Here is a 55,747-nt window from a genome sequence, read left to right as displayed (position 1 = left end):
GGGCGAGCGTTGCGCCTCCACCAGCAACCGCAATTTCGTCGGGCGGCAGGGGCCGGGTGCGCGCACCCATCTCGTCTCGCCCGCGATGGCGGCGGCGGCGGCGGTCAAGGGCCGGCTCACCGACGTGCGCGAACTGATGCGATAATCGGAAGGGAGGGGAGAGGCGATGAAGAAGGTGCTGCTGCTGCTGATCGCCGGATCGTTGTTTGCCGGGGTCGCGGCCTATGCCGCGATCGGAAAGCCCCCGGTTGTGGCGAAGAATAAGATGGCGCGCTGATCCGCGCGTGCGAGGAGTGACAAGATGGAAGCCGTGACGAGCGTTTCCGGCCGCGCCTATCCATGGGGCCAGAAGAACGTCGATACCGATGTGATTATTCCGGCGCACTGGCTGAAGACGATCACCCGCGCCGGGCTTGGCCGTGGCGCGTTTGAAACGGTGCGCGCGGTGCCGGGCAATGTGTTCGACGATCCGGCCTATACTGGCGCCCCGATCCTGATCGCGGGCGACAATTTCGGCTGCGGCTCCAGCCGCGAACATGCCGCCTGGGCGCTCAATGATTTGGGCATCAAGGCGGTGATCGCGCCGAGCTTTTCCGACATCTTCTCCGGCAATGCGTTCAAGAACGGCATCGTCACGGTGGTGTTGCCGCAGGAAGCGATCGACCGGCTGTTGGAGGCGGCGAAGACCGATCCGATCACGGTTGACCTCGAAAGCATGACGGTGACGACGCCTTATCAGGATCGGTTCGCATTCTCGCTCGATCCGTTTCGTCGCGAATGCCTGATGCACGGGCTGGACGAGATCGGCCTGACGATGGAGCGCGATGCCGCGATCTCCCGCTATGAAACGGAAATCGACGCGGCGCGTGGCTGGGTGAGCCGCCGCGCGGCATAGCGCGCAAACCCTCTGGACGCGCCGCGCCGTACGCTCCAAGACGATACCGTCAATTCGAAAACGTCCGCGTGACCTCGTGAGGGGGCGCGTTCGTGCGGAGAGAAGGAGCGGAAATGCGCGCATTATTGTCGACCGCGATCGGCGGACCGGAAACTCTGACGATCGGCGAACTGCCCGATCCCATGCCTGGGCCGGGCGAAGTGCTGGTCGCGGTGAAGGCGTGCGCGATCAACTTCCCCGATGTGCTCGTGATCGAGGACAAATATCAGTTCAAGCCGCCGCGCCCGTTCGCGCCGGGTGGCGAGATTTCGGGCGTGGTCGAAGCGGTTGGCGAGGGCGTGACCACGTTCAGGCCCGGCGATCGCGTGATGGGCAATACCGGCATGGGCGGCCTGAGCGAGAAGGTCGTGATCCGCGAAGCGGGGCTCTATGCGCTGCCGGCGGCGCGCAGCTTCGAGGAGGGCGCCTCGATGCTGCTCACTTATGGCACGACGATCCACGCGCTGATTGATCGCGGGCATATCAAGCCGGGCGAGACCTTGCTCGTGCTCGGTGCCGCCGGGGGCGTCGGGCTGGCTGCGGTGGAACTGGGCAAGGCGTTCGGCGCGCGCGTCGTCGGCGCGGTTTCGTCGGAGGAAAAGGCGCAGGCGGTGCGCGCGGCGGGGGCGGACGACGTGATCGTCTATGGCCGCGCGCCATTCTCCAAGGACGAATCCAAGGCGCTTGCCGATGCGTTCAAGGCGAAGGCGGGGCCGAACGGCTTTGATCTCGTCTATGATGCGGTCGGCGGCGATTATGCCGAGCCGGCGGTGCGCGCGATGGCATGGGAGGGGCGCTATCTGGTGATCGGCTTCCCCGCCGGTATCCCCAAGCTGCCGCTCAACCTGACCCTGCTCAAGAGCTGCGACATCTGCGGCGTGTTCTGGGGCGCGTTCGCGGCGCGCGAGCCGGCGCGCAACCGCGCCAATATCGGGCAGTTGTTCGATCTGTGGGCGGCGGGCAAGATCGCGCCGAAGATCACCGAGGTCTTTCCGCTGGAAAAGGGCGGCGAGGCGATCGCGCGGCTTGGCGGGCGGCAGGCGATCGGCAAGCTGGTGGTGCGCGTCGCCGATTGAGCCTTCGACCGGGGGGCTGATGTCGTGAAATGCGCTTGCCGGCGCATTTCCGGCGCGGCTTTCCCCCGGCGTTGCTTATGGGCTGCTCCCTCTCTATCTCGATGGCTCGGAATTATTGGGAGCAGACATGACCACCTTCAACGATCGCGAGCGCGCTTTCGAGTCCAAGTTCGCGCGCGACGAGGAAATGGCCTTTCGTGTTGTCGCGCGGCGCAATCGCCTTGTCGGCCAGTGGGCGGCGAATTTGATGAAACTGACGCCGGCGGAAGCGGATTCCTATGGCAAGACGGTTATCCACGCCGATCTGGAAGAAGCGGGCGACGATGATGTGGTGCGCAAGCTGCTCGGCGATCTCACCGCCGCGGGGGTCGATATCGACGAAGCCGCCGTGCGCCGCGCGCTTGAGGAGCAATCGGTCGAGGCGCGCCGCCAGTTGATGGAAGCGCAATAACATGCCGATGGCGGCTGACGACATCGCCCAACTGATCCGGGCGGGGATTCCCGATGCGGAGGTGGAGATCACCGATCTCGCCGGCGATGGCGATCATTATGCGGCGCGCGTCGTCAGCGCGTCGTTCACGGGGCTGTCGCGCGTGAAGCAGCATCAGGCGGTCTATACGGCTCTCGGCGACCGCATGGGCGGCGTCCTCCACGCCTTGCAGCTTACCACCGCCGTTCCGAAATAACGGCGAGCGATTTATTGAGGAACCGGCGATGAGCGAAGACGTGCAGGCCCGCATCGATGCGGTGGTGAAGAACAATCCCGTGGTGCTGTTCATGAAGGGCAGCCCGCTTTTCCCGCAATGCGGCTTTTCCAGCCGCGCGGTGGCGATCCTCCAGCATCTCAATGTCGAATTCGAAAGCGTCGACGTGTTGCAGGATCAGGGCATCCGCCAGGGGATCAAGGCCTATTCGGACTGGCCGACCATCCCGCAGCTCTATGTCGGCGGCGAATTCGTCGGCGGCTCGGACATCATGATGGAAATGTACGAGTCGGGCGAACTGGCTGAATTGTTCGAAGGCTCGGCCAAGGCTGAATGACCGGGTGAGGGCGGGGCGTCGCGAGATCGAAAGAAGCGACGCACCCACCCTGCTGAAGCGTTTTGGACTTTAACGCTCGGTGCCCCAATCACGATGCAGCGCGCGTGCCAGCCGCAATGAATCGTAGCAAAATCGGGCTGCGCAATGGTTAACGCGATTTCGCATTGATTGCCGGCTGTAAATTTCCCCGACACTTTTCGCTTCATTTGACCGCGCTATTGACCACAAGTGTAATCGGTGCAATCACATGCGTAGTCAGTGAGAGGATGCCGAATCGTGGCCGAGCGGATCAGCGATGCCGAACATGCCGTGATGGAGGTGCTGTGGGATGAATCCCCGCTCACCGCGCAGGAGGTGGCCGAGCGCGTCGGCCCCGATCGCGGCTGGAGCGTCAACACCGTCAAGACCCTGCTTGGCCGGCTGCTCGCCAAGAGCGCGGTCTCGCATGAGGAGGATGGCCGGCGTTATCTTTATCGCCCCGCCGTCCAGCGCGGCGATTATGTTTCCGGTGAATCGCGCCGGCTGATCGACCGGCTGTTCGGTGGCAAGCTCACCCCGCTGGTCGCGCATCTCGCCGAGCGTGATGAACTTTCCGCACAGGACATCGCCGAGATCGAGGCGCTGCTGAAGGCGCTGAAGCAATGATCGGCTGGGCGGTGGAAGCGTTGATCGCTTCGGCCGTGCTGATCGCGCTGGTGCTGGCGATCCGCATTCCCGTGCGCCGCGCGTTCGGCGCGCCGGTGGCTTATGCGCTGTGGCTGCTGCCGGTGCTGCGGCTGGTGTTGCCGCCGCTCCCCGCGACGTTGCGGGACGGGATGGTGCCGCCGATCGCCGCGCCGCTTGGCGATATGGGGCGGCAGGTGTCGTGGATGATCCTGCCCGCCGCTGGCGTCGATCTGCCCGCCGGGCGCGATTTCGCCGCGCTGATCGGCGGCGCGGCGGTGATCGCCTGGGGGGTGGGGGCGTTTGGCTTCATCGCCTGGCAATGCGCCGCTTATGTCCGTTTCCGCCGCCGGCTGCTGGCCGCCGCGACCCCGCTCGATACGCTCGGCGGCGTCACGATCGTCTCCAGCCCGGCGGCGGCTGGTCCGCTTGCCTTCGGGATCGTGCGGCGTTTCGTCGCCTTCCCGCGCGATTTCGCTGGCCGCTATGACGAAAGCGAGCGCGAACTGGCGCTGGCGCATGAACTCGGCCACCATGCGCGCGGCGATCTGATCGCCAATTGGATCGCGCTGGCGGTGCTCGCGCTGCATTGGTTCAACCCGCTCGCCTGGTTCGCCTTCCGCGCCTATCGCGCCGATCAGGAGATGGCGAACGACGCGCGCGTGCTCGCCGGGCGCAGCGCCGCCGAGCGGCACGCTTACGCTTGCGCCATCGTCAAGGCGGCGCATGGCGGGGCGATTGCCGCCGCCTGCCATCTGCACAATGTCGATGATTTGAAGGGGAGGTTGCGGATGCTTTCGACACCCGCCACCCGCGCCCGCATCCTTGCCGGCACGGTGAGCATCGCCGCGCTGGGCGCCGCCGCGCTCGGCATCACCGCCACGGGCACCGCCACCGCCGCGAAGATGCGCGCTGGCGTGGTGCGCGCCACCGGGGTGGATATCGACGCGATCCGGCCGGCCGACCTGCTGCGTCCCCCGCCGCCATTGCCGGTGCCCGTGCCTGCCGCGCCGGGCGAGCGCGCGCACCGCGTGGTGATCCATCGCGATGGCGAAACGCAGGTTTATGAAGGCGCGGACGCAGACGCCTATATCGCGGACCATCCCGCCCCGATCCCGCCGCAGCCCCCGATCCCGCCGACACCTGACATGATGCGGGCGCCACCCGCACCACCCGCGCCGCCGTCACGCGCGGAGATTGATCGCCGCGTCTCGCGCGCCCTGGCCGCCGCGCCGTCGGTGGTGTCACGTGATTGCGGAGACGGTGGCGGCGATGCGCGGATGACGATGCGCGGCAGCGAGAACGGCCATCCCACCGTGGTGATCTGCACGGACCGTATTCCCCGCGCGGACGCGGAGGGGGAGCGGCGCGCGAGGATCGACGCGCGGATGGCGGCGGTCGATACGGTGGCGATCAGGCATCAGGCGATGGCCGGCGCGATCGCCGGGTTGCGCGCCGCCCGCGCCTCGATCGCGGCGAACCGCAACATGCCCGAAGACGCGCGCCGCGAAACGCTTGCCGAGTTCGATCGGCACATCGCCGAAATGGCGCGGGACGAGCCGGGCAAGGATTGATCGCACCGGGGGAGGAGCCGGTCGGCCGGTCATCACCGCATAAGGTGGGGCCGGCCGTTTTGTGCCGCTTTCCCTTGCCATGCGGGCGTTCAGCCGCCATCTCGCGCGGATGGACGAGCCACCGACCGGCATCGCGATCGCGCTCGAACCGCTCGTTACGCGGGTTCTTGCGCCCAATCCGTCGCCCTATACCTTCACCGGCACGCAGACGCATATCGTCGGCGCCCGCGATCTCGCGGTGATAGACCCCGGCCCGGCGGACGCGGCGCATCACGCGGCGTTGCTTGCGGCGATCGCGGGGCGTCCGGTCTGCGCGATCGTCATCACCCACCATCACCGCGATCATTCGCCCGCGGCGATCCGGCTGAAGGCGGAAACGGGCGCGCCGATCGTCGGGGCGGCGCCCTTCCATGTGTCGAGCGACGTTCCCCGCGCCGATGCGGCGTTCGACGCGGATTACGCCCCCGATCGCGTGCTGGCGGAGGGCGATCGCGTCACGGGTGAAGGCTGGACGCTGGAGACGATCGCGACGCCGGGCCACACATCCAACCATCTCGCCTTCGCGCTGCTGGAAACCAGGGCGTTGTTTTCCGGCGATCATGTGATGGGCTGGTCGACCAGCGTTGTCTCGCCCCCGGATGGGGACATGAGCGCCTATATGGCGAGCCTCGAAAAGCTGATGAAGCGGGACGATCGGGTCTATTATCCCGGCCATGGCGAGGCGGTGGAAAAGCCGCAGCGGCTGGTGCGCGGGCTGCTCGGCCATCGCAAGCAGCGCGAGGGGCAGATCCTGCGGCTGATCGGCGAGGGTACGGGCGCGGTGCCGGCGATGGTCGAGAAAATGTATGTCGGGATCGACCGGCGCCTGGTTGGCGCGGCGGAGCAATCGGTGCTGGCGCATCTCGTCGATCTTGAGCGGCGCGGCGTCATCGCGTCGGAAGCAGGGATATGGCGGAACGTCGCGTAAGGCCGTTCGCGGTCGATTTTCTCGCGGCGCTGGCGATCCTGCTGCTGCTCGCGGGCGGCGGCTGGTGGCTCGCGCAACGCTATGTCGCCGCGCGCCTCACGCCCGATCCGACGACAATCGCCAGCGGGAGTTTGGCGGGGTTGCGCGAGCAGAACAGGCTTTCGGCTTTCGCGGCGCGGTTCGTCGCGGTCGTCACCTCGAAGCAATCGCAATTCGGGTTGAGCGCGGAACGCACGACGATCATGCCCGGCATGGTGCGCTACGAGGTCGATCTCGGTCGCCTCTCGCAGCGCGACGTGGCGTGGGACGCGGCCACGAAGACGCTGTCGGTGCGCCTGCCCGCCGTGGAGGTGACCGCGCCGGCGATCGACCTCGATGCGATCCGCAGTTATGGCTCGGGCGGCGTGCTGATGGCGCTCACTCCGGCGCGCGAGACGCTGGATGCGGCGAACCGGAACGCGGGGCAGGCCGAATTGCTGCGCCAGGCGCGCGCCGCCCCGATGATGAACATGGCGAAGGACGCCACCCGTCGCGCGGTGGAGCGCAGCTTCGCCATGCCGCTCAGGGCCGCCGGGATCGACGCTACCGTGAACGTGCGCTTCGCGGACGATCCGATCCGCAGCGACGAACATTGGGATGTCAGCCGCAGCCTGGAGGAGGTGCTCAGCAACAGGCGTTGAGCGCGCTGCGCGACTGAGATATAAGCCCACGTACAAGATAAAAAAAACGGTCGCGCAGTCTATCGGCTTCTTGGGGGAGGCAAGCGGTGGCGACGAGCGCTTCGGTCCGTTTCGATATCGCCGGGGATCGGCGGTTCTTCTTCTTTCTTGCGGTGGCGATGACGGTGACGCTCATCGCGGGATTCGTGATGCAGTTCGCGATGGTGCGATCGACCTTTGCCGCGCCGCTCATCATCCATGCCCATGCCTTCGTCTTCTTCGGCTGGACGTTCTTCTATCTGCTGCAAAACACGCTGGTGTTCACCGGCAATGTCGCGCTGCATCGCCGGATCGGCTGGATCGGGGTCGGCTGGGCATCGGTGATGGTGGTGCTGGGCATCACCGTCACGCTGCGGCTGGTGCGCGAGGGGCGCGTGCCGCCGTTCTTCCGCCCGCTCTATTTCGTGGTGATGGATTCGCTCACCGTCCTCTGCTTCGCGGGGCTGTTCGCCGCGGGGTTGGCGATGCGCCGCCAGAGTGACTGGCATCGCCGGCTGATGGCGTGCGCGATGGCGGGGCTGACCGCGCCGGCGTTCGGGCGGCTGCTGCCCGGTCCGCTGCTGATCCCATGGGCGGCATGGGCGGTTTTCGCGGGGGTGATGCTGTTCCCGCTCGCCGGGGCGATCCACGATCAGCGCAGCGCCGGGCGCGTTCATCCGGCGTGGTGGTGGGGGATGGGCGTGCTTCTCGCCAACCAGTTGCTGATGGAGGTCGCTGCCACCTCGGCGATGGCGCTGTCGCTCTATGGCGCGCTGGTCGAGGGCACGGTCGGGGCGCAAATTCCGCCGCTGGCATATCCGCCATTCCCTTGATTGCGAGGGCCGGGCGGTCCATCTGACAGGGCATGGAACAGCCCACCAATTTGCGCGGCCTGGATTTGCGCGCCGAGATCGAACGCCTCCGCAAGGAGCGCAACGCCGTCATCCTCGCGCATTATTATCAGAAGCCGGAGATTCAGGATCTCGCCGATTTTGTCGGCGACAGCCTTGATTTGAGCCGCAAGGCGCAGGCGACGGACGCCGATGTCATCGCCTTTTGCGGGGTGCGCTTCATGGCGGAAACGGCGAAGATCCTGTCGCCGGACAAGATCGTCGTGCTGCCCGATATGGATGCCGGGTGCAGCCTTGAGGATAGCTGCCCGCCCGATCAGTTCGCCGCGTTCCGCGCGCAGCACCCGGATGCGATCGCACTGACCTATATCAACTGCTCGGCGGCGGTGAAGGCGCTGTCCGACGTGATCGTCACCTCGTCTTCGGCGGAAAAGATTCTGGCGCAGATCCCCAAGGATCAGAAGGTGATCTTCGGCCCCGATCGCAACCTTGGCGGCTATCTCGCGCGCAAGACGGGGCGCGATCTGATCCTGTGGCCGGGCGTGTGCATCGTCCATGAGGCGTTCAGCGAAACCGAGTTGCTCAAGCTGCGCGCCGAGCATCCCGCCGCGCCGATCGCCGCGCATCCCGAATGCCCGGCGGTGATCCTCGATCATGCCGATTATGTCGGCTCGACCAGCGGCATCCTCGAATATGCCCGGTCGTTCGCGGGCGACACGCTGATCGTCGCGACCGAGCCGCATATCATCCACCAGATGGAAAAGGCGCTGCCGGGCAAGAAGTTCATCGGCGCGCCCGGCGCGGACGGCAACTGCAATTGCAATATCTGCCCGTATATGGCGCTCAACACGATGGAGAAGCTCTACGTCGCGCTGCGCGATCTGGCGCCGCGCATCGAGATGGACGAGGAATTACGGCTCGGCGCGAAAAAGAGCCTCGATGCGATGCTGGCGATGGCGAGCGGCACGGTGGGGCTGGGCGATCTCGGCCCGAAGCGGTAACCGCCGGTAACCGCCTACTTTCCCTTGGCTCCCCTCCCTGATGAAGGGAGGGGCTGGGGGCGGGTGGGTATGAGGCAGGTGCGCCGGTATTCCCGCGGGCCAACCCACCCCCGACCCTTCCCTTGTTCAAGGGAGAGGAGAAGAAGATGAGGGGAGGGGCTTTACAGGGAGGCTGTTACGCCACCAGTTCCAGCAATCCTTCGAACAGGCGACGCCCATCGTCTCCGCCGTGCGCATCCTCGATGCGGCGTTCGGGGTGGGGCATCATGCCCAGCACGTTGCCGGCATCGTTGAGCACGCCCGCGATCGCGCGCGCGCTGCCGTTGGTGTTTTCGGCATAGCGGAACGCGACGCGGCCCTCGCCCTCAAGCCGGTCCAGCGTCGCGGCATCGGCGAAATAATTGCCGTCGTGATGCGCCACCGGGATCACGATGCGCTCGCCGGCGGCATAGCGGCTGGTGAAGGCGGATTGCGCATTCTCCACCGTCAGCGCCACATCGCGGCACACGAAATTCAGCCCGGCGTTGCGCATCAGCGCGCCCGGCAGCAGCCCCGCCTCGGTCAGCACCTGAAAGCCGTTGCAGATGCCGAGCACCGGCATCCCCTTCGCCGCGGCATCGGATATCGCGCGCATGATCGGCGATCGCGCGGCCATCGCGCCCGAACGCAGATAGTCGCCATAGGAAAAGCCGCCGGGCAGCGCCACCAGGCCAATTCCATCGGGCAGTTCGCTGTCACGATGCCACACCATTTCCGGCTTGCGCCCGGTCACCGCTTCCAGCGCGACCGCGATATCGCGATCGCAATTCGATCCCGGAAAGACGATGACCGCGGTTTTCATTTTGCCGGCTCCAGATGCTCGATGCGATAATTTTCGATCACCGTGTTGGCGAGGAGCTGGCGGCACATCGCGTCGATCGCCGAATCGTCGGTCGAATCGGCGACGTCCAGCTCGATCAGCTTGCCGACGCGGGCGTCGTTGATCCCGGAAAAGCCAAGGCCGGCAAGGGCGTGTTCGATCGCCTTGCCCTGCGGATCGAGCACGCCGGGCTTGAGCGTCACATGGATGCGGAGCTTCATGCCCGCGCCTATGCCGTAGCGCGCGCCGCGCCGCAACCTCGCGCTGCCGAACCTGATCGCGTCGCCGGATACGCGGTTACTCAAAATCAACCATGTTCTGCGATGATCGCGCGCGTGGGAGTGAGGATCGTAGTATGATCTCAGGTATCGCCACGGCTTTGTTCATCGCGCTGTTCGCATTCGGCGCGGATTATTTCGGCTGGGAGGATCCGCACGGGCGGGTGAGCCTCGCGCTGCTCGTCGCGTTCGCGTGCGGTGTCGTCATCGGCTATCGCTTCAGGGATTGAACGGTGCGCGGGCGGGCGGCGAGCCGGCTTATCAGCGCGGCGCTGCGCAACGCCTGTCGCGGCAGGCTGGCGAGATCGACCCACTCGCCATCGGCGTGCGAATTGCCGCCCGACGCGCCCAGGCCGCCCATCGTCACCGCGTCCGCCGCGACGAAGCTCGAATCCGCGGCGCCCCGGCGCGAGGGATCATATTCCGGCATTTCCGGGAGCCCCAGATCGCGGTTGACGCGGTTAAGCTCGCCCAGCAGCGCGCGATTGGCGTTGGTCGGCGGCATCGTCGGATAGCCTTCGAAAAAGGCGATCGTCGCCTGGGTTCCCGGCAGATGCTGGCCCACGATTTCCTGCATCCGCCCGCGTATCCGCGCCTCCTGCTCGGGGGTGAGCGCGCGCAGATCGCCGCGTGCCACCGCATCGGATGCGACGATATTCGGCTTGCCGGTGCCCGTCGCGACAAGGCCCGCCGCGTCCATCGCCGCCGGGGTGCCGCCGGCCATCACGCCGACGTTATAGGTGAGGTTCTTTTCGGGCAGCTCGCGGCGGAACGTATCGAGGATGCGCGCCAGTTCGTAGATCGCGCCATAGCCGAGCGTGCTGCCGAACACCCCGCTCGAATGGCCTGTTTTGCCATTTGCGACTATTTCCCACGTCAGCGATCCGCGCCGCGCGACGGTGGCGTAATCCGTGCCGTTCTCGGTCGCGACATTTTCATATTCCAGCGCGACATCGGCCCATTTGCCCGCCTCGATCAGATCGCGTCGCGCGGCATCCTGTGGCGTGCCGGCGCGTTCCTCGTCGCCGGTCAGCACCACCTTGATATCGGCATCCTTCAGCGTGCCCGCCGCCTTCATCGCGCGCAGCGCGGCGACGATCACGACCAGCCCGCCCTTGTCGTCGCCCACGCCCGGCCCGATCGCGCGGCTGCCCTCGCGCCTGAAGCCGGTGAAGGGGCTGGATGGCTCGAACACCGTATCGAGGTGGCCGATCAGCAGGATGCGCCTGCCGCGCCCGTTGCCGATGTGCGTCGCGACGATATGCCCGGCGCGGCCCGTCGCGCGCATGTCGATCCATTTCACGTCAAAGCCCAGCGCGGCAAGCTCGCCGCGCATCATCTCGCCCACCGCCGTCACCCCCGGCAGATTGAGCGTGCCCGAATTCTGCTTCACCAGCCGTTCGAGCAGCGCCTCGTTGCGGGCTGCGTCCACCGTTACCGATGCGCGCATCTTCTGTTCGGCGGGGCTCGTCGCGGCGGTGGCGAGCAACAGCGCGAGCGTGGCAAGCGCGGAACGGATAATCATGTGGCGAACCCCCGAATGTGTCGCGCGCGATCGTGCCGCGTGGCGGCGGCTTTGTCGATCGCCACGCGGCACGATCGCCAACATGGCCCGCCTGTGAGGAATTGTTGCCCCGCCGCGCTATCGGTTGAACGCGCCACCCGGCGCGGCCACTTCGGCGCTGCGAAACGCGGAAACGGAGACTGGGAATGACGTGGTTGCTCGTGGCCGGGCTGTTGCTCGGCGGAAGCGAGGTGATCGAGCTGCATCGCGCGAGCGTCGATCATCGCGGCGGCACGGTGGATGCGATCTATCGCGGCACGATCGAGGTGGAGCGGCGGCAGGCGGGCACGGCGGGCGCGCCCGGCCGGGCGAATACGCTGCGTTGCGACTGGACGGCACGGATCAGCGTCCGGCGCGAGGCGCTGCATCCCGCCGGGCATATGCTGGCGCGCGATATCGCGGTGGATGAAGCCCCGCTGCGTGGCCGTTACGCCGGCTGGTGCGAAGGCGCGGGCAGAGCGATCAAGGGTGAAGTGGCGCGCCGGGCCGATCGGCTGCGCGCGCATATGATTGACGCAGCGGCGCGGGACCGCGAGACTCTGGCCGCCGAACTCAACGACGCCAACGGCGATATCGGGGACTGACATGCGCCACGCCGAATGCCTTGCCGCCGCGCTTTTCGCCTGCGCCGCGCTGCCCGCCGCCGCGCAGGTGTCGGTCGGCGGCTCGGTCGATGTCGCGACGGACGAGCGGCGTCGCGGCATAAGCTGGAGCGAGGGGAAGCTCGCGCCATCGGCCTCGCTGTCGCTCCAACTCCCGTCGGGCTTCGATATCGGCGCGCGCGTCACGGGCCTGCGCGAAAGCCCGCGCGCCGGCGGGGCGGATGCGGTGATCGACGGATCGCTCGGCTATGGCATGGATCTCGGCATGGGCTTTCGCGGCGAGGGCTTCGTGGTGGCGCATCTGTTCACCGGCGCGCGCGGGGGCATGGATTATGTCGAAGGCGGGCTGGGGTTGAGTTATCAGCTCGGCCCGGCGCAGATCGGCGCGGATGCGCGCTACGCCCCGTCACAAAGCGCGATCGGCGGCGACAATCTATACGTTTCCGCGCGCGCGCAATTCGGGCTGCCGGCGACGCCCTATACCTTCAACGCCAGCATCGGCCATTCGTCCGGCTCGGTCGATGATCCGCTGCGCGCGGCGCGGCTGCGGCCCGGCGGCAATTACAGCGACTGGCTGATCGGCGTGCGCCGCATCACCGGCCCGCTGACGCTCGGGCTGGATTATTCGGGCACCGATGTGCGGCGGGCGATGCCGTCGCCCTATGCCGATGCGCGCAACAGCGGAGACCGCCTGACGGCGCGCGCCAGCTTCTCGTTCTGAAGGGGCGGTGCGGCGGGAACCTCTCGTCCGCGCGCGCGGTTGAATCGCATCTCGTCAGGAGGTTTTTTGCGATGCGCATTCTTCCGCTGCTGATCGCGGGGACGACACTCGCCGTCGCCGCGCCGACGATCGCCCAGAACATGCCCGCGCCCGATCTCGACGCGCCGCATACGCCGCTGCCCTATGATCGCGGCTATGACAAGGATAGCGCACGCACCGAGGCGATCGACGCCGCCGGTCGCCCCGGCGTCGTGGCCGCCAACCGCGCCGCGCTCGCCGAGAGTTCGGCGCAGACGGCGGTGCAACAGGTGGATGCGGCGCAATATGCCGCCGATATCCAGGTCTATCGTCAGGCGCGGCGCGCGCGTCATCGCCAGATCGCGCGCAACGATGCGCGTTATGCCCGGCAGGAGCGCGCTTATGCCGATGCGATGACCGATTGGCGGCGGCAGGTCGCTGCGTGTGACCATGGCAACACCGCGGCGTGCAATGCGCCGACGCCCGATCCGGCGCGGTACTGATAGGGCGGGGTAGGGCCGGGGAGCGGGCGCGCCGGTTTGTTTTGTATCGTGCCGAACGGGGTGGGTTCCGTTCGGTGCGATCGGGGGAGCGGTTTTCCCAAACGCAAACGGCGCGGCAAAGCCGCGCCGTCGGTCGTCGCTAGGCGCGACGCCGGCCGTCAGCGGGTCTCCGCTGCGCGGACCGGCGCGAGCGCGGTCGCGCCTTACCCGCTGTAATACATATCATATTCCACCGGGCTCGGGGTCATTTCCCAGCGGGCGACTTCCTCCCACTTCAGCTCGATATAGGATTCGATCTGCTCCTTGCAGAAGACATCGCCCTTGAGCAGGAATTCATGATCCGCCGTCAGCGAATCCAGCGCCTCGCGCAGCGACGCGCAGACCGTCGGCACCTGCGCCAGTTCGGCGGGCGGCAGATCGTAGAGGTTCTTGTCCATCGCGTCGCCGGGATGGATCTTGTTCTGGATGCCGTCGAGCCCGGCCATCATCAGCGCCGCGTAAGCGAGATACGGGTTCGCCAGCGCGTCCGGGAAACGCACCTCGACGCGCTTCGCCTTGGCGCCCGCGCCATAAGGGATGCGGCACGAGGCCGAACGGTTGCGGCTCGAATAAGCGAGCAGCACTGGCGCTTCATAACCCGGCACCAGCCGCTTGTAGCTGTTGGTCGACGGGTTGGTGAAGGCGTTCAGCGCCTTGGCGTGCTTGATGATGCCGCCGATGAAATAGAGGCACATGTCGGAAAGGCCGGCATAGCCGTTGCCCGCGAACAGCGGGTTGCTGCCCTGCCAGATCGAGAAGTGCGTGTGCATCCCCGAGCCGTTATCTTCCTTGATCGGCTTGGGCATGAACGTCGCCGACTTGCCGTAAGCATGGGCGACCTGATGCACGACATATTTGTAGATCTGCATCCGGTCCGCCGTGGTGGTCAGCGTGCCATACATCAGGCCCAGTTCGTGCTGCGCGGCGGCCACCTCATGGTGGTGCTTGTCGCACGGCAGGCCCATTTCGAGCATGGTGGAGACCATCTCGCCACGGATGTCGACCGCCGAATCGACCGGCGCGACGGGGAAATAGCCGCCCTTGGCGCGCGGGCGGTGGCCGAGGTTGCCGCCCTCATATTCGCGGCCGGTGTTGCCCGGCAGCTCGATATCGTCGATCTTGTAATAGCTCGTCGAATAGCTGTTCTCGAAGCGCACGTCGTCGAACATGAAGAATTCGGCTTCGGGGCCGACATAGACGGTGTCCCCGATGCCGAGCGTCTTCAGATAGGATTCGGCGCGCTTCGCGGTGGAGCGCGGATCGCGCGAATAAAGCTCGCCGGTCGCCGGCTCCACGATATCGCAGATCAGGATCAGCATCGGCGTGGCCGAGAAGGGATCGGTGTAGATCGCGTCGAGATCGGGCTTCAGCGTCATGTCGGATTCGTTGATCGCCTTCCACCCGGCGATCGACGAGCCGTCGAACATCAGGCCGTCGGTCAGTTCATCCTCGCCCAGCACGCCGGCGCACATCGTCAGGTGCTGCCACTTGCCCTTGGGATCGGTGAAGCGAAGATCGACCCATTCGATCTCCTCATCCTTGATGCGCTTCAGAACGTCGCTGGCCGTAGTTGCCATGATAGAATGCCCTTCGTCAGTAAATTGCGCCGGCGCTGGCGTGCCGGCGGAGGTTCACAATATGATGCGGCGGATCAGATCGCGTCGTCGTCGCGCTCCCCGGTGCGGATGCGCAGCGCGGTTTCGACCGGGATGACGAATATCTTGCCGTCGCCGATCCGCCCCGTCTGGGCGGCTTGCGCCACCGCCTCCACGACGCGCTCGACAAGGCCGTCCTCGACGACGACCTCAAGCTTCACCTTCGGCAGGAAATCGACGACATATTCGGCGCCGCGATAAAGCTCCGTATGGCCCTTCTGCCGGCCAAAGCCCTTCGCCTCGGTGACGGTGATGCCGGAAACGCCCACTTCGTGGAGCGCCTCCTTCACCTCATCGAGTTTGAACGGCTTGATGATCGCTTCGATCTTCTTCACGCGAAAACGCCCACCCCAATTTCTGAACGGCCACACCGTATGCGAACGGCATTGCATCGAACGTGCCAGTCGGGCGCGCGAAGGGCAAGGCGACGACTCGGGTGCGCCGGGGCAATAGTTTCTGCCTGATTATTGGGCAGAAAGGCAGTGGCTGCCGGTTTCGGAGGCAGCGGCGCGCAGAGGAGGGGGAGCGCGCCGCCGCCTCCGGTCACCTGGCGGGGGCGACCGGGGCCGCCCCGCTGGTGCTCAGGTTTTTTCGTGCCCAATGCGCCTCGTCGATCACATAGAGGCGGATCAATTGCGCCTGATCGGGCGTCAGCACCTTGGCGAAGCTGACCATGCCCCGATCCTTGAGCGCGCCGTCGATCACAATAGACTTCCACCCATCCGCATTGCCAAGCGTGCCGGAGCGTTGCAGGTTGGGCAGCACGCCCCCGCCGCCGGCTGCCGACGCGCCATGGCACACCTGGCAGTATCGACCGAACAGCGCGCGGCCCTGCGCCACCTGCTCGGGCGTGCCGCTCGCCGCCGGCAGCGGCACCGCCGCGCTGTCGGGCGCGGTGGTGGCGGGGAGCGCCACCGTGCCGCCCAGCTTGAACACGATGAGGCGTGGATGGTTGGGCACCTCCGCCGCCTTGCCGATGGCATAGCCGATCGACAGCGGCAGCGCGCCGCCGCGCCCGGCGAGCACCGCGACATATTGCGTGCCCCCGGCCATATAGGTCGCCGCCCCCGCCATGATCCCGGTGCCGACCGGATAGGCGAGCAATTGCTTCCCCGTATCGGCGGCATAAGCGCGGAACTCGCCCAGCGCGGTGCCCTGGAAGACGAGATTGCCCGCCGTGGTCATCGTGCCGCCGTTCCATGGCGCGGGATATTTCACCGTCCATCTCGGCTTGTTCGCCACCGGATCCCACGCCACCAGCAGGCCCGTGGCGCCCGCCGTCGCCGCCTTGATCGTCGCGGCGTCGCGCGGATACATCAGCGCGCCGAGATTCTCGCCGACGTTGAACCCGATCGGCTTGGCCTGATCGAGCGGATCGCTGCTCGCCATATAGCCCGCGCCGACGATCTGCGCCGGGATATAGGCGAGGCCGGCCTTGGGATTGAAGCTCATCGGCTGCCAGTTATGCGCGGCGATCGCTGACGGCACGGCGAGGAACGGCTTGCCCGTCTTGTAATAACGCGCCGCCGGATTCTCGATCGGCCGCCCGGTCTTCATGTCATACCCGCTCGCCCAGTTGACGCCGGGGATGAACTGGCCGGCGTTGATGAGCGTGCCGTTGGTGCGGTCGATAACGTAGAAGAAGCCGTTCTTCGGCGCCTGCATCAGCACCTTGCGCTGCTTGCCGCCGATCGTGAGCGTGGCGAGGTTGATCGGCTGGGTCGCGGTGAAATCCCAGCTTTCGGCGGGCGTTTCCTGATAATGCCACAGATATTCGCCCGTCTCCGGCTTCAGCGCGACGATCGAGGACAGGAACAGATTGTCGCCCTTGCCCTCTGATCTGAGGCCGTGGTTCCAGGGCGAGCCGTTGCCCACGCCGAGATAGAGTTGATCCAGTTCGGGATCATAGACGATCGAATCCCACACCGTGCCGCCGCCGCCGGATTGCTTCCACTGGCCGTTGGCGGACCAGGTGGGCGCCGCTTTCGCCATCGCCGCGTCGGATGCCTCATTGTCCTTCGCGCCGGTGGGATTGGGGACGGTGTAGAAGCGCCATTTCTTCGCGCCCGTCGCGGCATCATAAGCCGTCACATAGCCGCGCACGCCGAATTCCGCGCCGCCATTGCCGATCAGCACCATATCCTTCACCACGCGCGGCGCGCCGGTGATCGTATAGGGCTTGGCCTTGTCGGTGGTCTGGACCGACCAGTCCTCCTTGCCCGTCGCCGCGTCGAGCGCGATCAGCCGCCCGTCGAGCGTGCCGAGATAGAGCCGCCCCTTCCACGCCGCCACGCCGCGATTCACCACATCGCAACACGCCTGCACGCCCTTTTGCGGATCGACCTTGGGATCATAGGTCCACAGCGGCTTGCCGGTCACCGCGTCATAGGCGAACACTTTTGACCATGGGCCGGTGACGAACAATTTGCCGTCGATCACGATCGGCGTGGCTTCCTGCCCGCGCGCGTCCGGCATGTCGGCGAACCATGCGACGCCGAGCTTGCCGACATTATCCGCATTGATCTGGGTGAGCGGGGAGAAGCGCGTTTCCGAATAATTGAACCCGGTCATCGCCCAGTCGCTGCCGTCGCCGCCGGTGGTGAGCAGCGCCCCGTCGACCTTGCCGACCCCCGATGCGCCGCTTTTCGCCGGCTGGTTGTTGCCGCCGCACGATGCGAGCAGCGCCGCGATCGCCGCCAGCGCGAAACCGTTCCGCATAAGCCTCTCCCCCCGCTCCATGGTTTTGTCCGGAGTCGTCGGCGGGGATGGTGGCGCAGGACGAAGGCGAAGGAAAGGGATTTAAGTCGCGTCGTTTAATCGCGCCCCGATTGGCGCAAGGTCATTGCCGTCGCGCGCAAACCGCGCCAGCTTCCAGCGATGCACCGCGCTCCAGCCGAACCGATGCGACCGCGCCGCGCGCGCCGGTTACGCCGCTGGCATTGGGCGACGATCGCCGCGTTCGTGCTTGTCGGGTTGCCGGCGTTGTGGATCGCGCTTGCTTATGGCGGGTTGCCGCGGCTGTGGAGCCATCACGAACACAAATTGATCGGCCGGCGCGATCAGATCATCTCCTATACCGCGCAGGATATCCCCGGCGATCCGATCAACCTGCGTCTGCGCGGGGAGCGTGGCGCGATCGAATGCGCGTTCCGCCGCGCCGGCTGGTCGCTCGCCGATCCGGTCGATCTGCGCTCCGGCCTCGGCATCGCGGCGAGCGTGCTGTTCGCGCGTCCCTATCCGCAGGCGCCGGTCAGCCCGCTCTATTTCGCCGACGCGCCGCAGGAATTCGCGTTCCAGCGCGATGCGGGGAAAAGCGCCGACAAGCGCCACCATATCCGCTTCTGGCGCGTGGCCCCGCGTGACTGGATGGCGGCGGCGACATTCGATCGCGGCGTCGGCCTCAGCCTGTTCACGCTCCAGATCACCCACCACATCGGCCCGCAGGTGGACGACGAACGCGACGCCGCCGGCGCGCTGCTGCGGGCGAGCGGCGCGCAACTGGCGGGCGCATTCCCCTCACGCATCCCGCCCGGCTGGCATCGCAACGGTGGCGGGGACAGATATTTCACCGACGGGATGATCCACGTCTATCGGCTTGATGGGGCAGGGTGCTGAGCGGACGGCGCCGCGCCGCCATCAAGCGTAAGGCGGACGATCCAGCCCCGCGGGCGACAGCGTGAATATCTCGCACCCGTCTTCGGTGATGCCGATCGAATGTTCGAACTGCGCCGAAAGCGAGCGATCGCGCGTCACCGCGGTCCAGCCGTCATCGAGCAGCTTCACGTCGGGGCGGCCGATGTTAATCATCGGTTCGATCGTGAAGATCATGCCGGGGCGCAATTCCGGCCCGGTGCCGGGGCGGCCGACGTGGATCACCTCCGGCGCGTCATGGAACAGCCGGCCCAGCCCATGGCCGCAGAAATCGCGCACCACGCCGTAACGATGCCCTTCGGCATGGCGCTGGATCGCGTTCGCCACGTCGCCCAGGTGGTTGCCGGGGCGCGCCTGCTCGATCCCGAGCATCAGGCATTCATAGGTCACGTCGACCAGCCGCTTCGCCTTCAGCGGCACATCGCCGATCAGGTACATGCGGCTCGAATCGCCGTGCCAGCCATCGAGGATCGGCGTCACGTCCACATTGACGATATCGCCAGATTTCAGCGCCTTGTCACCGGGGATGCCGTGGCACACAACATGATTGATCGAGATGCACGAGCTATGCGTATAGCCGCGATAGCCGAGCGTCGCGGGCACGCCGCCCTTGCTCAGGATGAAATCGTGGATCATCCGGTCGATCTCGCCGGTGGTGACGCCGGGCACCATGTGCGGCACGATCATGTCGAGCGTTTCGGCGGCGAGCCGCCCGGCCTTGTGCATCCCGTCGAACGCATCGCGCCCGTGGAGCTTGATCGCGCCGTCGCGCCCGAGCGGCGCATCGCTGGTTACGGTAACGTATTCGGTCATGCCCCCCGATATAGCGTGACGAACACGGATTGGCGAGGCTATGACCGGCAACGCATGGTTGAGGAACGTATCTGGACCGCCGCGCTCGTCGTCATCGGCGATGAGATTCTTTCCGGTCGCACGCAGGACAAGAATGTCGCGCAGATCGCGCTGTGGCTCAACGTGCAGGGCATCAGGCTGGCCGAGGTGCGCGTGGTTCCCGATCGCGAGGAAGCGATCGTGGAGGCCGTGAACACCTTGCGCGCGCGTAACGATTATCTTTTCACCACCGGCGGCATCGGCCCCACGCATGACGACATCACGGTCGATGCGATCGCCGCCGCGCTTGGTGTAGGCGTGGTCCACCATCCCAAGGCGGTGGCGGTGCTTGAGCGTTATTACACCACGCGCGGCGGGCTGACCGAGGCACGGCGGCGCATGGCGCGCGTGCCCGAAGGCGCCGATCTGATCGAAAATCGCATGTCCGGCGCGCCGGGCATTCGCATCGGCAATGTGTTCATCATGGCCGGCGTGCCGCATATCACGGCGGGTATGCTCGACGCGCTCACCGGCACGCTGGAGGGCGGTCGCCCGGTGGTCAGCGGCACGCTTGGCTGCTGGGTGGCGGAGAGCGAGGTGGCCGATCTGCTCGGCGGGATGGAGCGCGCCCATGCCGGCGTCGCGATCGGCAGCTATCCCTTCTTTCGCGAAGGGCGCACCGGCGCCAATTTCGTCGTCCGCTCGCCCGATGCGGAGCAGGTCGATCGCTGCGTCGCCGATCTCGCGGCGGCGCTGGCGGACGCCGGGCATCCCACCGTCTCCGGCGGGATTTGACAACCCGCGCTCACCCGTTCGCGACCGTCAGCGCCTCCAGCCGGAAGCGGGTGCGCGCCGCATCGCGCTCTATCGCCGCAACGGCGATATCCGCGACGAGATGCCCCGCCACCGGAAGATCCGCCTCGGCCAGTTCGGCCAGCCAGCGATCGAGCCTGGGGCAGGGCGGTGCCTCCGCCATGATCTCGTGCCGCATCCCCGAAAAGGTCGCGCTGTGCCATTCGGTCGCGCGGCTTTCGGTGATCGCGATTCCCGTCCCCGCCGCCTGCGCCGCCGCGATCAGCCGGCGTTCGAGCAGCGCCGCCACGCCCGGCCCGCGCATCATTCCGCCTCCGCGATAAAGGCCTCGACCCGCGCGCAAAGCCGGGGGCGGGGCACGCGCCCGAGCCGCATGTCGCCCACCAGCCGGGGATCGTTCACGGCGCGGCGCCCGAAGGTGGTGGGCGGCATCCCGGTGCGGCGAAGATAGCGATCAATCCTGGTCAGCAGAGACATGCCGGTTCGACTCCCGATTCCTTTTGTTCTTCATTTGTTCTCGCAATAAATCCAACTTGTCCAGGAAATTTCCTGCGCGTAGAATAGGGCCATGTCCGAGACCCCTCGCGAGGCTCTGAAGCGGCTGGCCGAAGCGCGCGGCACGAGCCTTGCGGCGCTCTCCGCGATGCTCGGGCGCAACCTTGCCTATCTCCAGCAATATGTCGGGCGTGGCTCGCCCAGGCGGCTCGCGGAGGACGATCGGCGGATGCTCGCGGCCTTCTTTGGCGTGGATGAGAAGCTGCTCGGCGGAACGGCCTCACGCGAAACATTGATCGAGGTGCCGTGGCTGGCGGTGGAGGCGGCGGCGGGGGCGGGCGCCGATGCCGCGAGCGAGCACCGCCTTCGCCCCCAGCGATTCGCCCCGGAAACGCTGGCGGCGGCGGGGATCGCGGCGCGCACCGCCTCGATCATCACGGCGCGCGGAGACTCCATGATGCCGACGATTCTCGACGGGGACCGGCTGGTGGTCGATTGCGGCGATCGCCGGCTGGATCGCGCCGGCGCGATCGTCGTGCTGCGCCGCGACGGCGATCTGCTCGTCAAGCGCGCCGCGCGATCGGGCGACGACGTGACGATCGCCAGCGACAATTCCGCTTATGCGACGCTCACCGTGCCGGCGTCGGAGGTCGATGTGATCGGGCGGGTGAAGTTGCTGCTGCGCGGGATGGGGTAGGCGCGGATGGGGGGGCAGGCCATTTTTTCGCTACTGCGCGTTTGCTCCCGCAACCGGCCGCTCCGCAACCCAGACAAGACCGCTCCAGTCGCCTCTTGGATAGCGCGCAGTAAAATCACGACGCGGATCCCTTCTCAGGTCCAGGCGACGCATCACATTCTGCGACCGCAAGTTATCCATGGCGGTGTACGAGACGATTTCGGGTACATCGAGGATCGACCAGGCGTGATGCAGCGCCTGCCGCGCGCTTTCGGTCGCCAAGCCCTTGCCCCACGCATCACGACGGAATCTCCATCCGATTTCATGATGGACGCCGAGCGGGTGATCGCGGTCGTGGCGGGCCATTATCCCGGCATAGCCAAGAAAGGCTCCGGCGGAATCGACTACCGCCCATCGTGACACGCCGTCGGTTTTCCAGGCGTTGCGATATAGATCGAATTTCTCTCTGCTGGCATCCCTCGTAAACGGGCCGCCGAGATCAGCCATTACATCGGGATCGCTTTGCATCTCCGCGAAGCCATTCCAGTGCATTTCCGCCCATTGCTGCAACTCAAACATCTTCATGCCTCATGCATCGGAACGATGATGACAGCCTGGTTCATGCGCCGCAATGAGGGCTGCCCTACACCTTGTCGCCCGAATCGCGCCCCGCTCAGAACAGCAGCTTCGCGCCGACCAGCGCAAGCGTCACCGCGAGGATCGGGACCAGCACCTTGTCCGATACGCGCGCCGCGACGAGGCTGCCGATCACGATCCCCGGCACCGATCCCGCCAGCAGCGAGACGAGCAGCGAGAGATCGACCGCGCCCAGCGACAGATGCCCCAGCCCCGCGATCAGCGTGAGCGGCACGGCATGGGCGATATCCGAACCGACCAGCCGCTTCACCTCCAGCCGGGGATAGAGCACCAAGAGCGCCGTCATCCCGAGCGCGCCAGCGCCGACCGAGGTGAGCGAGACGAGCACGCCCAGCACGCCGCCCAGCAGGATCGTCAGCCAGGCGATCCGGCGCTCGTTCACCGCGACGAAGTGCGGCGCGAGCCGCCCCACGATCCGCTCGCGAAACAGGATCGCCACCGCCGTCAGCAGCAGCGCGCCGCCAAGGATGGTGGAAAGCAGATGCCCCGAATCGCCCGATCGGTGCATGATGATGTCGAGCACGAACAATGTCGCGATCGTGGCCGGCAGGCTGCCCGTCGCGAGCCGGCGCACCACCCGCCAGTCCACCGTGCCGCGCCAGCCGTGGACGATGGTGCCGACCGTCTTGGTGGCGGAGGCGTAGAGCAGGTCCGTCCCCACCGCCGTCACGGGATGGAAGCCGAACACGAGCACCAGCAGCGGCGTCATCAGCGATCCGCCGCCAACGCCGGTCAGCCCGACGAGCAGGCCGACCAGCACGCCGGCAAGCGAATAAAAGGGGTTATAGACGATCGACACGATCCGCCGCCCGCTTATCCGAGCGGGCGGGCGGCCGGGCGACCGTCAGCGAAAATGGCCGTCACCCCGCGTTACGCGCAGGCGTGTTCACGCCCATCATCTGGAGGTAACGCTTCACGTTGCGCGCCGCCTGGCGCAATCGTTGCTCGTTCTCGACCATTGCGATGCGCACGTAACCCTCGCCGTTCTCACCATATCCCACCCCTGGCGCAACGGCGACCTTGGCGTGAGTCAGCAATTGTTTGGAGAACTCAAGGCTACCTAGGTGCGCCAGCGCGGGCGGCAGCGGTGCCCAGGCGAACATCGAGGCGCGCGGGGAGGGGATTTCCCACCCGGCGCGCCCGAAGCTTTCCACCATCACGTCGCGGCGCTTGTGATAGAGCCGGCGGTTCTGCTCCACGATGTCCTGCGGTCCGTTGAGTGCGGCGCACGCCGCCGCCTGGATCGGGGTGAAGGCGCCGTAATCGAGATATGATTTAACGCGCGTCATCGCCGCGATCAGCTTCTTGTTGCCCACCGCGAAGCCGATCCGCCAGCCGGCCATCGAATAGGTCTTGGAGAGCGAGGTGAACTCGATCGCCACGTCCTTCGCGCCCTTCACCTGCAGGATCGAGGGCGTCGGATTGCCGTCGTAATACAGTTCCGAATAAGCGAGGTCGGACAGGATCCACACTTTGTTCTCGCGTGCCCATGCCACCAGCCGCTCGTAGAAGGCGAGGTCCACCGTCTCCGCGGTCGGGTTCGACGGGTAATTGACCACCAGCACCGAGGGGCGCGGCACGGTATAGGCCATCGCGCGATCGAGGCTTTCGAAATAATGCTCGTCGGGTGTGGTCGGCACGGCGCGGATCGTGGCGCCGGCGATGATGAAGCCGAAGGTGTGGATCGGATAGGACGGGTTGGGCGCCAGCACCACATCGCCCGGCGCGGTGATCGCGGTGGCGAGGCTCGCCAGCCCCTCCTTCGATCCCATGGTGACGACCACTTCGGTTTCGGGATCGACCTCTACGCCGAAGCGGCGCCCGTAATAATTGGCCTGTGCGCGGCGCAGCCCCGGAATCCCCTTCGACTGGGAATAGCCGTGCGCGCCCGGCTTCTGCGCGACTTCGCACAGCTTTTCGATCACATGCGCCGGGGGCGGCAGATCGGGATTGCCCATGCCAAGGTCGATAATGTCCTCTCCCGCCGCTCGCGCCTGTGCCCGCATCGCGTTGACCTCGGCGATAACGTAGGGCGGCAAGCGCTTCATGCGGTAGAATTCGTCGGACATTGGTACTCCTTTCGCATCCGCATCATATCGCGTCCGCCGCGCGGGCGACAGGTGCCAAGTGCGCCGTGATCGCAAAAACCCGCTATCTCATCCTTGTAACACTGCTAGGCTGTAAGCAGATCACCCGAACGGCAGTGAATATGCCCAGGAGAGGTTGATGACCGAGTTCCAGTCTCCCACGCTCGCCGATCTTCAGCGCTGGACCTGGGTGCTCGGGCGGGCGCAGCAGATGATGCTGGAACAGGGGCTGGCGGCGATGAAGCCCGGCGGCGATGCGGCGGGCGCGCCGGGGATGCCGGCGATCCCCGGCCTCACCGATTCCGCGGCGCTGGAGCGCGCCGGCGATTTCTGGCGTGAAAGCCTCAATCTGTGGCAGCGTTTCCTCGATCCTGCCTCCGGATCGAAGGCGTCCGATGCGCCCGCGCGGCCCGCGGACAAGCGGTTCAAGGCGGAAGCCTGGCGCGCCAATCCGCTGTTCGCATGGATTCGCGAAAGCTATGTGCTGATCGCGGATCATCTGCTGAAAAGCGTCGACGCGATGGAGGGAATCGAGCCGGCGCAGAAAGAGCAACTGCGCTTCGCCGCCCAGGGCTTCGTCGATGCGATGAGCCCGAGCAATTTCGCGCTGACCAACCCCGAGGTGATCGAAAAGACGATCGAGACCGGCGGCGAGAATCTGCTCAAGGGCCTACGCCACATGCTGGCCGATATGGCGCGCGGCCAGCTCACCCATACCGACAGCGAGGCGTTCGAAGTGGGGCGCAACCTCGCCGTCACTCCCGGCAAGGTGGTGAAGCGCACCCCGCTCTACGAACTGATCCAATATACGCCGACGACCGAAAAGGTGCTCGGCATCCCGCTGGTGATCTTTCCGCCGTGGATCAATCGCTATTACATCCTCGATCTGACGCCGGAAAAAAGCTTCATCCGCTGGTGCGTCGATCAGGGCATCACGGTGTTCGTCGTGTCATGGAAATCGGCTGACGCCTCGCTCGCTGATATCATGTGGGACGATTATGTCGCCGCGCAGATCGACGCGATCGACACCGTGCGTGATGTGCTGGAGGTGCCCGCCGTCCACACCATCGGCTATTGCGTTGCCGGCACCACCCTTGCCGCGACGCTGGCGCTGCTCGCCGCGCGCGATGAGGCACACAAGGTAGCGAGCGCCACCTTCTTCACCGCGCAAGTCGATTTCACGCGCGCCGGCGATCTGCTCAATTTCGTCGATGACGATCAGTTCGCGGTGATCCGCCAGCTTTCGCCGCAGGGTTTTCTCGACGGGCGCTATATGGCGATGACGTTCAATCTGCTGCGCGGGCGCGATCTGATCTGGAATTACGTCACCAACAATTATCTGCTCGGCAATGATTATGCGCCGTTCGATCTGCTCCACTGGAACGGCGATACCACCAATCTGCCCGCGAAATGGCATCTGAGCTATCTGGCCGATCTGTATCGCGATAATCTGCTGGTGCAGCCGGGCGCGCTTTCGATCGGCGGCACCCCACTCGATCTCACCAGGATCAAGACGCCGAGCTATATTCAAGCCGGGCGCGAGGATCATATTGCGCCTGCCGAAAGCGTGTGGAAGATGACGCGGATCCTTTCCGGGCCGATGAAATTCGTGCTCGCCGGCTCGGGGCATATCGCGGGCGTGGTCAATCCGCCCGCGCAGCACAAATATCAATATTGGACCAATCCCGCGCCAGCCGAGACGCTCGATGAATTCATCGCCGGGGCGAGCGAGACCAAGGGAAGCTGGTGGCCGGACTGGCTCGGCTGGCTCCACGCGATCGACGCAAACGAGGTTGCACCGCAACGTGGGCGCGTGCCGGGCGAGGGCAGTCTGGCGGCGATCGAGGATGCGCCGGGAAGTTATGTGAAAGCTAAGTAATCTAGGCGTTACAGCATTATAGTGCTACGGCGCGACGCATTGTTGCGCTGCACAAAAAGCTTGCGGAACCGCTCCGGCCCTATTATGTTGCGTCGCAGCATGAAGGAGTCGCGTGGATGACCGACACGAACGCCAAGCCCGAGCCGCAGCCCGTCGCCACGGTGGCGCCCGCTGCTGTCGCCGCGTCCGTCCCGTCCGCCGATATCGTCATCACGAAACAGACGCGGGCGGCGCGCCGTCCCGCCGTCAAGCCGGTCGCCAGGAAGCCGGCAACACGGGCGAAGGCCGCAGCCTCGCCCAAACGCCCGGCCGTTCAGCCGGTGACCAACGCTGCAAAGGAAACCAACATGGCCGATACGTTCAAGAACGTGACCGACAAGACCCAGGCCTATTTCGCCGATGCCAATGAGCGCGCGAAAAGCGCGATGGAAAAGGGCGTGAAGGCGATCGAGGAAGCCAATGCCTTCCACAAGGGCAATATCGAGGCGATCGTCGAATCGTCGAAGATCGCGGTGAAGGCCGCCGAGAAGATCGGTCAGGACGCCGCCGCCTACGCCAAGACCTCGTATGAAAAGGCCAACGAAGCCTTCAAGGCGATGTCGACCGTCAAGTCGCCGACCGATCTGTTCAAGCTGCAGAGCGATTTCTTCCGCTCCTCGTTCGATGCGTTCGTCGCCGAAACCTCGCGCTCGACCGAAGCCGCGCTGAAGCTGGCCGGAGAGATCGCCCAGCCGATCTCGAACCGCTTCGCGCTTGCCGCGGAGAAGGTGAAGGCCGCGGCCTGAGCCTGTGCGCACGGGCGGATTCAAGTCCGCCGATGCGCAGCCGGATGGAAATGAGGGGTGATCGCGCAACCGCGCGGTCGCCCCTTTTTCGTGGCCCCTGTGCGCATGTTTCGCGGCGCGCGCGTTCGCTTGCTCTTGCTCTCGCCGCGATCAATGCCATATTTTGCGGCGAACCATGCAGTGCCAGCCTTCAACCCTTGCGCCGATCGTGATGGCGGAGCGCCGTGATGACGATGCCGACGGCGGAACCGGCATCGGCGTCGCCACCCGCACGCGGACCCGCACCAAGCAGCCCACGCCCTATCGCGTGCTGATGCTCAACGATGATTACACGCCGATGGAATTCGTCGTCCTGTGCCTCCAGCGGTTCTTCCGCATGAACGTGGAGGAGGCGACGCGCGTGATGCTCCATGTCCACCAGAAGGGCGTCGGGGTGTGCGGCGTGTTCAGCTATGAAGTGGCGGAAACCAAGGTGGGGCAGGTGATCGACTTCGCCAGGCAGAACCAGCATCCGCTGCAATGCACGCTGGAAAAGGCGTAAGGGCAACCCGTTCCCGCTGAAGGCACGGCACGCTCCCCTTTACGTCATTCCCGCGCAGGCGGGAATCCATTCCCCCAGCTGCTCGCCGATGGAGCCGAAACGATAACGCATATGGATTCCCGCCTGCGCGGGAATGACGGGCAATTCGGGCCCTACCCCCTTTGCAGCGTGCTCGTGCGCACGATGCCTGCGCCTCCACAACCGAAATGACGGTGATCGCGATCGGGGGTGATCCGTCGCTTCTCGGTGGGCGCGCCCCCGCATCTACGTCCAGCACGATTCCGGGTTATGAGCCCAGCGATGCGATGCCCGCGCCTCAGCACGGGCTGATAGCAAGGATCGGTATCGCGGCCAAGCCCGTGGCATGATCGCCGGATGGTGCGCGTATAATGCCTCTCGCGCCGCCCTGGACGGAGGCGGGCCTGGCCGCGAATCAGCGTGCGCTCGTGCGAACTTTGCTCCACCCCCTTTGCCCACCCCCTTTGCGGCGTGCCCGCGGTTCGATAGACGCGGGCGTATGGACCGTATCCTCATCCGTGGCGGCAATCGCCTTTCCGGCACTCTCCCGATCTCCGGCGCCAAGAACGCCGCGCTGACGCTGCTGCCGTGCGCGCTGCTCACCGATGAGCCGCTGACGCTGCGCAACCTGCCGCGGCTCGCGGATGTCGACAGCTTCGGCCATCTGCTCAACCAGTTGGGTGCATCCACCGCGATCGAAGGCTCGCGACCGGAGGATTTCGGGCGGGTGATGACGATCCGCGCCGGCCAGCTCACCTCGACCGAGGCGCCCTACGATATCGTGCGCAAGATGCGCGCCTCGATCCTCGTGCTCGGCCCGATCCTGGCGCGCGCGGGCGAGGCGCGGGTGTCGCTCCCCGGCGGTTGCGCGATCGGCAACCGCCCGATCGACCTGCACCTGAAGGCGCTGGAGGCGATCGGCGCGGAGCTTGAGATGTCGGCGGGCTATGTCACCGCGCGCGCGCCGGGCGGGCGGCTTTCGGGCGGGCGCTATGCCTTTCCGGTCGTGTCGGTCGGCGCGACCGAGAATGTCGTGATGGCCGCCGTCACCGCGAAGGGCGCGAGCCGGATCGACAATGCCGCGCGCGAGCCCGAGATCGTCGATCTGTGCCGCTGCCTCGTCGCGATGGGCGCGCAGATCGAGGGCATCGGCACCGAAACGCTGGAGATCGAGGGCGTCGATCGGCTCCACGGCGCCACCTATGCCGTGATGCCCGATCGGATCGAGGCGGGCAGCTATGCCTGTGCCGCCGCGATCACCGGCGGCGATATCACGCTCACCAATGTCGATGCGGACGATATGGGCGCGACGCTCGATGCGCTGCGCGATGCGGGCGTGAAGGTCGTCGCGGGCAAGCGTTCGGTGCGCGTTTCCGCCGATGGCAAGCTCGGCCCGCTCACGCTTTCCACCGCGCCGTTCCCCGGCTTCGCCACCGACATGCAGGCGCAGTTCATGGCGATGCTGTGCAAGGCGGATGGCGCGAGCGTGCTGACCGAGACGATCTTCGAAAACCGCTATATGCACGTGCCCGAACTCGCGCGGATGGGCGCGGACATTCAGGTGCGCGGGCGCACGGCGGTGGTGCGCGGGGTCGATCGGCTGGTCGGCGCGCCGGTGATGGCGACCGATCTGCGCGCCTCGATGAGTCTGATCCTCGCGGGGCTGGCGGCAGAGGGCGAAACCGCGGTCAGCCGCGTCTATCACCTCGATCGCGGCTATGAGCGGCTGGAGGAGAAACTGAGCGCGGTCGGCGCGGATATCGAGCGCGCCAGCGACGGCTGAGTCGCCGTCTGCGCCGTCACGCGACGCCGGCCAGCCCCTTCGCCTTGGCGTAATCCGCCTTGCCGTTCGGCGCGCGCAGCGATTGATCGGTCGCGACGAGCAATTTGGGCAGCTTGTAGCCGGCGAGATGCGCGCGCAGGTGATCGCGCGCCGCGCCTTCGGCATAGCCGTCCGCCGCCTGCACCACCGCCGCCACCGCCTGCCCCCATTTCGGATCGGGAACGCCGAACACCAGCGCGTCGGCCACGCCGGGGCACAGTTTCAGCGCCTCCTCCACCTCCTCGGGGAAGATCTTCTCGCCGGCGGAGTTGATGCACGCGGAGCCGCGCCCGAGCAGCACCAGGGTGCCATCCGCCAGCACCTCGGCATAATCGCCGGGGATCGAATAGCGCACCCCGTCGATCGTGCGGAAGGTGCGCGCGGTCTTTTCGGAATCCTTGTGATATTCCACCGGATTGGGCGGTCCGAGCGCGACGATCCCGCGCACCCCCGATCCCGGCACGACATCGCGATCATGCTCGTCGAGCACGCGGCAGCGCGGGCCGACCATGAACTTCGCGGTCTCCACCGTGCCGTCACGCGTGGTGATCGACACGCCCATGCCGATCGCTTCGGACGAGCTGAAATTATCCTGGCACATCGCCTCGGGCATATGGTGGATCAGCCGGTCCTTCACGCCCTGCGTCCACATCACGCCCGACGAGATGATGACCCGCATCGAGGCCACGTTCCAGCGCGCGGGTTCCGCGTCCAGCGCCTCGGCGATCGGGCGAGCGAAGGCATCGCCCACCACCACCAGCCGGTTGGCCCGCCAGCGGTCGATCGCGTCGAGCGCTTCCTCCGCGCGGAAGCTGCGGCTCGGCAGCGTGGCGACCATGCCCCCGCCAAGCAGCGCGCCATAAGCGGAAAGCAGCCCGGTGCCGTGCATGATCGGCGGCCCGATCACCGTTTTGGGATAATCCGGGTTCGCGGCGGCAAAGCTTGCGGCCTGTTCGACATCCTCGGGGATCGGCAGCCCCTGCGCCGCCGCGACCGCGAGGCCGATCGCGTTGAGATCGGCATGGGTCCACACCACGCCCTTCGGCATCCCGGTCGTGCCGCCGGTGTAGATGAAGAAGCGGTCCGCCGGATCGCGCGCGAGATCGAGTGGCGCGCCATCGCCCGCGTCCAGCGCCTCCAGCCGCTCGGCGAAGGCGGGCGTGTCGCCCGGCGCCTCGCCCCATTCCACCCATGTGCGGACGAGCGGCGAGCGATCCGCCACCGCCGCCACCGCGTCGCGCAGCCGCGCGTCATAGAACAGCACGGTCGCGTCGCTGTCGGCCAGGATATAGGCCAGTTCGTCGGCGACATAGCGATAGTTGACGTTGACGTGGGTGCCGCGCGCCTTCCAGCACGCCATCAGCGCCACCATGTAATCGGCGCTGTTATAGGCGTAGAAGGCAACGCGTTCGCCGGGGCGCAGCCCGCGCTCGATCAGCGCGCGCGCCAGATTGTTCGAGCGGTGGCGAAGCTCGCCCCAGTTGACCACCTCGTCGCCATGCGCCAGCGCAACGCGATCGGCGGGGATTTTCCGCTCGATCGCCTCGATCAGGTCGCCGAAGTTGAAGCTCACGCGCTGACGCCTTCGACCAGCGGCTTCTTGCCCCAATATTCGTCGCGCAACAGCCGCTTGTAGAGTTTGCCCGTATCGTGGCGCGGCAGTTCGGCACGGAAATCAATGCGGCGCGGCGTTTTCACATGGCTGAGATGCTCGCGGACGAAGGCGGTCAGTTCCGCCGCCAGCGCGTCGCCGGCCTCCGCCATGTCGCGCGGCTGGACGACCGCGACGACCTCCTCGCCCATTTCCTCATGCGGCGCGCCGATCACCGCGACATCCGCCACCTTCGGATGGGTGACGAGCAGATTCTCGATCTCCGCCGGATAGATGTTCACGCCCCCGGAGATAATCATGAAGCTCTTGCGATCGGTGAGGTAGAGATAGCCTTCCTCGTCCATCCAGCCCACATCGCCCAGCGTCGTCCAGCCGTGGCGGTCGGTGGAATCCGCCGTCTTCTGCGGATCATTGTGATAGGAGAAGGTCGGGCCGCCGGGCGGGGCCTCGAAATAGATCGTGCCCTCGGTGCGCGCTGGCACCTCGTTTCCAGCATCGTCGCAGATATGGGTGATGGTGGTAAGGTTGCGCCCCACCGAGCCCTTGTGCGTCAGCCACTCCGCCGCCTGGATCGCGTGGAAGCCGTTGCTCTCGGTGCCGGCATAATATTCGCCGACGATCGGCCCCCACCAGTCGATCATCGCCTGTTTCACCGGCACCGGGCAGGGCGCGGCGGCGTGCCACACGGCCTTGAGCGACGACATGTCGTATTTCGCGCGCACTTCCGCCGGCAGCTTCAGCATCCGCACGAAATGCGTCGGCACCCATTGCGCCTGCGAAATCCTGTAGCGTTCGATATATTCCAGCGCCTTTTCGGCGTCGAAGCGATCCATGACGACGACGGTGCCGCCGATCTGGTTCACCGCCATCGACCAACGCAGCGGCGCGGCATGGTATAGCGGCGCGGGGCAAAGATAGACGATATCGGGCGTCCAGCCGTACAGCACCTGCCCGAGGCCGACGAGCGCGGACGGGTTCATCCCGAAATCTTCTTCCGGCAAGGGGAAGCGCACGCCCTTGGGCTTGCCCGTGGTGCCGGAGGAATAGAGCATGATCTGCCCCGGCGAGGGATCGGCGATCGGCGTGGCCGGCTGCGCATCGCGCGCCGCCTCATAGCTTTCATAGCCCTCCGCCGTGCCGCCGACCATGAAGCGCCGCAGATCGCCGATGCGCGGCAATATCTGGGCGGCGCAGGCGGCGGTCGCCCGCGATACGATCACCGCGCGGCAATCGCCGTCACGCAGGATATATTCCACCTCGTCGACCAGCAGCTTCGAGGAAAGGCAGGTGACATACACCCCGGTTCGCTCCGCCGCCCACATGATCTCAAGATAGCGCGCGTTATTGTCCATCATCACGGCGATGGCGTCGCCGCGTTTCAGGCCGAGCGTGCGGATCAGTTGCGCGCCCTGATCGGCGCGGCGATCAAGCTCGCCATAAGTCACCACTTCGCCCGTGGCGGCCATGATATAGGCGGCCTTGTCGGGCGTCGCCCGCGCATGAGCGACCGGATGCTGCATTATCTCACTCTCCATATGAGGGCGTGGCGGCGTCGTTTATGCGCCGCTCACGCCGTCATCCTTTTTATCCTTCGACGCGCTCGACGATGATCGCCGGCGCCATGCCGCCTGCCGCGCACATCGTGACGAGGCCGTAGCGTTTGTTCTGCCGCTCCAGCTCGTCCACCACGGTGCCGATCAGGATCGCGCCGGTCGCGCCGATCGGATGGCCGAGCGCGATCGAGCCGCCGTTGACGTTCACCTTGCTGCGATCGAGATCGAGATCGCGGATGAACTTTTCGGCCACCACCGCGAACGCTTCGTTGATCTCCCACAGGTCGATATCGTCCTTGGAGAGGCCGGCCTTGGCCAGCACCTTCTTCGCCGCCGGAACCGGGGCGTTCAGCATCAGCGTGGGATCGTCACCGATATTCGCCATCGCCACGATCCGCGCGCGCGGCTTCAGCCCGTGCTTCTCGGCATAGGCCTTGGATGCGAGCAGCACCGCCGCCGCGCCATCGACCACGCCGGATGAATTGCCCGCATGGTGAAAATGCTCGATCTTCAGATCGGGATATTTGCGGTTGATCTGCTTGCGGAAGGTGTCGCCCTGCTTGTTGTAGGGCATGTCGGCCATCGCCACGAACGAGGGCTTGAGGCTGGCGAGCCCCTCCGCCGTGGTCTGCGGGCGGGGATATTCGTCCTTCGCCAGCACGACATTGCCCGCATCGTCGACGACGGGCACGATCGACTTGTCGAACCGCCCCTCGGCGATCGCCACCGCCGCCTTGCGCTGGCTTTCGAGGCCGAGCGCGTCGAGCGCCTCGCGGCTGATCCCCTCCATGCTGGCGATCGCGTCGCCGCAAATGCCCTGATGGCTCTGCGGATGCGACAGGTTGAGGCGCGGGTTGCCCGATCCCATGCCGAGCATCGGCTTGCCCGCTTCCATATCCTCCTGCGCCATCGCGGCGGTGAGGCTCATCATCTCGGTGCCGCCGGCGATGACGAGATCCTCCATGCCGGACATGATCTGCGCCGCCGCGAAATTCACCGCGGTGATGCCGCCGCCGCAGAAGCGATCGAGCGTCGTGCCCGATGCCTTCACGTCATAACCCGCGTCGAGCGCCGCCATCCGCCCCAGATCGCCGCCCTGCTTGCCGCGCTGCGAGGAGGTGGACCAGATGATGTCGTCCACCTCGGCGGTGTCGAGATTGTTGCGCTCCTTGATCGCTTTCAGCACCGTCGCGGCGAGATGCTGCGGGTGCATGTCGGCGAGCGCGCCCTTCCCCTGCTTGCCGATCCCGCGCGGGGTGCGGACGGCGTCGATGATATAGGCGTCAGGCATTGAAAATCACTCCATACCAGGTGGCGGAGTCGGCTCTTTACCGACGCCGATTTCCAGCATAACCTTCGTTATGGTAGAGGGGATGTCAAGCGTGTCGCCAGCAATTCAGACCAATGCGCGGTCATCCGATCTCACGCCGCGAGACTGGCTGGAGGCCGGTCAGTCCCTGTTGCGGCGTGGGGGCTTGCGCGCGCTCAAGCTGCGCCCGCTCGCGGACGAATTGCGCGTCTCGACGGGCAGCTTCTATCATCACTTCAGGGATTTCGACGAATATCAGGGGCAATTGGCGCATTATTTCGCCGAAACCCAGGTCGGCGATCTGATCGACGCGCTGGAACGCGCCACGCCCGATCCCATCGCCCGCATCCGCCTGCTGGGGCAGACGGTGCGGCGGCGCGGCGCATCGCGGATGGCGATCGCGATGCGCGCCTGGGCGGAGAGCGATCCGCGCGCGCGCGCCGCGGTGGAGCGGCATGATACGTTGCTGCTCGATTTCCTCGCGCGTAACCTCGCCGTGCATGGTTTTACCCGGCATGAGGCGGAAATCCGCGCTTACGGCCTGATTACGCTGGGGCTGGGCAAGATTCACGCGCCGCAACTCGATATGAACACCCTGTTCGATTCGCTGCTCGACATCATGGTCGCGCGTCCCGCCGAGCAATGAAGGCGCTGGTTGTCTCCGCTTTGTCGCCGGACCTCTCCGGTGTCGCGCTGGCCGATGTGCCGGAGCCGGTGCCCGCGCCCGGCAAGGTGCTGGTGCGGGTGAGGGCGGCGTCGCTCAACTATCCCGATCTGCTGATGACGCGCGGCGAATATCAGCTCAAGCCGCCGCTCCCCTTCACGCCGGGCATGGAGGTGGCGGGCGAGGTGATCGCGGGTGACGGCTTCGCGCCCGGCGAGGCGGTGGTGTGCGGCGCGCGGCTCGGCGGCTTTGCGGAGATCGTTGCCGCCGATGCCGCCGGCGTGCGGCGGAAACCGGCGCACCTGTCCTTCGGCGAGGCGGCGAGCGTCGGCACCGCCTATCTCACCGCTTATGTCGCGCTCGTCCGGCTGGGCATGGCGCAGGCGGGCGAATGGGCGCTGATCCATGGCGCGACCGGCGGCGTCGGGCTGGCGGCGGTCGATCTGGCGAAGACGCTCGGCTGCCGGGTGATCGCCTCGTCACGCTCGCCGGAGAAGCTGGCGCTGGTCGCGCGCGATTATGCCCCGGAAGCGACCGTTCCCGCGCCGGGCTTTCGCGAGATGGTGAAGGAGATCACCGGCGGCGGGGCCGATCTGATCTACGATCCGGTCGGCGGCGACGTGTTCGACGAATCGACCCGCTGCATCGCCTTCGGGGGCCGCCTGCTGGTGGTGGGCTTCACCTCTGGCCGTATCGCCAGCGTCTCCACCAATATGCCGCTCATCAAGGGCTTCTCGGTCGTCGGGGTGCGCGCCGGGGAATATGGGCGGCAGTTCCCGGAGAAGGGGCGCGAGAATCTCGATGCGATCTGGCGGCTGGCGGCGGAAGGGCGCATCCGCCCGCGCGTCCACGCCGAATATCCGCTGGCCGAGTGGCGCGCGGCGTTCGAGGCGATGCGAGACAGCACGATGGTGGGGAAGCTCGTCATAGTGCCATAAACAATGACAACATAAGAAGCAGGAGAGATCAGGTGGCAGGCTATGATTACGTCGTCATCGGTGGAGGATCGGCGGGATGCACGCTGGCGGCACGGCTTTCGGAAGACCCGGCGGCCACCGTCTGCCTGCTCGAAGCGGGGGGCGCCAACAAGGATATGCTGGTGCGGATGCCCGCCGGCGTCGGCAGCCTGATTAAATCGAAGAACAAACACAATTGGGGCTTCTGGACCGAGCCGGAACCGCATCTCGACAACCGCCGCTTGTGGTGGCCGCGCGGCAAGGGGCTGGGCGGATCGTCCGCGATCAACGGCATGATCTATATGCGCGGCCACCCGCAGGATTATGACGAATGGCGCCAGACCGGGCTTGCCGGCTGGTCGTGGGATGATGTGCTGCCCTATTTCCGCCGGCTCGAAGGGCATCATCGCGGCGAAAGCGGCGGGCTGCACGGCACGAACGGCCCGCTCACCGTTTCGGGCGGCGAGAACGACAGCCCGTTCCACGACGCGCTGATCGCCGCCGGGGAGCAGGCGGGCTATCCGGTCACCAGCGATTTCAACGGCGCGGTGATGGAGGGCTTTGGCCGTTATGATCTGACCATCGCCAACGGCCAACGCTGGTCGACCGCCGAAGCCTATCTCCGCCCGGTGCAGGCGCGGCCCAACCTGACGGTCATCACCGGCGCGCGCACCACGCGGATCGTGGTGGAGGGCGGGCGCGCCGTGGCGGTGGAATATATCGTCGGCAACAAGCCCGCGCGGGTCGAGGTGGCGGGCGAGGCCCTGCTGTGCGCCGGGGCGGTGCAGAGCCCGCAGATATTGCAGCTTTCGGGCATCGGCGATCCGGCGCGCCTGAAGGATGCCGGCGTCCGCGCGATCCACGATCTGCCCGGCGTGGGCGAGAATCTGCAGGACCATCTCGATATCATCATGCACTGGCGCTGCCACGGGCTGACCACGGCCTATTCCGCGACCAAGGGGCTGCGCCAGCTAAAGGTCGGGCTGGAATATATGTTGCGTGGCACCGGCTATGGCCGGCAGCAGTTCCTCGAATCCGGCGCGTTCGTCTGCTCGCGCCCCGGCCTCGTCCGGCCCGACGTGCAGATTCACGCGGTGCTCGCGATCATGAAGGATCACGGCAAGCAGCAGGTGAAGCAGGATGGCTTCTCCTTCCATCTGTGCCAGCTTCGCCCCGAAAGCCGTGGCCGCGTGACGGTCGCGTCCGCCGACCCGCTGGCCGATCCGCTGATCTTCGCCAATTATCTGAGCCAGCAGGAAGACATCCGCGTGATGCGCGAATGCGTGAAGATCGGGCGCGACGTGGCGGCGCAGGCGGCGCTCGATCCGTATCGCGACGATGAACTGTCACCCGGCGGCGACGTGCGCAGCGATGCGGAGATCGACGCCTGGGTGCGCCGCACCGCGGAGACGATCTATCACCCGGTCGGCACCTGCAAGATGGGGACGGACGGGGATCGCATGGCGGTGGTCGATGCGCGGCTCAAGGTGCGCGGGCTGGAAGGCCTGCGCGTCGTCGATGCGTCGGTGATGCCGACCTTGGTGGGGTCGAACACCAATGCGCCGACGATCATGATCGCGGAAAAAGCCGCCGACATGATCCGGGAAAGGGCGATGGCGCCCGCGTAAAGCCCCAAGGGATCGGGGCAATCAGCCCGCATTGAGCGAGGTTGCCGCGCCTAAAGCCCCTCCCCTTCAGGGGAGGGGGAAGCCTCGGACCGGATCAGCGGGGTCAACGCGCCGCCACTAACCCCTCCCTCTGAAGGGGGGATGCCTGCGTTCAGGGCCGCCGCTCCTCATAGGCGCGCACCCCCGGCCCGAGCCGGTTGGCGCCCAGCGCCAGCCGCTCGCCGCTGACATTGGCGACGAACGCGGGGCTCTTGCTCTGCCCCGGTGCGAGGGTGGCGGCATTGCCGTCCACCCGCAGCCCGGCGGCGGAATATTTGCGCGCCTCGGCGGAGATGACGATGAAGCCGGTCCAGTTTTCCTTGTTCGGCCCTTGCACGAAGGTGTTGCGCAGGATTTCCCCGGTGCCGCCTTCGGGCAGGTCGATCGCGTAATTGGTCTTGCGCCCCGCGCTGTCGTCGAAGCTGTTGTCGTCGATCCGCACATGGGGGCTGCGCAGCTTCACGTAATGCCCGCCGCGCCCGCGCTCGAACCGCGAATTGGTCACCGTGATCTCGCCCGTATTGGCGAGATAAACCGAATGCGCGCAATCGGGCGTCTCGTCGCACTGGCCAAGGCCGGAGAAGGTCGAATGGTCTATGAGGATGCGGGTCGCGTCGCCGGTCGCGCCGAGGATGCCCTCCTGGCTGTCGAGAAACATCGCGTTGCGCACCGTCAGGTCGCCGATCTCGATGCGGATGCCGGCGCCATTGCCGTCGGGCACGCGGATGTTGCGGAAGACGAGGCCGTCGATCGTCGATCCCTTGCCGCGCAGCACCAGCGCCGCCTTGCCCTCGCACGCGCCCTCGAAGATCGCGGTGCCCGGCTCGGCGGCCTTGAAGGTGACGCGGCCCGCCTGCTGGATCGCGCATTCGCGATAGACGCCCGGCGCGATCAGCACGGTGAAATCCCGCCCGCGCCGCGCCATCAGCGCGTCCTGAAGATGCGCGAAGCCTTCGCCCGATTCGGCGATCGTGAACGGGGCGGGGGCGTGAGCAGGGGCAGGGGCGCTTGCTGCCGGCGCGGCGAGCGGAAGGGCGGCAATGATTGCCAGACGGCGCATCGCTTAGGATTCCTTTCGTCGTACCGCTCTTTCCTGGGCGCGGTATGCCGCAAGAGCAAAGGGGCTTTCGCGGGTTGGCGTGCCGCGCGTCCCGTCGTGGCACGGTTTGCGGGCGTCGCGTTTCCTGTTGCAACCTAATCCGCAAGGTCGCATGACCATACCCAAACCCCAAAAACGCCAGTGGAGAGTCTTGCGATGCAAAGCTACCTGAAACACTATATCGACGGTGCATGGGTGGAGAGCGATGGCGGCAAACGCCATGAGGTGATCGACCCCGCGACCGAACAGCCCTGCACCGAAATCACGCTCGGCACCGCCGCCGATGCGGACAAGGCGGTCGCCGCCGCGCGCAAGGCTTTCACCACCTGGTCGCAGACCAGCGTGGAGGAGCGCGCCGCGATCCTCGAACGGATCATCGCGGGCTACAAGGCGCGCATCCCCGATCTCGCCGCCGCCACCAGCCGCGAAATGGGCGCGCCGATCTCGTTCGCCAGCATGGCACAGGCGCCCGCTGGGCTCGGGCATTTCATCGGCACGCTCGCCGCGCTGCGCGAATTCCAGTTCTCCGAACAGGTCGGCGGATCGCGCGTGGTGCATGAGCCGGTTGGCGTCGTCGCGATGATTACGCCGTGGAACTGGCCGCTCAACCAGATTTGCGCCAAGGTCGCGCCCGCGCTTGCCGCCGGCAACACCATGATCCTGAAGCCATCGGAGGAAGCGCCGACCAACGCGATGATCTTCGCCGAAATCCTGCATGAAGCGGGCGTGCCGGCGGGCGTGTTCAATCTCGTCAACGGCGATGGGCCGGGCGTCGGCGCGGCGCTGTCGGCGCATAAGGGCGTCGATATGGTGAGCTTCACCGGATCGACCCGCGCGGGCGTGGCGGTCGCCACCGCCGCCGCCGCGACGGTGAAGCGCGTCCATCAGGAACTGGGCGGCAAGGCGCCGAACCTCGTGCTCGAAGGCGCGAAGCTGGAGGAGGTGTTGCCCCCGACGCTCGCCGGGGTGATCGCCAACACCGGGCAAAGCTGCATCGCGCCCACGCGCCTGCTCGTCCACAAGAGCCAGGCCGCCGCCGCGACCGAGGTGGTGAAGGCGATGATGGATGCCACGCAGGTCGGCAATCCGGAGGATCAGGGCGCGCATATCGGCCCGGTCGTCAACAAGGCGCAGTTCGAGAAAATCCAGGCGCTGATCCAGTCCGCGCTCGATGAAGGCGCGCGGCTCGTCACCGGCGGCACCGGGCGGCCCGACGGGCGCAACGCGGGCTATTTCGTCAAGCCCACCGTGCTGGCGGACGTGACGCCGGAAATGCGCATCTATCGCGAGGAAACCTTCGGCCCCGTCGCGACGATCACCACCTATGACGATCGCGATCAGGCGGTGGAGATGGCGAACGACACCGAATATGGCCTGTCCGCCACGATCTCGGGCGATCCGGCGGAGGCGGCCAAGATCGCGGGCAAGCTGCGCGCCGGCCTGGTGACGATCAATTCCTGGGGGCCGACGCCGGGCACCGCGTTCGGCGGCTACAAGCAATCGGGCAACGGGCGCGAGGGCGGCAAATACGGCCTCACCGATTTCATGGAAGTGAAAACGATCGTCGGCGAGCCCGCCTGAACCTTATCCTCCCCTGGGGCGTCGCTTCGATTGGTGGCGCCCTTCTTTTTGCCCCTAATGGAGAGCATCGAATGATCGTTTCGGTTATCTATCCCAATCGCGAAGGCGCGCGTTTCGACAGCGCATATTATCGCGATCACCATGCCAAACTCGCGGCGGAAATCTGGAGCCCGGATCGCGTCGAGCTGGTCGAGGGGGTGCCGATGGGCGATGCGCCGCCGCCCTTCGCGCTGATCGCGCAATTTCATTTCGCCTCGCCGGAAGCGCTCGGCGCGGCGATGGCCAACCCGCGCCGTGGCGAGCTTCAGGCGGATATCGCCAATTTCACCGATATCGTGCCGCAGGTGATGATCGGTCGAAAGCTCGGCTGACGCGGGCGCGTTGACGAACGGCACGGGCGCGGCAAATCGCGCCCGTGCCGCCTTCTCTCAATAATCCTTCGACACCCGCACGTTGGCGCTCTGCCGCCCAAGGGTGGATATGCTCGACAAGAGCGATAGCCAGCGCGTCACCTGATATTCGATCCGCGTCGCGGAATAGCCCTGCCCGTCGGTGATGATCTCCGCATAGAGTTTGCGGGTCACATATTTGCCCGCCGCGATCGCGGTCTGCTGGCCGGTCTGCACGTCCGCCGGCAGGATGCGCAGCCGATCGAGCCCGGCGGCGCGGCGCACCGCGTTGATCGGGTTCAGTCCGCCGCTGCCGTCCTTCAGCGCCGCCACCGCCGCTGCGAGTTGCAACGCCTCGGGGGCGGAAAGATTGGTGATCGAGGTGCCGAACAGCAATCGCGAGAGCAATTCGTCCTGCGGCAGGGCGGGCGTGCTGGTGAAGGCGATCTCCGGCTTTTGCGCCACCCCGGTGACGCGGATCGCGGCGTTCAGCCCGGTCGAATCCGCATTCGCCTCGATATCGAGCGCGGGGTTGGCGGGCACCTCGCCCGCGAAGCGGATCACCCCGCGCGAAAGCTGGAATTCGCGGCCCGCGAACTCGTAATTGCCGCGCACCAGATCGGCGCGGCCCGTGATCGCGGGATTATCCGGCGTGCCCGCGATCTTCAGGTCCGCCGACCATTCGCTCGACAGGCCAAGCCCGCTGACCATCAGCTGATTCGGCGCGCGGGCGTGGATATCGAGCCGCCATGGCGTGGCGCGCGCCTCCTCCTCCTCGCCGCCGCCGGGCAGGTTGATCTCATGCACCTTGAGTTGCGGCACGGCGGTGGCGGCGCTCGCCTGCCCCAGCCGATAGCGGCTGCGATCGAGCGTCACCTCGCCGGAAACCACCCCGCCCGCGCCGCTGGAGCGGATGCGCAGCGGCCCGGTGACGGTCGCGCCGATATCGTCGCGATTGATGAGCACGGCGCGGGCGGCGTCTAGCGACAGGTCCAGCCCGATCCCCGCCTCGGCGGAGAAATCGAACTGCCCCGTGCCGGTGACGCGCCCGCCTTTTCCCGCATCGGCGGCGAATTGCCGGATCTGGAGCCGCGACCCCTGAAACGTGCCCGCCGCCTCAACGTTGGTCAGCAATGTGCCGGTGGTGGCGCTTTCGATCCGGGCGCCGTTCGCGCGCAACATGCCACGGATCGAGGGATCGGAAACCCGCCCCGTCACGTCCGCGCCGATCGCCACCGGCCCGGAAATCGCCAGCATCTCCAGCCCGCTCAGCCGCCACAAGGTGTCCGCCGGGCCGTTATAGCGCAGTTGCGCGGTGAGGCCGGCGCCCATCAGCCGCTCGGCGATATCGCCTTGCCCGAGCGGGGAGAGCTGCGCCTGCGCCCGCCCGATCGTCTGCCCGCCCGATGCCATCACCGCGCGCACCCCGGCGCGATCGGCGGAAAGCACGCCCGCGATGCCGATGTCGATCGGCGCGGAGGAGGCGAACAGCCCCGAACGGGTCAGCCCGCGCACCGTCATGTCGATGCGGCCCGTCGGTGCCGCGCCGTCGCGCATCGCATAGCTGATATTGCCCGAAGCACTGCCGCCCAGCGCCAGCCCCGGATAACCGATATCGAGCAACGACAGCGGCATCCGCGCCAGCGTCGCTTCGAGCGTGGTCGAATTGTCGGCGAACCGGCCCGATAGCGTCGCCTCGCCGCCCGCGAAGGTCAGCCGCGCTGGTGCGAGGTGCCAGCCATCGCCATCGCGCGTCACCACCGCCGGCTCCACCAGCTTCAGGGCGCGGCGATCGACCGTCCCTTCAGCGGTGACGCGATAGCTGTCGGGTGCAACGGCGATCACGCTCCGGATATCGAAGGCGCGCCCGCGCTGGGCGGCGATCTGCGCGCGAATCTCGCCCACGCCACCGCGCAGCTTCGCGCTGCCGGAAAACCGCCCGATCGAAAGCTTGCCGCGCCGCAGCCCGCCGCCGCTGGCGCTCGCTTCGATCGACGCGCCCGCCGGATCGAGCAGCGCGACCAGATCGAGATGCGCGCGCGCCACCGTCGCGCTGCCGCCGATCCGGGCGCGGCGCGCGTCGATATGCGCCTCGACGCGCTGCACCTCGCCCACCGGGCGGAACAGCAGCTCGCCCGAAAGCCCGCCGCCGGAAAGCGCCAGCGCGCCGGTGAAGCCGCCGGGCACGATATCGAGCGTGCCGGTCGCGCGGGTGCCGCTGGCGTCGATCCGCGCGAAGGCGATCTGTCCCGTGCCGCGCGGCGGCAGCAATATCTCGCCCGCCGCCTCGAACGGGCCGACGCGCGAACCGCCGGCGGCGGTGAAGGCGAAGCCGCGCGGCGTGGGATCGAGATGCGCGCGCACCTGTGACAGCCCCATCGCCGCATTGGGGGCGGCGAGCAGCAGGTCGATCGTCGGATGGTCGATCTGGCCGTCGAGCCTCAGGGTGAGGGGGCCGTAGCTCGCCTGCGTGCCGCGCCCTTCGAAATGGAATGTCCCGTCGCGGCGGCGCAGCCCCGTGCCGGCAAGGCGCAGCGCGGGCGCGGTCAGCACAAGGTTGGTGAAGTGCAGCACCCCGTCGGGCGTCCGCTCCAGCGCGGTGGCGATGCGCGGCAGACCGCCCGCGAGGCTGCGGAAGAAGGCGTTGTCGAGCCGCACCATCCGCGCCTCGCCATGCCCGATCACGCGGGTGCCATGCCCGCCCGGCCCCGGCACGACGCGCAGCGTGGAGGTGAGGTCCACCACGCCAAGGCCGGGGATCAGATAGCGGCCGAGCGCGCCGTTTACGCCCACCTGATATTGCCCGCTCGCCAGATCGAGCAGCAGGTTGATCCGCCCGGTGAGCTTGTCCGATTTCACGCGCAGATCATCGCCGGTGACGATCCGGCTGGTAACGCGCAGCACGCCGTCCACCGAAAGATTGCGCAGGATGCCGCCCGCGACATCGCCCACCCCGGTCACCCGCGCGGCGGTGAAGCGCACCGGCACGCTGATCGGTGCTTTCGAAAGCCGCCCCTTGCCCGCCGCGCGGGCCTGCTCGAACCCGGTATCGTCGAACGCGAAGCGGGTGGCGGTCAGCCGGTAATCGAAGCCGGCGGTGGCGAAGGCGCCGTCGAGCACGGCGCGCAACTCCACGTCGCGCCCGGTCATGTTCGGGAACAGGGCAGCGGGGCGGAGCAGCCGCGCGCGGATGCGGACGTTGCGGAACGCGTTCGCGCCGAGGTCGATCGTCCCGCTGGTATCCACCGCCAGCGCGGCGGAGCGCAGCGCGAGATTGCCCGCCAGCCGCCGCCTGGCGAGCGTCGCGCCGCCGTTCACCGTGATGCGCGGGCCGGTGAGCCGCTGGATCTTGCCGCCCGTGACGAGCGGGGGGACGAGATCGCCGCTCAGCGTGTAATCGCCCGCCCGGTTGCCGAGCGTAAGGTCGATCACCCGTCCGCCCCCGGCGATGGCACGCGCGCGCCCGTCCCACCGCGCCCAGCTTCCTGCGCCATCGACCGCCAGCCGTAATGGCTTTCCGATCCCGGTGAGCCGCGCGAGCACGCCGTTCTTCGCCCCGCTGGCGTGCGCGGCGATATCGAATTTGTCGCGCGCCGGCTCCGCGTCGATCTTCAGCCGCAGCGCGTCGCTTCCTTCCACCACCGCCGCGAGATCGACCAGTGCGCGGCCCGCGCGAATGTCCGCGCGCCCGCGGATGCGGCCGTAACGCGCCACCCCGGTGATGCTTTTGGCGACGATCAGCCGATCGACCGCGAGCCGCCCGATATGGATATCGAAATCGGGCAGCAACGGCCCTTGTTTCGCGGCTGGCCGGGTGCGCGGCCATTTGGCGAAGGTCGCCACCGGCACGTCGAGCGAATTTATGTCGAGCCGGTTGGCAAGCCAGCGGAACGGCGCCCAGTCCAGCCGCGCGACGGGCGCGGCGAGCACCAGCCCGTCTAGATCATAGACGCGCACGTCGCGCAGCACCGCGCGCCCGTAAAGCGATCCGTCGATCCGCCCGATCGTGAAGCGCAGCCCGCTTGGCGTGCGCGCCGCCGCGATGCGATCCGCCACCCAGCGATGGCCGACATCGGTATCGACGATCAGCACCGCCGCGCCGAGGATCGCGAGCGCCGCCGTCGCCAGCCCCGCGATCCATCTGGCCGCGCGCCTCAAAACGCCTGCCCCAGCGAGACATAGACGGCGATGCGCGAATCGCCCTTCTGCGGATTGAGCGGCGTGCCGATATCGAGGCGGATCGGCCCGAAATTGGAATAGTAACGTAACCCAAGCCCCGCGCCGTAACGCAGCGCGGTGAATTGCGGCAGCGGCGAGGTATAGATATTGCCCGCGTCAAGGAACGGCACCACGCCGAAATTGCCGAGCTTCACCCGCGTCTCGATCGAGAATTCGGTCAGGCTGCGCCCGCCGATCGGATCGTTGTTGGGATCGCGCGGCCCGATCGCCTGATAGCCATAGCCGCGCACCGATGCCCCGCCGCCGGCATAGAAGCGCCGCGACGGCGCGATCGCGTCACGCGGCGCGCCAAGGATCGTGCCGAGCCGGATGCGCCCGGCCAGCACGATCCTGTCGCTGAGCGGCGTATAGGCGCTGGCGTCGATCTGCGTGCGGGCATAACCGAACGCCTGCCCCAGCAGCGACAGTTCCGGGCTGAGCCGCCCGCCGAGCCGGAAGCCCTTTGTCGGATTGAGCAGATCGTTCGATCCGTCATAGGTGAGGCTCAAGGGCAGGGCCGCGATATAATAGGTCCGCCGGCGCGGCTGGCCGGTGGCGGCGATCACGTCGCGCTCGTCGGAACTGACCAGTTCGCCGCCCAGCGACCACACCCATGCCTTCTGGAAGAAGATGTTGGTCTGCCGTTCAAGCGAGCCGGAGAGCGAGAAGGTGTCGGCGATATAGGCCAGCCGCTCGGTATGCGAGGCGGAGGCTTGCGCGGTCAGCACGCGATCGCGGCCTTCGAAATTGTTGCGGCGGAAGGTGATCTGGGCAAGCTGCTCCTGCGTGCCGAGCACCCCGCGCAGGATGATCGCGCCCTCCGGCGGGAAGAAGTTGCGGTGCGTCCAGTTCACTTCGGCGCGCGCGCCTTCGCCGGTGCCATAGCCAAGCTCGCCCGCGATCGTGCGCGGCGGCGCTGGCCGGAGCGTTACGTCAACGTCCACCGTATCGGGCGTCGCGCCCGGCACGGGCTTCACCTCGGCGCTGGAGACCAGCCCGGTCTGGATCAGCGCGCGCTTCAGATCCTCCAGATTGGGGGCGTAATATGGCTTGCCCGGCTCGAACCGCGCGATTTCCTGCACGTGTTTGGCGTCGAACACATGGTTGTCAGCGTTGACGCGGATGCGGCCGAATTTGCGCGCGCGGCCCGGATCGACCGCAAGGTCCAGCGTCGCGGTGCGCGCGGCGCGATCCACCGTCACTTCCGGCTCGCCGATCGTGGCGAAGGGAAAGCCCTGCTTGCCGGCCTGTTCGGTCAGCCGCGCCTGCCCGGCGACGATCGCATCGGCGTTTACCGGATCGTCGGGCTTCACCCCGAACGCATCGGTCAGCGCCTTCGCCTTGTCCCCCGCCGCCGCGACTCCGTCGATCGTCACGGCTTTCAGGCGATAGAGTTGCCCCGGTTCGGCGGCGAGCACCACCATCGGCTTGCCGCCGCTCGCATCCACGCTCGTCTGGACGCGCGCGTCATAATAGCCCTCGGCGCGCAGCAGGGTGACGAGCAGTTCGGCATCCTCGCGCGCGCGGCGATCGAGCTGCGCGGCATTGGCCGGCTCGCCATCATGCTGATCCAGCACCGAAAGTTCGGCGAACCGCTGGCGCAACAGCGGCGATGCCACCGCGTCCAGCCCCTCGATGCGATAGCCGTAGCGGGTTTCGCTGGTGGCGCCGGCTTGCCCCGCATCGGGCTCCGCCGGGGCCTTGGCGAGATCGGGCCAGGCCACGCCGATATCGGGCATCGGCGCGAGCGGGGCGTTGGGATCGAGCATCTCGTCCGGCGCCGTTGTCGCTCGCACGGTTGTCGCGGGCGCGGTTGGCTGTTGCTGTGCCACGGCGGGGGGCACGGCGAGGATCGCGACCAGTAATGCGGCGCCTCGCCGGACCATCTGGTGCTGATAGCGCGGGACGGCGCCGGGCGGCAACTCTATCGCGGGTGGCGCTAGTGAACCGTGCCCGGCGCGTGATCGGCGGAGAGCAGTTCGAGCAATCGCTCGATCTGGCGCCAGTGGCAGAAATGGATGTGGTTGCCGATATCGCGGCTGCGATCGGCGCGCGCCGCGGCTTCGTCCGCCGCCGCCGCGCCAAAGGCGAGGAGCAGGGTCTCGGCGTCAGCCAGCGTGGCGCGATCGGCGACATAGGGGAAATGGTCCATGCGGCGCCCCTATTGCGCGCGGCCTGCCTAAAAGTCCGTTCGGAAAATGCCTTTCCAAAGGGTTTCCGCGCGCACGCCGCGCTGGCGTCCGGCCGCGTGGCGTGGCAAGGCGCGCGCGATGCCTGACAAGTCTTCCCGCCCCACCGCCGCCGGCGGTTTCCTGATCGCGATCGGCGTGCTCGGCGGCGCGATCATCGGCTTCGTCCTCGGCCAGCCGACGATCGGCCTGCTGATCGGCCTCACGCTGGCGATCGCGGCCTCGGTCGCGATGTGGCTACGCGATCGCCGGTGAGGGGCGGCGGGCGGCGGATATGGCGTGGTTAGCCACCACTGCTCAGAGCGTCTGGAACATGACCAATGCATCAACGAAGCCCAGCGTCGGATGCTGAAATGCTTGCGGCAGACGACCAACAACCTCAAAGCCTTTGCGTTGCCAAAGGCGGATTGCTCCCTCGTTCGTGCTGACAACAAAGTTGAACTGTATAGCCCGGTATCCTTGCTGCCGAGCATGATCGAACGAGTGTTCACACATTTTGCTGGCGATCCCACGTCCCACAGCAGCGGCGCTGGTCATATAGCCGCAGTTGCACACATGGCTCCCGCCGCCACCTTGGTTCGGGCGCATGTAGTAGGTGCCCACGATCTCGCCGCTATCCACGGCGACGAAGACCTCTTTGTCGGAACCCATCCAGTAGGCCAGAGCTTCGGCCTCGCTCATGGACGGGTCGAGCGAGTAGGTGGCTCCCTCCCTGATGGTTGGCATTATGATGGCAGCGATGGCCTGTGCATCCGCAGGCTCGGCTTTTCGGATCAACATACCCGATAACTTACGACAAGCCGCCTCTGTCAGCTACTGGGGCGAAACCCGCCTTTCTCCCGCGCATCGCGCGCCCCGCCGGTTGACGCGCGCATCGCATCACCGCATCGGTAATGCATGACCCGGCCCGGCTTCGCTTTCTCCACCCGCTTCAAGGTCCGTTATGCTGAGATCGACGGGCAGCGCGTGGTGTTCAACTCGCGCTACCTTGAATATGCCGATGTGGCGGACACCGAATATTGGGAATGGACCGGCATCGCCGAGGTGCTGGGCAAGGCGTGGCTGGAAACCGAATTCCACGTTCGCCGCTGCTCGGTCGATTATCTCCGCCCGCTGGTGTGGGGCGATACGATCGTGGCATCGGTGCGGATCGAGCGGCTCGGCACGTCGAGCATCACCAAGAAATTCGAGCTGGCCAATCAGCGCGGCGAACTGTGCACCGAGGTGGAGATGGTGAGCGTCAACGTCCACCTGCCGACCGGCAAGCCGATCCCGATCGAGGGCGAGGTGCGGCAGTTCCTGGAGGCATTGCTCGCCGCGCAGCCCGATCGGGTGGCGTAGCGCGCGGCCTGGGGGATACGATCCTACCGCCGGAGCAGCCCGCCGAGCACGCTGCGCACCACGCTGCCAAGCAGCCCGCCGGAGGATGAGCGCCGGCTTGACGTGCCGAACACCTGCTTGCCGATCTCGTTCGCCACCTGCCGCCCGATCGACGAGCCGGCAGCGCGTGTGGCGGAGGTGATCGCCTTGTTCCACGGTGAATTGGCCGCCTCGCGCTCGGCTTCCTTCGCCGCGCGCGCCTCCTGTTTCTCCTGAAGTGCCGCCGCCTTGTTCGCGTCATCCTGCGCGCGTGCGGCGGAAGCGGCGGCGGCTGCCGCTGCCGTCTTGGCGGCGAGCAGTTCGTGCGCCGATTCGCGATTGACCGGCGTATCGTATTTCGCGCCGATCGCATCGGTCTGGATCAGCACGCCGCGTTCGACCGGGGTGACCGGCCCGACGCGGCTCGATGGCGGGCGGATCAGCGTGCGTTCCACGGGTGAGGGCGCGCCATCGGCTTGCAGCAGCGACACCAGCGCCTCACCCACTTTCAGTTCGGTGATCGCGGTGGTGACGTCCACGCCGGGATTGGCGCGAAACGTCTGCGCCGCCGCCTTCACCGCCGCCTGATCGCGCGGGGTGAAGGCGCGCAGCGCGTGCTGCACGCGATTGCCCAATTGCCCCGCGATCGTATCGGGCACGTCGATCGGGTTCTGCGTGATGAAATAGACGCCGACGCCCTTGGATCGGATCAGCCGCACGACCTGTTCGATCTTCTCCAGCAGCGCCTTGGGCGCCTCGTCGAACAGCAGATGCGCTTCGTCGAAGAAGAAGCACAATTTCGGCTTGTCGGGATCGCCCACCTCGGGAAGATGCTCGAACAATTCGCTCATCAGCCACAGCAGGAAGGTGGAATAGAGCTTGGGGCTCGCCATCAATTTATCGGCGGCGAGCACGTTGATGATGCCGCGCCCCTTGTCGTCGGTGCGGATGAAATCATCCATCTCCAGCGCGGGTTCGCCGAAGAAATGCTCAGCGCCCTGCGAACGGAGCTGGAGCAGCGAACGCTGGATCGCGCCGATCGACTGTTTGGAAACATTGCCGTAGGTGCTGGTCAGCTCGTCGGCGCGCTCGGCGCAATTGGCGAGCATGGATTGCAGATCGTCGAGATCGAGCAGCAGCAGCCCTTCGGTATCCGCGACGTGGAAGGCGATGGTCAGCACGCCTTCCTGCACGTCGTTCAAGTCCATCAGCCGCGCGAGCAGCAGCGGCCCCATCTCGCTGATCGTGGTGCGGATCGGATGGCCCTGTTCGCCGTAGAGATCCCAGAATTGCACCGGATTGTCGGCATAATGCCAGTCGGCCAGCCCGATTTCGGCGGCGCGCTGGGCGAATGCCTCATGCGTTTTGGCGGCGGGCGATCCGGCCATGGCGATGCCGGAAAGATCGCCCTTCACATCGGCCACGAAACACGGGACGCCGGCGGCGGACAGCCCCTCGATGATCCCCTGGATCGTCACCGTCTTGCCCGTGCCGGTCGCGCCCGCGATCAGCCCGTGGCGGTTGGCGCGCTTTAGTTGCAGGGTCTGCGGGTTGGCGCCGCCGCTGCCCGCGCCGATCATGATGCTGTCGGTCATGCCCCAAGTCCCCCGGAAGAATTTTCGTTGCGGCACAAGCCTAGCGGCGTGCGGCGGGCACGAAAAGGGCGCCGCGCGGATGATCGCGCGACGCCCCGTTTCGCGAGAGAGGCGAGCCTTACTTGATCTTCACCGCGACGAAGCCGCTCTGCCCGCGCGCGCGGTTAATCATCAGCAGCACCTGCGGGCGCCCGGCCGATTTCGCGGCGGCCACCCCGCGCGAAAGATCGGCGGCGGTGCGCACCGGCGTGCCGTTGATCGCGGAGATCACGTCGCCGCGCCGCAGCTTCTGCCCCGCGTCGCTCGACGGATCGACCTGGTTGATGACGACGCCCTGCACCGTCGAATCGACGCCCACCTGCCGCGCGATCGCCGGGGTCAGCGGCTGGACGGTGATGCCGATCGCATTGGTCGGCTGGGTGGCCTGCTCGCCCGCCTGATCGCTGTTGTCGTCGCCCGAGAAATCGTCGCCGCTGCCGGTCGTCGCGGCAAGCTGATCCTCCGGCGGGCGGGTGGCGACATTGGCGGTGATCGACACGGGCTTGCCTTCGCGAACCACGTCGAGCCTTACCGTGGAGCCGGGGCTCACATTGGCGATCAGATAGGACAGGGTGGTATCGGGGGTCACGGCGGTGCCGTTCACCTTCATCACCACGTCGCCCGCGCGCAGCCCCGCTTTCGCCGCCGGGCCGTTCGGCTCGACGCGGCCGATGATCTCGCCCGCGTTCTTGGGCAGGCCGAGCGCGGCGGCGATATCGTCGGTCATCGGCTGGATGCCGATGCCGAGATAGCCGCGCTTCACGCTGCCGCCCTTCATCAGCGTGTCGATGATCGGGCGCGCTTCTTCTGCCGGAATCGCGAAGCCGATGCCGATATTGCCGCCCGATTGCGAGAAGATCTGCGAATTGATGCCGATCACATTGCCGTTCATGTCGAACATCGGGCCGCCGGAATTGCCCTGGTTGATCGACGCGTCGGTCTGGATGAAGCGATCGTTCGCGCCGCCCGCGCCGGTGACGCGGTGGACGGCGGAGATGATGCCGGCGGTAACCGTGCCGCCCAGGCCGAACGGGTTGCCGATCGCGATCACCCAGTCGCCGACGCGGGCATGGGCCGAATCGCCCCATTTCACATAAGGCAGCGGCTTGGGCGCGTTGATCTTGAGCAGCGCGAGATCGGATGCGGCATCGCGCCCGACGAGCTTGGCGACATATTCCTGGCGATCCGGCAGCGTGACGCGGATCGAGGTGACCACCGCGCCGCGCATCCCGGCGGCGACGACATGGTTGTTGGTGACGATATAGCCATCGGGCGAGATGATGAAGCCGGAGCCGAGCGACTGCGCCTCACGCGTCACCGGCGCGCCGCCGCGATTGCCGCCGAACTGGCCGAACAGATCGCCGAACGGCGTGCCGGCGAACGGGTTCGCGGGCTGCTGCACCGTCACTTTCTGATCGGTGGAGATGTTGACCACCGCCGGCTGGAGCTTCGCCACCATGTCGGCAAAGCTCATCGGCGCGCCCGCGCGCGGCGCGGTGGCGTTGATCGTGCCGGGTTCGTTCTGCGCGACCTGCGCCGCGCTGGCGGGGTGTTGCAGCGTCAGCGAGGCGGCGGCACCGCCGAGGAGGAGGGCGCCAGTGAGGGCATAGGCGTAGCGCACGGTCTTCATGTTCCTCTCAATCACCCGATCACTATCGGATGCGTTTCAGTGGGCTTCCGCCGATGAACGACGATTGAATGTGAACGATCCATGGGCCGGGCGTGTCCCCGGCCCATGCGATCATTTTCCGCGACCTTCGAATTCCTTCAGATAGGCATTGTCGCGCGACATCAGGATCGTCGTCGATCCTTCCGGCGCCGGCCCGCCATCCGCGCCGAAGGTGCGGCGGTAGGACTGCATCGCGCGATAGAAATTGTAGAAATCAGGATCCTTGCCGAACGCGTCGGCATAGATTTTCGCGGCGGTGGCATCGGCCTCGGCGCGGACGATCTGCGCCTGTTTCTGGCCCTGCGCGCGGATCGTATTGGCTTCCTGCTGGCGCGCGGTGCGCATTGATTGCAGCGCGCTTTCCAGCGGGCTGCCCTCGGGCAGTTCGGCGTGCTTGATGCGCACGTCCACGATCTGCACGCCATATTGCCGTGCGTTGCGCTGGAGCGAGCTTTGGATCGCGTCCATCACCTTGCCGCGTTCGGGGCTGAGCAGTACCGCGAAGGGCACCTTGCCCAGTTCGTTGCGCAATGCGGTGCCGAGCAGCGGGCGAAGCTGGTCGGCGACGCGTTCCTCGGTGGCGGAGGTCGATCCGGTCGAGGTCACCGCCTTCAGCGGATCGGTGATGCGGAAGCGCGCGAAGGCATCGACGTTGAGCCTGAGCTGATCGGTGGAGAGCACCAATGTGTCGTCGAGATCGGCGTCGAGCACGCGCTTGTCCACCCACACGATCTTGTCGATGAACGGGATGCGCGCGATCAGGCCCGCGCCGGTGTTCACGCCGATCACCTGGCCGGGCTGCCACTGGTTGATCGTCGTCACCGGATTTTCGAACCGCAGGATCACCGCCTGCTTGGTTTCCGGCACGATCGCGAAGGTGGCGGCGCCGACGATCACCACGCCCAAGGCGGCGAATCCGATCGCGACGGGGTTGCGCATGATGCTCATCGTTGCGCCCCCTGCTGCTGCGCGGGCTGGGCCGGTTGGGCCGGCTGGGCCTGCACCTGCACTTCGGCATTGTCGGGCAGCTTGCGCAGCTTGTCGATCGGCACCCATGGGGCGACGCCCGGCGTCTCGACGATCACCTTGTCGGTCCGGCGCAGCACGGCTTCCATCGTTTCATAATACATGCGTCGGCGGGTCACTTCCGGGGCGAGCTTATATTCTTCGTACATCTTGTCGAAGGTCGCGGCCTCGCCCTCGGCCTGCGCGATCACCTGTTGCGAATAGGAGCGCGCGTTGTTGAGATTGGCGACCGCTTCCTGCTGTTTCGCGGTGACGGCGTTGAAATCGTCGATCAGGCTGGCCGGGGCCGATGCCTGTTTGATCGACACACCCTGCACGCGCACGCCGGCCTGATAATCGTCGAGGATTTCCTGCATCGCGCGCGCCACGCGCGCCTCGATCGTGGTGCGCCCGGCGCCGATCGCCTCGTTCAGCGTGGTGGTGGCGACCACCGCGCGCATCGCGCTTTCGGCGGTGGCGCGAACGGTTTCCTCCGGATCCTTGATCTCGAACACGAAATCGCGCGGGTTTTCCACCCGCCAGCGCACCGTATAGGCCAGGTCGATGATGTTGCGATCGCCGGTCAGCACGTTCTCGCCGCCGTCGCGGGGGAAATCGTCGTTGCGCACCTGTTCGACATCGACCTTCTCGACATCGACGATCGGCGCGGGGAGGGTGAGGCGGATGCCCGGCTGCAATATCCCCGAATAGCGCCCGAAATAGGTGACGACGCCGCGCTGCTGCGGCCCGATCTGGTGGACGGAGGTGAAGACGAGCCAGATCGCGACGACGATCGCCGTGCCGATCAGCCACAGGTTGCGCGCGTTCACGCCCGGCGGAAGATGCGGGCCGCCGCCGTTTCCGCTGCGCGCGCGGCGCAGGAATTCGTCGAGCGCGGTGGGCTTCGCGCCGCTCTTGCGCCCGCCGGGGGGCACCGCCCACGGATTGCGCGGGCCGCTTTTGCCGTCGTCGTCGCCCTGGCCCCATGGGCCTTTGGGAGCTTCGGTCATCAGGATGGCGGGGCGCCCGAACCAGCGCGGCAATTTCATCATGCTCCCCTTATAAGAAGCGAATCCGCGAAAAACAGTGCCAAGCGTGCAGATCAATCGTATCGCGGCGGTTATGGACGATAATGAACTGAAGGCGGCGGTGGCCGCGGTGGCCGGCGCGCGCGCCACGGTGAAGGTGGATGGCGCGCGCGTCGGCGTGGTGCTCGACGCGACCGGGCTGGATGCGAAGGCGCGCGATGCGCTGGAGGCGACGGTGAAGATGGCCGCCGCCGCGCCGGGGCGCGAGGTGCGCGTGGTCGTCACCGCCGAACGCCCGCGCCGTCGCGTGATCGCGGTGGCGAGCGGCAAGGGCGGGGTGGGCAAGTCGACCGTTTCGGCCAATCTCGCCATCGCGCTTTCCCGGCTCGGGCGGCGCGTGGGCATGGTCGATGCCGATATCTACGGCCCGTCGCAGCCCCGCCTGCTCGGCGCCGAGGGCACGCGCCCCGAGGCGAAGGACAAGGTGCTGCTCCCGGTCCAGACGCCATATGGCGTGCCGTTCCTGTCGATGGGGCAGCTCGTCGCGCCGGGCAAGGCGATCGCGTGGCGCGGGCCGATGACGGCGGGGGCGCTCGGCCAGTTGATGGATGCCGAATGGGGCGTGGCTGATACATTGGTGGTCGATCTGCCGCCGGGCACGGGCGATGTGCAGCTAACCATGATCCAGAAGCATCGCCCGGCGGGCGCGGTGATCGTGTGCACCCCGCAGGATCTCGCGCTGATCGACGCGGTGCGCGCGATCGATCTGTTCGGGCAGGCGGGCGTGCCGATCATCGGCGTGGTGGAGAATATGGCGGGCTATGCCTGCCCGCATTGCGGCGAAATATCCGATCCGTTCGGCAGCGGCGGGGCGGAAGCCGCGGCGAAGGCGCATGGCGTGCCGTTCCTTGGCCGCGTGCCGCTCGATATCGCGATCCGCCGCGCGTCCGACGCGGGCGAGCCGCCCGCCGCCGACCCCGCCGACCGTACCTTCCGTCCCATTGCGGAACGCGTCATCCACTGGCTGGAAACCGAAGCGCGCTAGGGGAGTTGGTCTGTTACCGATCGTGCCGGTGTGCGTGATGCAGCCGGCACGAGCGGACCAGATTTACAAAGGTATGATCGGTGCCGCTGACTGAACCCGCCGCGATCAAGGCGCTGCTGGAGGAAACCCGCACGATCGCGATGATCGGCGCGTCCGATCGGCCCGATCGCGCTTCGTATCGCGTGATGGCGATGCTTCAGCGGCATGGCTATCGCGTCATCCCGGTCAATCCGCAGATCACCGGGGAGCATCTCCACGGCGAATATGTGTTCCACGATCTGGCGCAGATCGGCGAGCCGATCGACATGGTCGATATCTTCCGCCGATCCGATGCGGCGGGCGTCGCGGTGGACGAGGCGATCGCGTGCGGCGCGCGATCGGTGTGGATGCAGCTTGGCGTGATCGACGATGCAGCCGCCGCGCGCGCCGAGGCCGCCGGGCTGAAGGTGGTGATGGATCGCTGCCCCGCGATCGAGATTCCCCGGCTGGGCGTCGCGCCGATCGGGTGAAGATGGGGATTCCGCCCGCCGCCGCTTGCGCATAAGAAGCGCGCATCGGGTCCGGGAAGGGGATGCAATGGTCGCAATGCCGCAGGATGCGTCGCCGCCCGCGCGACGGCCATTTTATGCCCATCTCTATCTGCAGGTGCTGATCGCGATCGCGCTCGGGGTGACGCTCGGGCATTTCTGGCCCGCCACGGGCGAGGCGATGAAGCCGATCGGCGATGGTTTCATCAAGCTGGTGAAGATGATTATCGCCCCGGTGATCTTCCTCACCATCGTCACCGGCATCGCCGGGATGCGCGATCTGCGCAGCGTGGGGCGGGTCGCGGGCAAGGCGTTCGCTTATTTCCTCACCTTTTCCACCTTCGCGCTGATCGTCGGGCTGATCGTCGCCAATGTCGTGCGGCCGGGGGCGGGGCTGCATATTGATCCCGCCACGCTCGATGCGGGCAAGGTCGCCGATTACGCCGCCAAGGCGCATGAGACGAGCATCACCGGCTTCCTGCTGGCGATCATCCCGGAAAGCTTCCTGTCGGCGCTGACCGAAGGCAATATCCTCCAGACGTTGTTCGTCGCGATCCTGTTCGGCATCGGCCTCGCCACGATCGGCGCGCGGGGCGAGCGGGTGCTGGCGCTGCTGGAGGATGTGTCGGCGGCGGTGTTCCGCGTGGTGGCGATCCTGATGAAGGCGGCGCCGGTCGGCGCGTTCGGGGCGATGGCGTTCACGATCGGCAAATATGGCGTCGGCACGCTCGCCAATCTCGCGGCACTGGTCGGCACTTTCTATCTCACCTCATTATTGTTCGTGCTGCTGGTGCTGGGCGCGGTGGCGCGGGTGTGCGGCTTTTCGATCCTGCGGCTGATCGCCTATCTGAAGGCGGAGCTTCTGCTGGTGCTCGGCACCTCCTCGTCCGAAAGCGCGCTGCCGCTGCTGATCGAGAAGATGGAGCGCGCCGGCTGCCCCAAAT

General features: G+C 66.8%; 57 protein-coding genes (1 of these 57 cut by a window edge). 33 read left to right on the top strand and 24 right to left on the bottom strand.

What is annotated here, in order from left to right:
* The 12 genes from leuC to nadA all read left to right on the top strand — a co-directional run.
* A protein-coding gene (leuC, locus tag Q0316_RS00285) for a 3-isopropylmalate dehydratase large subunit (RefSeq protein WP_298667912.1) crosses the window boundary here: on the top strand, positions 1–145 show its final stretch. 1,286 nt of this gene lie to the left of the window's left edge; only the last 145 of its 1,431 coding nucleotides appear in the window; its start codon lies beyond the left edge, outside the window; the stop codon is at positions 143–145.
* Between the two features lie 156 nt (positions 146–301).
* On the top strand, positions 302–895 hold the full coding sequence (leuD, locus tag Q0316_RS00280) for a 3-isopropylmalate dehydratase small subunit (protein WP_298667909.1): 594 nt from the start codon (positions 302–304) through the stop codon (positions 893–895).
* Positions 896–1,008: 113 nt separating this feature from the next.
* On the top strand, positions 1,009–2,010 hold the full coding sequence (locus tag Q0316_RS00275; protein WP_298667906.1) for an NADPH:quinone oxidoreductase family protein: 1,002 nt from the start codon (positions 1,009–1,011) through the stop codon (positions 2,008–2,010).
* Between the two features lie 127 nt (positions 2,011–2,137).
* Complete coding sequence (locus Q0316_RS00270) at positions 2,138–2,461, top strand: DUF1476 domain-containing protein (RefSeq protein ID WP_298667903.1); 324 nt, start codon at positions 2,138–2,140, stop codon at positions 2,459–2,461.
* Between the two features lies 1 nt (position 2,462).
* Positions 2,463–2,696 carry a BolA family protein gene (locus Q0316_RS00265; protein ID WP_298667899.1) on the top strand — a complete coding sequence of 78 codons (234 nt, stop codon included), beginning with the start codon at positions 2,463–2,465 and terminating at the stop codon, positions 2,694–2,696.
* Positions 2,697–2,724: 28 nt separating this feature from the next.
* A complete protein-coding gene (grxD, locus tag Q0316_RS00260; RefSeq protein ID WP_298667896.1) occupies positions 2,725–3,051 on the top strand; it encodes a Grx4 family monothiol glutaredoxin in 327 nt (108 codons plus the stop codon).
* A 276-nt stretch (positions 3,052–3,327) separates the two neighbouring features.
* Positions 3,328–3,696, top strand: a complete 369-nt coding sequence (locus Q0316_RS00255; RefSeq protein WP_298667893.1) for a BlaI/MecI/CopY family transcriptional regulator — start codon at positions 3,328–3,330, stop codon at positions 3,694–3,696.
* Positions 3,693–5,288, top strand: coding sequence for a M56 family metallopeptidase (locus Q0316_RS00250; RefSeq protein ID WP_298667890.1), 1,596 nt, complete (start codon positions 3,693–3,695; stop codon positions 5,286–5,288). Before Q0316_RS00255 ends, Q0316_RS00250 begins: the two co-directional genes overlap by 4 nt.
* Before the next feature lie 109 nt (positions 5,289–5,397).
* A complete protein-coding gene (locus tag Q0316_RS00245; protein WP_298667921.1) occupies positions 5,398–6,255 on the top strand; it encodes an MBL fold metallo-hydrolase in 858 nt (285 codons plus the stop codon).
* On the top strand, positions 6,237–6,935 hold the full coding sequence (locus tag Q0316_RS00240) for a DUF4230 domain-containing protein (protein ID WP_298667887.1): 699 nt from the start codon (positions 6,237–6,239) through the stop codon (positions 6,933–6,935). The genes Q0316_RS00245 and Q0316_RS00240 overlap by 19 nt, the downstream gene beginning before the upstream one ends.
* Positions 6,936–7,021: 86 nt before the next feature.
* Complete coding sequence (locus Q0316_RS00235) at positions 7,022–7,786, top strand: hypothetical protein (RefSeq protein WP_298667884.1); 765 nt, start codon at positions 7,022–7,024, stop codon at positions 7,784–7,786.
* 32 nt (positions 7,787–7,818) lie between these two features.
* The gene (nadA, locus tag Q0316_RS00230) at positions 7,819–8,805 is read left to right on the top strand and encodes a quinolinate synthase NadA (RefSeq protein WP_298667881.1); all 987 of its coding nucleotides are present in this window, start codon (positions 7,819–7,821) and stop codon (positions 8,803–8,805) included.
* A gap of 175 nt (positions 8,806–8,980) precedes the next feature.
* Here the strand turns inward: nadA and purQ are convergent, their stop codons facing one another.
* Positions 8,981–9,646 (bottom strand): phosphoribosylformylglycinamidine synthase subunit PurQ, encoded by a 666-nt coding sequence (gene purQ / locus Q0316_RS00225; RefSeq protein ID WP_298667877.1) that lies wholly within the window; start codon positions 9,644–9,646, stop codon positions 8,981–8,983.
* A complete protein-coding gene (purS, locus tag Q0316_RS00220; protein ID WP_298667875.1) occupies positions 9,643–9,885 on the bottom strand; it encodes a phosphoribosylformylglycinamidine synthase subunit PurS in 243 nt (80 codons plus the stop codon). Before purS ends, purQ begins: the two co-directional genes overlap by 4 nt.
* 134 nt (positions 9,886–10,019) lie before the next feature.
* Between purS and Q0316_RS00215 the strand changes: the two genes are divergently transcribed.
* Positions 10,020–10,172, top strand: a complete 153-nt coding sequence (locus tag Q0316_RS00215; protein ID WP_298667924.1) for a hypothetical protein — start codon at positions 10,020–10,022, stop codon at positions 10,170–10,172.
* Here the strand turns inward: Q0316_RS00215 and Q0316_RS00210 are convergent.
* Positions 10,154–11,467: a M20/M25/M40 family metallo-hydrolase gene (locus Q0316_RS00210; RefSeq protein ID WP_298667869.1), complete on the bottom strand. Its 1,314-nt coding sequence runs from the start codon at positions 11,465–11,467 to the stop codon at positions 10,154–10,156. The two genes, Q0316_RS00215 and Q0316_RS00210, sit on opposite strands and share 19 nt — an antisense overlap.
* A gap of 185 nt (positions 11,468–11,652) precedes the next feature.
* Here Q0316_RS00210 and Q0316_RS00205 point away from each other — a divergent pair, with 185 nt between their 5' ends.
* The 3 genes from Q0316_RS00205 (at position 11,653) to Q0316_RS00195 (ending at position 13,350) form a co-directional block, all read left to right on the top strand.
* Positions 11,653–12,090, top strand: coding sequence for a hypothetical protein (locus tag Q0316_RS00205; protein WP_298667866.1), 438 nt, complete (start codon positions 11,653–11,655; stop codon positions 12,088–12,090).
* A 1-nt stretch (position 12,091) separates the two neighbouring features.
* Complete coding sequence (locus tag Q0316_RS00200) at positions 12,092–12,829, top strand: TorF family putative porin (protein ID WP_298667863.1); 738 nt, start codon at positions 12,092–12,094, stop codon at positions 12,827–12,829.
* Between the two features lie 71 nt (positions 12,830–12,900).
* Positions 12,901–13,350 (top strand): hypothetical protein, encoded by a 450-nt coding sequence (locus tag Q0316_RS00195; protein ID WP_298667861.1) that lies wholly within the window; start codon positions 12,901–12,903, stop codon positions 13,348–13,350.
* Between the two features lie 203 nt (positions 13,351–13,553).
* Here Q0316_RS00195 and glnA read toward each other — a convergent pair whose 3' ends face one another.
* From glnA to Q0316_RS00180, 3 genes are all read right to left on the bottom strand, one after another.
* Positions 13,554–14,966, bottom strand: a complete 1,413-nt coding sequence (glnA, locus tag Q0316_RS00190; protein ID WP_298667858.1) for a type I glutamate--ammonia ligase — start codon at positions 14,964–14,966, stop codon at positions 13,554–13,556.
* Between the two features lie 74 nt (positions 14,967–15,040).
* Positions 15,041–15,379 carry a P-II family nitrogen regulator gene (locus Q0316_RS00185; RefSeq protein WP_174836063.1) on the bottom strand — a complete coding sequence of 113 codons (339 nt, stop codon included), beginning with the start codon at positions 15,377–15,379 and terminating at the stop codon, positions 15,041–15,043.
* Positions 15,380–15,587: 208 nt separating this feature from the next.
* Positions 15,588–17,762, bottom strand: a complete 2,175-nt coding sequence (locus tag Q0316_RS00180) for a PQQ-dependent dehydrogenase, methanol/ethanol family (RefSeq protein ID WP_298667851.1) — start codon at positions 17,760–17,762, stop codon at positions 15,588–15,590.
* 159 nt (positions 17,763–17,921) lie between these two features.
* Between Q0316_RS00180 and Q0316_RS00175 the strand changes: the two genes are divergently transcribed.
* Positions 17,922–18,659, top strand: coding sequence for an LssY C-terminal domain-containing protein (locus tag Q0316_RS00175; protein WP_298667848.1), 738 nt, complete (start codon positions 17,922–17,924; stop codon positions 18,657–18,659).
* A gap of 21 nt (positions 18,660–18,680) precedes the next feature.
* On the opposite strand, the gene map is transcribed toward Q0316_RS00175, so the two are convergent.
* A complete protein-coding gene (map, locus tag Q0316_RS00170; protein ID WP_298667845.1) occupies positions 18,681–19,508 on the bottom strand; it encodes a type I methionyl aminopeptidase in 828 nt (275 codons plus the stop codon).
* Between the two features lie 54 nt (positions 19,509–19,562).
* Between map and Q0316_RS00165 the strand changes: the two genes are divergently transcribed.
* Positions 19,563–20,321 (top strand): molybdopterin-binding protein, encoded by a 759-nt coding sequence (locus tag Q0316_RS00165; protein ID WP_298667842.1) that lies wholly within the window; start codon positions 19,563–19,565, stop codon positions 20,319–20,321.
* A 10-nt stretch (positions 20,322–20,331) separates the two neighbouring features.
* Here the strand turns inward: Q0316_RS00165 and Q0316_RS00160 are convergent, their stop codons facing one another.
* Both Q0316_RS00160 and Q0316_RS00155 read right to left on the bottom strand, forming a co-directional pair.
* Positions 20,332–20,646: a hypothetical protein gene (locus Q0316_RS00160; RefSeq protein ID WP_298667839.1), complete on the bottom strand. Its 315-nt coding sequence runs from the start codon at positions 20,644–20,646 to the stop codon at positions 20,332–20,334.
* Entirely contained in the window at positions 20,643–20,816 is a 174-nt protein-coding gene (locus Q0316_RS00155) for a hypothetical protein (RefSeq protein ID WP_298667836.1), read from the bottom strand. The genes Q0316_RS00160 and Q0316_RS00155 overlap by 4 nt, the downstream gene beginning before the upstream one ends.
* Before the next feature lie 91 nt (positions 20,817–20,907).
* On the opposite strand from Q0316_RS00155, the gene Q0316_RS00150 reads away from it, so the two are divergent.
* A complete protein-coding gene (locus Q0316_RS00150) occupies positions 20,908–21,531 on the top strand; it encodes a S24 family peptidase (RefSeq protein ID WP_298667833.1) in 624 nt (207 codons plus the stop codon).
* 30 nt (positions 21,532–21,561) lie between these two features.
* Here Q0316_RS00150 and Q0316_RS00145 read toward each other — a convergent pair whose 3' ends face one another.
* The 3 genes from Q0316_RS00145 to Q0316_RS00135 all read right to left on the bottom strand — a co-directional run bounded on the left by Q0316_RS00145 (position 21,562) and on the right by Q0316_RS00135 (position 24,236).
* Positions 21,562–22,095 (bottom strand): GNAT family N-acetyltransferase, encoded by a 534-nt coding sequence (locus Q0316_RS00145; RefSeq protein ID WP_298667830.1) that lies wholly within the window; start codon positions 22,093–22,095, stop codon positions 21,562–21,564.
* A gap of 88 nt (positions 22,096–22,183) precedes the next feature.
* Complete coding sequence (locus tag Q0316_RS00140; protein ID WP_298667827.1) at positions 22,184–22,966, bottom strand: sulfite exporter TauE/SafE family protein; 783 nt, start codon at positions 22,964–22,966, stop codon at positions 22,184–22,186.
* A 61-nt stretch (positions 22,967–23,027) separates the two neighbouring features.
* Positions 23,028–24,236, bottom strand: a complete 1,209-nt coding sequence (locus Q0316_RS00135; RefSeq protein WP_298667822.1) for an LL-diaminopimelate aminotransferase — start codon at positions 24,234–24,236, stop codon at positions 23,028–23,030.
* Positions 24,237–24,393: 157 nt separating this feature from the next.
* Between Q0316_RS00135 and Q0316_RS00130 the strand changes: the two genes are divergently transcribed.
* The 4 genes from Q0316_RS00130 (at position 24,394) to murA (ending at position 29,260) form a co-directional block, all read left to right on the top strand.
* A complete protein-coding gene (locus tag Q0316_RS00130; protein WP_298667819.1) occupies positions 24,394–26,133 on the top strand; it encodes a class I poly(R)-hydroxyalkanoic acid synthase in 1,740 nt (579 codons plus the stop codon).
* A gap of 116 nt (positions 26,134–26,249) precedes the next feature.
* Positions 26,250–26,918 (top strand): phasin family protein, encoded by a 669-nt coding sequence (locus Q0316_RS00125; RefSeq protein ID WP_298667816.1) that lies wholly within the window; start codon positions 26,250–26,252, stop codon positions 26,916–26,918.
* 211 nt (positions 26,919–27,129) lie between these two features.
* The gene (clpS, locus tag Q0316_RS00120; protein ID WP_298667813.1) at positions 27,130–27,459 is read left to right on the top strand and encodes an ATP-dependent Clp protease adapter ClpS; all 330 of its coding nucleotides are present in this window, start codon (positions 27,130–27,132) and stop codon (positions 27,457–27,459) included.
* 517 nt (positions 27,460–27,976) lie between these two features.
* Entirely contained in the window at positions 27,977–29,260 is a 1,284-nt protein-coding gene (murA, locus tag Q0316_RS00115) for a UDP-N-acetylglucosamine 1-carboxyvinyltransferase (protein ID WP_298667810.1), read from the top strand.
* Positions 29,261–29,276: 16 nt separating this feature from the next.
* Here the strand turns inward: murA and Q0316_RS00110 are convergent, their stop codons facing one another.
* The 3 genes from Q0316_RS00110 to Q0316_RS00100 form a co-directional block, all read right to left on the bottom strand.
* The gene (locus Q0316_RS00110) at positions 29,277–30,872 is read right to left on the bottom strand and encodes an AMP-binding protein (protein WP_298667807.1); all 1,596 of its coding nucleotides are present in this window, start codon (positions 30,870–30,872) and stop codon (positions 29,277–29,279) included.
* On the bottom strand, positions 30,869–32,431 hold the full coding sequence (locus Q0316_RS00105) for an acyl-CoA synthetase (protein WP_298667804.1): 1,563 nt from the start codon (positions 32,429–32,431) through the stop codon (positions 30,869–30,871). The genes Q0316_RS00110 and Q0316_RS00105 overlap by 4 nt, the downstream gene beginning before the upstream one ends.
* A 64-nt stretch (positions 32,432–32,495) precedes the next feature.
* Positions 32,496–33,755 carry an acetyl-CoA C-acetyltransferase gene (locus Q0316_RS00100; protein ID WP_298667801.1) on the bottom strand — a complete coding sequence of 420 codons (1,260 nt, stop codon included), beginning with the start codon at positions 33,753–33,755 and terminating at the stop codon, positions 32,496–32,498.
* An 82-nt stretch (positions 33,756–33,837) separates the two neighbouring features.
* Here Q0316_RS00100 and Q0316_RS00095 point away from each other — a divergent pair, with 82 nt between their 5' ends.
* Genes Q0316_RS00095 through Q0316_RS00085 form a run of 3 tightly spaced genes read left to right on the top strand, consistent with a single transcriptional unit; the run spans position 33,838 to position 37,021 of the window.
* Positions 33,838–34,419: a TetR/AcrR family transcriptional regulator gene (locus Q0316_RS00095; protein ID WP_298667798.1), complete on the top strand. Its 582-nt coding sequence runs from the start codon at positions 33,838–33,840 to the stop codon at positions 34,417–34,419.
* Positions 34,416–35,375, top strand: coding sequence for an NADPH:quinone oxidoreductase family protein (locus Q0316_RS00090; RefSeq protein ID WP_298667795.1), 960 nt, complete (start codon positions 34,416–34,418; stop codon positions 35,373–35,375). Before Q0316_RS00095 ends, Q0316_RS00090 begins: the two co-directional genes overlap by 4 nt.
* A gap of 32 nt (positions 35,376–35,407) precedes the next feature.
* Complete coding sequence (locus Q0316_RS00085) at positions 35,408–37,021, top strand: choline dehydrogenase (RefSeq protein ID WP_298667792.1); 1,614 nt, start codon at positions 35,408–35,410, stop codon at positions 37,019–37,021.
* A 151-nt stretch (positions 37,022–37,172) separates the two neighbouring features.
* On the opposite strand, the gene Q0316_RS00080 is transcribed toward Q0316_RS00085, so the two are convergent.
* Entirely contained in the window at positions 37,173–38,120 is a 948-nt protein-coding gene (locus Q0316_RS00080) for a right-handed parallel beta-helix repeat-containing protein (protein ID WP_298667787.1), read from the bottom strand.
* A 195-nt stretch (positions 38,121–38,315) separates the two neighbouring features.
* Here Q0316_RS00080 and Q0316_RS00075 point away from each other — a divergent pair, with 195 nt between their 5' ends.
* Together Q0316_RS00075 and Q0316_RS00070 are read left to right on the top strand one after the other, a co-directional pair.
* Positions 38,316–39,740: an aldehyde dehydrogenase family protein gene (locus tag Q0316_RS00075; protein WP_298667783.1), complete on the top strand. Its 1,425-nt coding sequence runs from the start codon at positions 38,316–38,318 to the stop codon at positions 39,738–39,740.
* A gap of 71 nt (positions 39,741–39,811) precedes the next feature.
* Positions 39,812–40,111 carry an EthD family reductase gene (locus Q0316_RS00070; protein WP_298667780.1) on the top strand — a complete coding sequence of 100 codons (300 nt, stop codon included), beginning with the start codon at positions 39,812–39,814 and terminating at the stop codon, positions 40,109–40,111.
* Between the two features lie 57 nt (positions 40,112–40,168).
* On the opposite strand, the gene Q0316_RS00065 is transcribed toward Q0316_RS00070, so the two are convergent.
* From Q0316_RS00065 to Q0316_RS00055, 3 genes are read right to left on the bottom strand one after another with little or no spacing between them, the layout of a single operon-like run.
* Complete coding sequence (locus tag Q0316_RS00065) at positions 40,169–44,287, bottom strand: translocation/assembly module TamB domain-containing protein (RefSeq protein WP_298667778.1); 4,119 nt, start codon at positions 44,285–44,287, stop codon at positions 40,169–40,171.
* Entirely contained in the window at positions 44,284–46,233 is a 1,950-nt protein-coding gene (locus tag Q0316_RS00060; protein ID WP_298667775.1) for an autotransporter assembly complex family protein, read from the bottom strand. Before Q0316_RS00060 ends, Q0316_RS00065 begins: the two co-directional genes overlap by 4 nt.
* A 53-nt stretch (positions 46,234–46,286) precedes the next feature.
* Entirely contained in the window at positions 46,287–46,499 is a 213-nt protein-coding gene (locus Q0316_RS00055; RefSeq protein ID WP_298667771.1) for a hypothetical protein, read from the bottom strand.
* A 118-nt stretch (positions 46,500–46,617) separates the two neighbouring features.
* Between Q0316_RS00055 and Q0316_RS00050 the strand changes: the two genes are divergently transcribed.
* A complete protein-coding gene (locus tag Q0316_RS00050) occupies positions 46,618–46,791 on the top strand; it encodes a hypothetical protein (protein ID WP_298667768.1) in 174 nt (57 codons plus the stop codon).
* A 42-nt stretch (positions 46,792–46,833) separates the two neighbouring features.
* Here the strand turns inward: Q0316_RS00050 and Q0316_RS00045 are convergent, their stop codons facing one another.
* On the bottom strand, positions 46,834–47,316 hold the full coding sequence (locus Q0316_RS00045) for a GNAT family N-acetyltransferase (RefSeq protein ID WP_298667765.1): 483 nt from the start codon (positions 47,314–47,316) through the stop codon (positions 46,834–46,836).
* A 117-nt stretch (positions 47,317–47,433) separates the two neighbouring features.
* On the opposite strand from Q0316_RS00045, the gene Q0316_RS00040 reads away from it, so the two are divergent.
* Complete coding sequence (locus tag Q0316_RS00040) at positions 47,434–47,877, top strand: thioesterase family protein (RefSeq protein ID WP_298667762.1); 444 nt, start codon at positions 47,434–47,436, stop codon at positions 47,875–47,877.
* 23 nt (positions 47,878–47,900) lie between these two features.
* On the opposite strand, the gene Q0316_RS00035 is transcribed toward Q0316_RS00040, so the two are convergent.
* The 4 genes from Q0316_RS00035 to hflK all read right to left on the bottom strand — a co-directional run bounded on the left by Q0316_RS00035 (position 47,901) and on the right by hflK (position 53,255).
* Positions 47,901–49,490, bottom strand: a complete 1,590-nt coding sequence (locus tag Q0316_RS00035; protein ID WP_298667759.1) for a helicase HerA-like domain-containing protein — start codon at positions 49,488–49,490, stop codon at positions 47,901–47,903.
* Between the two features lie 118 nt (positions 49,491–49,608).
* Positions 49,609–51,150, bottom strand: coding sequence for a Do family serine endopeptidase (locus Q0316_RS00030; RefSeq protein WP_298667918.1), 1,542 nt, complete (start codon positions 51,148–51,150; stop codon positions 49,609–49,611).
* Positions 51,151–51,270: 120 nt separating this feature from the next.
* The gene (gene hflC / locus Q0316_RS00025) at positions 51,271–52,146 is read right to left on the bottom strand and encodes a protease modulator HflC (RefSeq protein WP_298667756.1); all 876 of its coding nucleotides are present in this window, start codon (positions 52,144–52,146) and stop codon (positions 51,271–51,273) included.
* Positions 52,143–53,255: a protease modulator HflK gene (gene hflK / locus Q0316_RS00020; protein ID WP_298667753.1), complete on the bottom strand. Its 1,113-nt coding sequence runs from the start codon at positions 53,253–53,255 to the stop codon at positions 52,143–52,145. Before hflK ends, hflC begins: the two co-directional genes overlap by 4 nt.
* Before the next feature lie 70 nt (positions 53,256–53,325).
* On the opposite strand from hflK, the gene Q0316_RS00015 reads away from it, so the two are divergent.
* From Q0316_RS00015 to Q0316_RS00005, 3 genes are all read left to right on the top strand, one after another.
* The gene (locus Q0316_RS00015; protein ID WP_298667750.1) at positions 53,326–54,276 is read left to right on the top strand and encodes an Mrp/NBP35 family ATP-binding protein; all 951 of its coding nucleotides are present in this window, start codon (positions 53,326–53,328) and stop codon (positions 54,274–54,276) included.
* An 80-nt stretch (positions 54,277–54,356) separates the two neighbouring features.
* Positions 54,357–54,785: a CoA-binding protein gene (locus Q0316_RS00010; RefSeq protein WP_298667748.1), complete on the top strand. Its 429-nt coding sequence runs from the start codon at positions 54,357–54,359 to the stop codon at positions 54,783–54,785.
* Between the two features lie 67 nt (positions 54,786–54,852).
* The coding region (locus tag Q0316_RS00005) for a cation:dicarboxylase symporter family transporter (protein WP_298667746.1) at positions 54,853–55,747 on the top strand (895 nt) is incomplete at its 3' end.

It is taken from the genome of uncultured Sphingomonas sp. (assembly GCF_937871615.1).
Classification (GTDB): Bacteria; Pseudomonadota; Alphaproteobacteria; order Sphingomonadales; family Sphingomonadaceae; genus Sphingomonas.
The sequence above is the reverse complement of the archived record's forward strand: the minus strand, read 5'-3'. Positions and strand labels throughout refer to the sequence as shown.

Coding starts and splice junctions, on each gene's coding strand:
- map (WP_298667845.1), bottom strand. CDS start 19,508: ATGACCGAATACGTTACCGTAACCAGCGATGCGCCGCTCGGGCGCGAC.
- glnA (WP_298667858.1), bottom strand. CDS start 14,966: ATGGCAACTACGGCCAGCGACGTTCTGAAGCGCATCAAGGATGAGGAG.
- Q0316_RS00105 (WP_298667804.1), bottom strand. CDS start 32,431: ATGCAGCATCCGGTCGCTCATGCGCGGGCGACGCCCGACAAGGCCGCC.
- clpS (WP_298667813.1), top strand. CDS start 27,130: ATGGCGGAGCGCCGTGATGACGATGCCGACGGCGGAACCGGCATCGGC.
- Q0316_RS00245 (WP_298667921.1), top strand. CDS start 5,398: ATGGACGAGCCACCGACCGGCATCGCGATCGCGCTCGAACCGCTCGTT.
- purS (WP_298667875.1), bottom strand. CDS start 9,885: ATGAAGCTCCGCATCCATGTGACGCTCAAGCCCGGCGTGCTCGATCCG.
- Q0316_RS00060 (WP_298667775.1), bottom strand. CDS start 46,233: ATGGTCCGGCGAGGCGCCGCATTACTGGTCGCGATCCTCGCCGTGCCC.
- Q0316_RS00180 (WP_298667851.1), bottom strand. CDS start 17,762: ATGCGGAACGGTTTCGCGCTGGCGGCGATCGCGGCGCTGCTCGCATCG.
- Q0316_RS00150 (WP_298667833.1), top strand. CDS start 20,908: ATGTCCGAGACCCCTCGCGAGGCTCTGAAGCGGCTGGCCGAAGCGCGC.
- Q0316_RS00210 (WP_298667869.1), bottom strand. CDS start 11,467: ATGATTATCCGTTCCGCGCTTGCCACGCTCGCGCTGTTGCTCGCCACC.
- Q0316_RS00215 (WP_298667924.1), top strand. CDS start 10,020: ATGATCTCAGGTATCGCCACGGCTTTGTTCATCGCGCTGTTCGCATTC.
- Q0316_RS00265 (WP_298667899.1), top strand. CDS start 2,463: ATGCCGATGGCGGCTGACGACATCGCCCAACTGATCCGGGCGGGGATT.
- Q0316_RS00130 (WP_298667819.1), top strand. CDS start 24,394: ATGACCGAGTTCCAGTCTCCCACGCTCGCCGATCTTCAGCGCTGGACC.
- Q0316_RS00195 (WP_298667861.1), top strand. CDS start 12,901: ATGCGCATTCTTCCGCTGCTGATCGCGGGGACGACACTCGCCGTCGCC.
- Q0316_RS00075 (WP_298667783.1), top strand. CDS start 38,316: ATGCAAAGCTACCTGAAACACTATATCGACGGTGCATGGGTGGAGAGC.
- Q0316_RS00250 (WP_298667890.1), top strand. CDS start 3,693: ATGATCGGCTGGGCGGTGGAAGCGTTGATCGCTTCGGCCGTGCTGATC.
- Q0316_RS00070 (WP_298667780.1), top strand. CDS start 39,812: ATGATCGTTTCGGTTATCTATCCCAATCGCGAAGGCGCGCGTTTCGAC.
- Q0316_RS00040 (WP_298667762.1), top strand. CDS start 47,434: ATGACCCGGCCCGGCTTCGCTTTCTCCACCCGCTTCAAGGTCCGTTAT.
- Q0316_RS00045 (WP_298667765.1), bottom strand. CDS start 47,316: ATGTTGATCCGAAAAGCCGAGCCTGCGGATGCACAGGCCATCGCTGCC.
- Q0316_RS00015 (WP_298667750.1), top strand. CDS start 53,326: ATGGACGATAATGAACTGAAGGCGGCGGTGGCCGCGGTGGCCGGCGCG.
- Q0316_RS00135 (WP_298667822.1), bottom strand. CDS start 24,236: ATGTCCGACGAATTCTACCGCATGAAGCGCTTGCCGCCCTACGTTATC.
- Q0316_RS00145 (WP_298667830.1), bottom strand. CDS start 22,095: ATGAAGATGTTTGAGTTGCAGCAATGGGCGGAAATGCACTGGAATGGC.
- Q0316_RS00080 (WP_298667787.1), bottom strand. CDS start 38,120: ATGCGCCGTCTGGCAATCATTGCCGCCCTTCCGCTCGCCGCGCCGGCA.
- Q0316_RS00270 (WP_298667903.1), top strand. CDS start 2,138: ATGACCACCTTCAACGATCGCGAGCGCGCTTTCGAGTCCAAGTTCGCG.
- Q0316_RS00090 (WP_298667795.1), top strand. CDS start 34,416: ATGAAGGCGCTGGTTGTCTCCGCTTTGTCGCCGGACCTCTCCGGTGTC.
- Q0316_RS00100 (WP_298667801.1), bottom strand. CDS start 33,755: ATGCCTGACGCCTATATCATCGACGCCGTCCGCACCCCGCGCGGGATC.
- Q0316_RS00050 (WP_298667768.1), top strand. CDS start 46,618: ATGCCTGACAAGTCTTCCCGCCCCACCGCCGCCGGCGGTTTCCTGATC.
- hflC (WP_298667756.1), bottom strand. CDS start 52,146: ATGAGCATCATGCGCAACCCCGTCGCGATCGGATTCGCCGCCTTGGGC.
- Q0316_RS00035 (WP_298667759.1), bottom strand. CDS start 49,490: ATGACCGACAGCATCATGATCGGCGCGGGCAGCGGCGGCGCCAACCCG.
- Q0316_RS00155 (WP_298667836.1), bottom strand. CDS start 20,816: ATGTCTCTGCTGACCAGGATTGATCGCTATCTTCGCCGCACCGGGATG.
- Q0316_RS00095 (WP_298667798.1), top strand. CDS start 33,838: ATGTCAAGCGTGTCGCCAGCAATTCAGACCAATGCGCGGTCATCCGAT.
- Q0316_RS00240 (WP_298667887.1), top strand. CDS start 6,237: ATGGCGGAACGTCGCGTAAGGCCGTTCGCGGTCGATTTTCTCGCGGCG.
- Q0316_RS00200 (WP_298667863.1), top strand. CDS start 12,092: ATGCGCCACGCCGAATGCCTTGCCGCCGCGCTTTTCGCCTGCGCCGCG.
- Q0316_RS00205 (WP_298667866.1), top strand. CDS start 11,653: ATGACGTGGTTGCTCGTGGCCGGGCTGTTGCTCGGCGGAAGCGAGGTG.
- grxD (WP_298667896.1), top strand. CDS start 2,725: ATGAGCGAAGACGTGCAGGCCCGCATCGATGCGGTGGTGAAGAACAAT.
- Q0316_RS00175 (WP_298667848.1), top strand. CDS start 17,922: ATGCACCGCGCTCCAGCCGAACCGATGCGACCGCGCCGCGCGCGCCGG.
- hflK (WP_298667753.1), bottom strand. CDS start 53,255: ATGATGAAATTGCCGCGCTGGTTCGGGCGCCCCGCCATCCTGATGACC.
- Q0316_RS00165 (WP_298667842.1), top strand. CDS start 19,563: ATGGTTGAGGAACGTATCTGGACCGCCGCGCTCGTCGTCATCGGCGAT.
- Q0316_RS00125 (WP_298667816.1), top strand. CDS start 26,250: ATGACCGACACGAACGCCAAGCCCGAGCCGCAGCCCGTCGCCACGGTG.
- Q0316_RS00055 (WP_298667771.1), bottom strand. CDS start 46,499: ATGGACCATTTCCCCTATGTCGCCGATCGCGCCACGCTGGCTGACGCC.
- leuD (WP_298667909.1), top strand. CDS start 302: ATGGAAGCCGTGACGAGCGTTTCCGGCCGCGCCTATCCATGGGGCCAG.
- purQ (WP_298667877.1), bottom strand. CDS start 9,646: ATGAAAACCGCGGTCATCGTCTTTCCGGGATCGAATTGCGATCGCGAT.
- murA (WP_298667810.1), top strand. CDS start 27,977: ATGGACCGTATCCTCATCCGTGGCGGCAATCGCCTTTCCGGCACTCTC.
- Q0316_RS00160 (WP_298667839.1), bottom strand. CDS start 20,646: ATGATGCGCGGGCCGGGCGTGGCGGCGCTGCTCGAACGCCGGCTGATC.
- nadA (WP_298667881.1), top strand. CDS start 7,819: ATGGAACAGCCCACCAATTTGCGCGGCCTGGATTTGCGCGCCGAGATC.
- Q0316_RS00275 (WP_298667906.1), top strand. CDS start 1,009: ATGCGCGCATTATTGTCGACCGCGATCGGCGGACCGGAAACTCTGACG.